The following is a 42,117-nucleotide window of genomic DNA, read 5'->3' as shown; positions in this document are numbered from 1 at the left end:
TAATTTTCCGGATTGGTATTAGACAATACAGTCTACAGTCTCATTTGTTAGCAGATATTAAAAAGCCTGCTCATATGAGCAGGCTTTTGCGATTCTTGCTTTTGACTGGAAAGCTTTGTTAGTTGAAAGCTAGCGAAGGCTTTCGAAGAATTCATCACTGGCTTCAAAATCACCATTGATCGTCACTAAGGTGCCCGTTGCATCAAAGTTAACAACAAGATTTTTTTGAATCGAGTCTTCATGGCCTTTTGTGTGGTGGTAAATGTAGTACCACGTATCTGGGTAGCCATTTTCGATAAGCATAGGTGAGCCCATAACGTAACGAACTTGTGTTTTTGTCATGCCAAACTTGAGCTGATCGACAGCTTCCTGTTCAACATAGTTACCCTGATTGATGTCAATTCGATAAACCAACTTCTCTAATAGAGAGCAACCGGTCAACATTGTTAGTGCAAGTGGAACTGCAACTAACCACTTTTTAATTCGCATAGTTTGAGATCTTTCTTCGCTAAAATACTGCCTGATAATAAACAAGCTCCAGCAAGAAGTAAAAAGCTCCTTGCGCTTTGAGCTTGTTATGACTGGCAATTTTGAATTAAGTTGCAAAATTGCCAAGAATTTTCGGTAAATTATCAGAAAGTTGCTGAATATGTAACCTATGCTGCGATTAATAACTCTTTTGCATTGGCAAGCGTCGATTCGGTAATCTGGCTGCCACCAAGCAGTCGAGCAAGCTCTGAAACGCGTTGTTGCTCATCAAGCGTGTGCATTTGAGTCTCGGTTTTACCTGATTTCGTGTTCTTCGCTACAAAAAGTTGTTGGTGACCGCAACCGGCAACTTGAGGTAAGTGAGTCACGCACATAACTTGTGTCGATTCGCCCAGCTTACGTAGCATTTTTCCGACAACCGCAGCGGTTGGTCCACTGATACCCACATCGACTTCATCGAAAATCAGGCTTGGTGTATCCACTTTTTGCGCTGTGATCACCTGAATCGCTAATGAGATTCGTGATAACTCACCACCAGAGGCCACTTTCGCAATCGGCTGCATCGGTTGGCCTGGGTTGGTCGAAACAATGAAGGTCACGTTATCCATACCCAATGGAGAAGGGTGTGTGTTGGTGTTGTTCACTTCAATGGCAAACTGCGCTTTTTCCATGCTCAGTTCGTGCATGCTTTGCGTGATCAGCTTGTTGAGCTCTTTTGCGTAACGAGTTCGAGATTTATGAAGCTTCTCTGATTTAGCAACGAACGATTGGTATTGGTTTTCCACCTCGTTTGCCAGTTCTTCTAATTTTTCATCAGAGCAATCAAGCGCTTCAACTTGTTGTAGTAAGTCTTGATGGTGCTTATACAGCTCTTCAGGTAACACGTGGTGTTTACGAGACATCGACATCACTTTAGAGAAACGCTCCTCAACGTAAGCCATACGACCGGGATCAACATCAATGCTGTCTAGGTATGTTCTTAACTCGTTGTTGGTTTCTTCAATCTGAATAATGGCTTCGGAAAGCAAGTTTGGTAACTCGGCTAATCTTTCATCTAGCTCAGCTAACTGAATTAAGGAGTTATTGGCCGATTGCAGAATACCAAGCGCATTAACTTCTTCGCCTTCATAAATAAGCTCGATAGCTTGCTGACAGGTTGTGGCCAGTTCTCCGCTATTGGAGAGGCGCTTATGCTCTTGTTCGAGGTCTTCATATTCTTCCTCCCCAATAGACAGCTCATTTAACTCTTTGATTTGGTATTCAAGAAGTTGTTTTTGAGCTTGGTTTTGCTGGCTATTCTCACGTAACTCTTTTAAGTGGTTATCCGCTTGTCGCCATGCTTGGTAAGCATTACGTGTCGATTTCAATAGGTTCAAGTGGCCTGCGTATTGATCAAGCATGGCCATTTGATAATCGCTTTTCATCAACTGGTGATGCGCGTGTTGACCATGGATGTTGATCAACAGTTGTCCAAGTGATTTCAATTGCGAAAGAGGGACAGGGCTACCGTTGATGAATGCACGAGAACGACCTTCTTTTGAGATGGTTCTGCGCAGGATGCACTCACTGCCATCAAGTAGTTCGTTGTCTTCTAACCAGCGGGTTGCATGCAGATTGTTCTCAAGTAAAAAAGCGGCACTGACTTCGGTTTTTTCTTCACCTTGTCGAACCATTCCTGCATCGGATCTTCCCCCAAGACATAAGCCTAAAGCATCGATAGCGATAGATTTACCCGCACCAGTTTCCCCGGTGATTGTTGTCATGCCTTTAGATAGTTCTAGCTGTAAAGACTTAACAATAGCGAAATTATTAACACTTAAATGAGCCAGCATTTTTATTTACCTGTATAACTGAACAATACTGTATATAAGCTCAGTATATACTGTTTCTTTATACAGTAAAGTCGACAGGTGAAAATTTTTTGCGACCGTTATCAGAATTGAGGTTGTTCGTAGATCACTGAAACCGCTATAGATTCCCAACTCAGTCGTTCCTCCCTCTTGGGAGTGGAGGTATAAGGAACTGCAGAGAAGCTAGAGCCGACGGGCTTTTACTGGCAATAAAAAGGCTGACGAATGTCGTCAGCCTTTCAAATTTTCGGTTACCACTGGAGCGTTTATTCTTTTAGAACAGCTTACTCGACCAACCTAGTTTGTTACGTAGAACATGGTAGTAGTTGTAGTCTTTAGGATGGATCAACTTAAGTACATTCGGGCTTTGGTAAATGTGGATCTCATCACCAGGAGAAACAGGCAGTGAGATTTGACCATCGCAGCTCACCTCCTGAGTTCCACGGTTATCAGGCGATACGATAAGCTTAATACGACGCTTGCCATCCACCACTAATGGGCGGCTTGAAAGGGTATGCGGGAACATTGGCACGAGTGAGATAGCATTTAGGCTTGATGACAGGATAGGGCCGCCGCCGGAAAGCGAGTAGGCGGTAGAACCTGTCGGTGTTGAGACGATTAAGCCATCAGAGCGCTGTGAGAAGGCGAAGCTATCATCGATATACACTTCGAACTCGATCATGTGCGCCACTTGTCCGGGGTGCAGTACTGCCTCATTAAGTGCCGCATTGTGGCTTTTTATCTGGCCGTGACGATGAATTTCCGTTTCAAGTAAGAAGCGCTCTTCTTCCATGAACTCGCCTTTGAGAACATCAGTCAACGCGCTCTGGAAGTTTTCAGGGTTGAGATCGGTTAGGAAACCAAGATTACCTCGGTTAACACCAATCACTGAAATGTCGAAACGTGACAAGATTCTAGCGGCACCGAGCATATTTCCGTCACCACCGACCACAATAGCGAGATCGGCGCGTTTACCTAATTCAATCAGGCTAGAAAAATGTTCTTTTGGGATGTCGTCCAAAATAGTGGCGAGTCTGTCATCAACAAACACTTGATAACCCTCAGCACTTAACCACTGATAGAGCTCTCTATGAGTCTGAATTGCTTGCTGATCTCGAGGTTTACCGATAATGGCGATGACTTCAAATGGCTTTTTCATAACGTTTCCAAACGAATTAGGCTTGAATCAAAATTCTTCATCCCCATAATAAAGGCAAGTTGAACGTCTATGCGAGTGTTTTATATCAATTTGGGGCGCAAACACGCCTGTCACTTGCATTGAAAACGAATTCTGGAGATATCATGAGCAACGAAGAAAACAAAGTAACCGAAGCAGAGCTAGATCAGATCATCGCTGAAGCTGAGAAAGTTGAAGAAGCTGAACTGAATGAAGACGCTGCTGATGAGCAGGAAGCAAAAATCGCTCAACTGGAAGCTGCACTGCTTTCTAGTGAATCTAAAGTGAAAGAGCAGCAAGATTCTGTTCTTCGCGCGAAAGCTGAAGTTGAAAACATGCGTCGCCGTAGCGAACAAGAAATTGATAAAGCGCGTAAATTCGCTTTGAACAAGTTTGCTGAAGGTCTGCTTCCTGTAATCGACAACCTAGAGCGTGCAATGCAAGCAGCAGACGCTGAAAACGAAGTGGTTAAGCCACTGTATGAAGGTGTTGAACTAACGCACAAAACGTTCGTAGACACAGTTGCTAAGTTTGGTCTTAAAGAGATCAACCCTGAAGGTGAAGCGTTCAACCCTGAATTCCACCAAGCAATGTCTATTCAAGAAAGCCCAGATCACGAATCAAACACAGTTATGTTTGTGATGCAAAAAGGCTACGAACTAAACGGTCGTGTGGTTCGCCCAGCGATGGTTATGGTTGCTAAGTAATGACGAATTACGTTGCCAAGTGATTGACTGGCGTATTGACTGAGTCAGTCGCAGCGACAAAATAAATCACTGGTTTGCGTAAAATAAAAAGAGAGGCATAGGCCTCTCTTTTTTTGTGCCTATAACTTGAGAGTCCACGTAAATAAGCATCAAAACCGCATTAAGAATGTCGTTCTTTTTATTTCATTCAGATCAGCGATTTAGAGTTTTGTGTTATGAAACTTGTTGTGATTGAGTAAATGTTTTGATGTCACATTTGTGGTGTTTTTGTAAATAAATACTTTTAATTGTTATCTTTGTATGTAAAATCCACTGCCATATAGCGATTTTGGTCGCATATATAACTATAAAAGCACAAATTTCAAACACAACAAACTGGAGAAGAACGATGGATAAATCGCTCTCAAGTAAAATTTTTGTAGGCTTGTTCGCCGGTCTACTTATTGGTACTGCTATTCAGTACCTATTCAGCGGTATTGCTATTTTTGATACGTATCTACTTGGCGCTGCCGAAGGTGCTGGTGGTATGTTCGTATCACTTATCAAATTGCTTGTAGTTCCTCTTGTATACGTATCTATTGTTTGCGGTATTGTTGAGCTAAAAGATATTCGTTCATTTGGTCGTCTTGGTGGTAAAACCTTTGGTCTTTACATTATTAACACCATCATCGCGATTTCAGCAGCGCTAACGATTGGTCTTATTTTCCAACCAGGTGCAGGTGCGAATCTGGCGGGTACGGTTTCTGAGACAATTGCGCTTACAACAACTGAAACACCAGACATCTTCTCTCTTGTTGTTAACATCGTTCCTAGCAACCCTGTAGAAGCGTTCGCAAGCGGCGACATGCTACAAATCATCTTCATGGCAATTTTGACAGGCCTTGCTATTCAAGCGCTTGATTCTCGTGGTGGCCCAGCTATCAAGACATTCAAGATGGCTAACGAAATCATGATGAAGCTTATCGGCCTAGTAATGAGCTTGGCGCCATACGGTGTATTTGCTCTGATGATTCAACTAGGCGCAACACTGGATGCAGACACGCTAATGTCAGTTGCTGGCTATGTGGCGCTTGTGGTTGCAATGCTTGTGTTCTGGATTTTCTTCTTCTACCCAATGATGGTTGGTTCATTCACTGGTATTTCTCCAAAGCAGTTCCTACGTGCAACGCGTGAGCAAGTTCTATTCTCACTATCTACAGCAAGTTCGAATGCAACAATCCCAGTAACAATGCGTACTCTAACTGACAAACTAAACGTATCTAAGTCAGTAGCGGGTTTCGGTGTACCACTAGGTGCAACAATGAACATGTCTGGTGTATCTATCTACATCGCACTAGCGACTATGTTCGTAGCAAACGCATTTGGTCAGCCAATCAACACTGCTGATATCTTCACTCTAGGTCTAACTATCCTGCTACTGTCTATCGGTGCTGGTGGTGTTCCTGGTGGCGGTGTTGTGATGGTAGGTGTTCTATTGCACCAACTAGGTTTACCACCAGAAGGTCTAGCGATTGTTGCTGCTGTTGACCGTATCTGTGACATGTTCTGTACCTCTTCAAATGTAGTCGGTGATACAGCGGTGAACACTATCGTTGCTAAATCTGAAAACGAAATTGGCGTTGAAGCTAACGAAGAAGCTGAGCTAAAGAAAGCAGAAGCTTAATTCTTAATTAAGATTCGATAATTAGAAGCCCCGCTCAATGAGAGCGGGGCTTTTTTGTTTCTGATGATAAGTGCTTTGGGCTATCTGATAACTTGGCTAAAAAGATCTCTGATTGGTGTTAAGTCTCATTTTTTCTTTTTACTCGTGCCGAATTGGCCATCAGTTTTCAATCTTTAATATAGATCACATATAATAATACAATATTATTTTATTGTTCTGACAACCTACATTATGACGACATAAAGGAAACCCAATAATGAAGCTGTCTTACCTTAGCCTACTGACTGCCAGCCTTTTAGCCGCTCCCGCTCTTGCTTCTAATCACGATATTGGTCAACAGTTCAATCTTGACCCTGCAAAAGCACCAGCACAAAACTTCGATTTATCTAAATGGAAAATTAACTTACCGGAGCTGACGACTGAAGGGTCTAGAAAAGGTAAAACGCTGGAGATTGGTAAAAAGGAACTGTCGAATGTAGACACGCCTTACGTTCACCCTAAATGGTTCTACACGGATGCCGAGTCTGGTGCGATGGTGTTTGTGGCTCCGAATACAGCTCCAACGACGCCAAACAGTAAAAACACGCGTAGTGAGCTAAGAGCGATGCTAGCGGATAGCTACTCTGCGCCGAGCAACAATTTCGCGATTTCAAGCCATAAGAACGCGGAAGAGTTTGGCTCTATCGGTGGCCAGATGACGGCGACGCTTTCTGTCGATCAGGTGAGTACCAGTGGTAACTACAATAAAACAGGCGCATTTTCAGTCGTCATCGGGCAAATTCACGGCTCGGACAATGAGCCACTGAAAATTGTTTACCGCAAGTTGCCAGAACATGAGCATGGTTCGTTAACGTGGAACTATGAGTTAAACCCGCCGACAGAGATGAAAAACGCGAAGGATGAAAACGGAAAGAAACTTCGTAAAGACATTCGCCATGATGTATTTGGTCAATACAATCTGAAAAAAGGCAGCTCGGACCCTGCTGATGGCATCAAGCTAGGTGAAGTGTTCTCATACGATGTGAATATCAAAGATAACATCATGCACTTAACCTTTACTAAGAATCCAAACTCAGCCGATCCTATTGTGAAGACGTATGATGTTGATTTGGCTAAGGGTAAGTATCAGGGGCATGATATCGACCTTGGTTATGGACAGGACTGGATGTACTTCAAGGCGGGCGCATACAATCAATGCAACACTAAGAAGTCGAGCTCAGCCTGTGAATGGCGTGGTATGGAAGCGGGTGATTACACTCAAGCGAGCTTCTACCAGTTAGTGCTCAACCAATAATATGGCTGAATCAGTCACCATTTGAACAATATTTAACTGATTAATATCTATTTGAAAAAGACCTTCCACATGAAGGTCTTTTTTTATGGCATCTGGAATAGGGTTGAGGTTTCAATGTGGCGACAAATGCGAGAGTTTCTCAACATTGGAGCCTTAATTGGCAAGGGATCGGTCACTTTTTACCTTTATGTAAAAAGATACGGGAAAAAATAGATTTTTTTTACTTATTCCCTTGAAAACCAGTTTGCAGCCCTTATCTATGGTGCATACGAAAGCAAATTACATTTGCACTTAAATTTTGTGTATTAGGGTTGAATCCCTGATTACCGCCCCCCACATATGTGGGTATAGCAAAAAACTAATATAGATTATATTTCGGAGATAGCCTGATGGGTCGAATCATTGGTATTGATTTAGGTACTACTAACTCTTGTGTTGCTGTTTTAGACGGCGACAAACCACGCGTACTAGAAAATGCTGAAGGCGAACGCACAACAGCATCGGTAATCGCATACACTGACGGCGAGACGCTAGTTGGTCAACCTGCGAAACGTCAAGCAGTTACTAACCCTCAAAACACGCTATACGCAATTAAGCGTCTAATCGGTCGTCGTTTTGAAGATGAAGAAGTTCAACGCGATATCGAAATCATGCCTTTCAACATTGTTAAGGCTGACAACGGTGATGCATGGGTTGAAGCGCAAGGCCAAAAAATGGCTGCTCCTCAAGTATCTGCTGAAGTTCTTAAGAAAATGAAGAAAACAGCTGAAGACTTCCTAGGCGAAGAAGTAACTGGCGCAGTAGTAACTGTTCCTGCTTACTTCAACGATGCTCAACGTCAAGCAACGAAAGATGCTGGCCGTATCGCTGGTCTAGATGTTAAACGTATCATCAACGAACCAACTGCTGCTGCTCTAGCTTACGGCCTAGACAAGCAAGGTGGTGATCGCACTATCGCTGTATACGACCTTGGTGGTGGTACATTCGATATCTCTATCATCGAAATCGATGAAGTAGAAGGCGAGAAGACTTTCGAAGTTCTTTCAACTAACGGTGACACTCACCTTGGTGGTGAAGATTTCGATAACCGCATGATCAACTACCTAGTAGATGAGTTCAAGAAAGAGCAAGGTATCGACCTTAAAGCTGATCCACTAGCAATGCAGCGTGTTAAAGAAGCAGCAGAAAAAGCGAAAATCGAGCTTTCTTCTACTACTCAAACTGACGTAAACCTACCTTACGTTACTGCTGATGCGACTGGTCCTAAGCACATGAACATCAAAGTGACTCGTGCGAAGCTTGAGTCTCTAGTTGAAGACCTAGTTCAACGTTCTCTTGAGCCACTAAAAGTTGCTCTAGCGGATGCTGACCTATCTGTAGGCGAAATCACTGACGTTATCCTAGTTGGTGGTCAAACTCGTATGCCTATGGTTCAAGCTAAAGTAACTGAATTCTTCGGTAAAGAGCCACGTAAAGACGTGAACCCTGACGAAGCTGTTGCAATGGGTGCTGCTGTTCAAGGTGGTGTACTAGCGGGTGACGTTAAAGACGTTCTACTACTAGACGTTACTCCTCTATCTTTCGGTATCGAAACGATGGGCGGCGTGATGACTAAGCTTATCGAGAAAAACACAACTATCCCTACTAAAGCGGATCAAGTGTTCTCTACAGCTGAAGACAACCAAAACGCAGTAACTATCCACGTTCTTCAAGGTGAGCGTAAGCAAGCGACTTACAACAAGTCTCTTGGTCAGTTTAACCTAGAAGGTATCCAACCAGCACCACGTGGCATGCCACAAATCGAAGTAACATTCGACCTAGATGCTGATGGTATCCTGAACGTATCTGCTAAAGATAAAGCAACAGGTAAAGAGCAGAAGATCACTATCCAAGCATCAGGCGGCCTGTCTGAGGAAGAGATCGAAGCAATGGTACAAGAAGCAGAAGCTAACAAAGAAGCGGACAAAAAGTTCGAAGAGCTAGTAACTGCACGTAACCAAGCTGACCAAATGATTCACGGCACTAAGAAGCAAGTAGAAGAAGCTGGTGAAGCTTTACCTGCAGACGAGAAAGCTAAAATCGAAGCGGCTATCACTGCACTAGAAGAAGTTAAGTCTGGTAACGATAAAGAAGCTATCGACGCTAAAGTTCAAGAACTTATGCAAGCAGCTCAAAAGCTAATGGAAATTGCTCAACAGAAAGCTCAAGCTGAACAAGCTGGTGCTGACGCTGGTGAACAACCTAAGCAAGACGACGATGTTGTAGACGCTGAGTTTGAAGAAGTTAAAGAAGACAAAAAATAATTTCGTCGCAGAGTAGCCTGATTTCGTTATCGGAAGTGTCCACCTACTAACGTAGGCTCCGCGCTTCCACTTAGGACTCAAGCTATCTGCTTAGAAATTTGTCTCAAAGACTTATTATTGCGGGCGTCAGAGGTAACTCTCACGCCCGTAAATTTGTATTTAGACTTGTCGATCTAGATAATAGCTTTATTCGGCATTTCAGCCGGCAGAACTTTTATCTAGATTGATACACAGACTACTGAAGTGATCATTCGGTAGTAGCAATTATTTTGGTGACCTAGAACATGTCAAAACGTGATTTTTACGAAGTATTAGGCGTAAGCCGCGATGCATCAGAGCGCGATATTAAAAAAGCGTACAAACGCTTAGCGATGAAATTCCACCCGGACCGTAACCAGGGTGATGAGACCGCAGCAGATAAGTTTAAAGAAGTAAAAGTAGCGTACGAGATCCTAACCGATTCTCAAAAGAAAGCAGCTTACGACCAATACGGTCATGCAGCCTTTGAACAAGGTGGCATGGGCGGCGGCGGTGGTTTCGGCGGCGGTGGCCAAGGTGACTTCGGCGATATCTTCGGTGACGTATTTGGCGACATCTTCGGCGGCGGTCGTCGTGGTGGCGGTCAACAGCGTGCACAACGTGGTTCAGATCTACGTTACAACATGGAACTTTCTCTAGAAGAAGCGGTTCGTGGTGTTTCTAAAGAAATCGAAGTACCAACACTTGTAGAGTGTGATACTTGTGACGGCAGCGGCGCGAAAGCGGGTTCTTCTGCACAAACGTGTGGCACTTGTCATGGCCACGGCCAAGTACAAATGCGCCAAGGTTTCTTTGCGGTTCAACAGACTTGTCCTACTTGTAACGGTAAAGGCAAGATCATCAAAGACCCATGTAACTCATGTCATGGTCAAGGTCGCAAACAGAAGACGAAAACACTTAACGTTAAGATCCCTGCTGGTGTTGATACTGGCGATCGTATTCGTCTATCAGGCGAAGGCGAAGCGGGAGAGCAAGGCGCTCCAGCTGGCGATCTGTACGTACAAGTACACGTAAAAGAGCACAACATCTTCGAACGTGACGGCAATAACCTTTACTGCGAAGTACCAGTAAGCTTCTCTATGGCTGCTCTAGGCGGTGAAGTTGAAGTTCCAACACTGGATGGTCGTGTAAACCTTAAGGTACCAGAAGAGACACAAACGGGCCGTATGTTCCGTATGCGTGGCAAGGGCGTGAAAGGCGTTCGTGGTGGCGGTGTGGGTGATCTAATCGTTAAGCTAGTGGTTGAGACTCCAGTTAAGCTAAGCGCTCGCCAGAAAGAATTACTGCGTGAATTCGAAGAAACCTGTGGTGGTGAAGCGGCAAGCAAGCATAAGCCAAAGTCTGAAGGTTTCTTCAGCGGTGTTAAAAACTTCTTCGATGACCTAACTAAGTAATTGATAGTGATTTGAAAATTTTAAAGCCTGCCAGTGTGCAGGCTTTTTTGATCATCTCGTTTAGTTAAAAAATGCAGCCATGTATATGCCTAGTCATTCTTTAATCAAACCAAGGGCATTAATTTCTACTAGTTCCAGCAATCTGCAGGGGATTCTTCACCTGAAGATTTTAGCGTCATTGTTTTGGGAGTGCCTAAGCAAGAGTCACCACTTTGCCCCTTAGTTGACTGTGCCGTGGCAGTTATTATATATGCCATGCTGCTTGAACTTGCGACAGAAAATACATAGCGATCACTTGGTGATTCACACATAGTACAAGCCCCTCCTGAAACAATACTTCCCCAGCTATATACACCATTGTAAGACTGCTCAAGCGTGAGTTGGATTTTTGCCATATCAGCTAATGCTGCTGTTCTATGGGATTTTATTACATGCTCGGTATAGCTTGGGTAGGCAATAGCGGTTAGTACTCCAATAAGAGCCACTGCGATCAATAGTTCGATCAATGTCATCCCTTTGTTACTTAAGTTGTTGTTGTTACATTTATTTTTTCGAATCATCACGAGTAGTTCCTTCTCTATATTCAGCCTATTTTTCTTCGGTGGTAGCATCCTTGCAAGATTAAATACGGTTACGTATCGGTTTACATAGGAATTTGGGAAATGTCTCGCGGGTTTACCTTCTTAGAGCTACTCATAACCATATCAGTGCTCTCTATATTATTGGCAGTTGCCGCTCCAAGTTTTAGTTCGGTCTCGGAAACAGTGAAAATGCAACGGCTAGCTACCGAGCTGAATGGTTTTATGATGCAGGCAAAATCTGAGGCAGTTATGAGAAATACTGATCTTTGGGCTCATTTCTTAATGAATGGTAATTCAAATGACACCGGTGATTGGAAAATTGAATTGACCGAATTCGATATTCCGAATACTGGTACGGCAATTCTTACACTGGAAGGTGCTTCATTTCGAAACGTAGATTTCACCGTTAACTACAGTTCTGAACAAATTAAATTTAGTGGAGTAAACGGTAAAGCTAAAGATGGGCATCTCTTATTTGATATGAACTCTAAGCCTTTAAAGCTTATAACATATAGTACTTCTGGAAGAATGAGAATCTGTGGTGTGGGAGGAGACTTTTATGGTTATCAGACCTGCACTTAAGAGGCAGCAATTCGGTGCAACATTAGTCGAATTAATGATCTCTTCTATTTTGGGAATTGTAGTTATTGGAAGTGTGGGGTCGGTATTTATATCGGGACAAAACATCGCATCCGAGAGAAGTAAAGAATTACTATTATTACAACAAGTTTCAGGCACTCTTCAATACTTTAAAGAGGATATCCAGCGAGCAGGCTACGATGGAGGGACAGGTATGTCTCTAAAATTATCAGGAGCCACAAATACCTTATATATCTCGCCAGACTCCAAAGTTGTCGCCTTTGCATACGCTCATCAATCAGAGATTCGAAATGTTGCTTTTGTATTTGATTCCGGCTTAGTCAAAGTTTGTGATAGTCCCTCCAGTATCGTAAAAACGGTATCAGCGGCTACTAGTGGATGTTCTTCAATTTTTGAGCCGAATCAAATACGAGTGATTGATTTCAATGTCAATCAATCAAGTGTTGAAGCTCAAGGTGTTAGTTCAGGCATGGCAACCATTACTATTTCTGCTGAATTAGTAGGAGATACGTCCGTTAATTATTCATCAAGTGTGATTGTAAAAAATAGGAATTGGCGATGAATAAAAATCAACAAGGTGCGGTTGTTTTACTTACAACAAGTGTATTACTAGTTACGGCGTTAATGTTGACTTTTGGTAGTTATCGTTCAGTTTTTTATCAAATAAAAAGATCTCAAAATGAGGTCGAAGCGCGCAAGCAGCAATGGGAGGCTGAAGGTGGTCTAGAGTGTGGTTTCACTCAGTTTAAAAATGAAGGGAATCTTCCTCCTACAATTACAGTGTGCTCAATGAAGAATCAAGTCACCCCTGTTTTCAATGCAATTCTAACAGGTTATCAAATATCGTCTGCGAGTGGGCATTCTCATTTGAAGAAAAATATCGTATTTGGAGGTTCACTTAGTTCTGGTGCTATACAGTCGAGTGCCGATGTTTATTTTCATTCAAGTACCACATTTTCAACACCAGATCCTGGTGTTTTAAGTAGTGATGGTTGGGAGTGTGTTGCGCTTCGATATCGTAGCCGCTATCACTATTCATCTATGGATAATAAAGGGGTGGTACATGGTGTACCTCCATATGCCGGTTTTCAAAATCCATCAGGGGCTGATTGCTCTAATGTTACAGGTAATGATCATTTGTCCAATGGAGATGGCAATGATTTTGTCTTAGATTCAAGCGTACAACCTTTTGAGTCTTTTTTCGGTGTTCCAGTTGAAAAGCATAACGATATAAGAGATGAAGGGACATTTTCGGTGATTAATGGGAGTGGGACACCCAAAATACTAGCTAATTGTGGGCAAGTTCTGGCAACACTGATTAATGCAGGCAATCATCATTTATGGGTTGAAGGAGGCTGTGAAATCACTAAAGCGCAATACAATGATTTAGTTGATGCTACAGCCTCAACTAATGGAGTTACAATTTTAATTCATGATGGGCTGATGTCTGTTATGGGAAAACCTTCTACAGGGGCGACTTCAAATCATCTTAAAGGTGTACTATTTCACCTTAATGTTGATTATTCACCTACCCCTGCCGATTGGGTGTCTTATGATGCCAATATTCATCTGAATCATGTCCCGAGTGTTATTGAAGAAAGCTACCGAACTATCACCTCTTACTATCAACACGGTGCATTTACGGTATCTGGCGGACAGTACTTTGATGCACCGAACCAAGCCGCTGTGTTCTTTGATTCACTGGATTTTAGATTTAATAAAGATGTGGTCGATAATTCAAGAAAAGAATTTACGCAAATTCAATGGCAAAAAGGTTCATGGAATGATTTGTAAACAGAAAGGTTTTAGCCTAATCGAAGTGCTTATTTCGTTTTTGTTGATCGGTGTTGGTTCTCTAGGGCTAATTAAATTACAAACGTATGTTGAGCAAAAATCTGACTTTGCTATTCATAGTGTAGAAGCTCTGCATTTGGCTGAAAATAAGCTGGAATGGTTTAGAACTCGTGGTGCATCTGCCGCTTTATCGAGTATAACGCCTGCGGATTTTGCTACGGATATTGTTGATGGTATGGATCATTCGCATGTTAAATATCAACTTAATTGGACAGTGACGAACAGTTTATCTGGAGCGCTGAAGACCGTTCAGATAACAAGCTCATGGGAAGACCGGTTTGGTAGTAATCGAGTTATCGAATTACATACTATGATTTCCAAATACAGTGAGTTTGATTGACCCTCAAGCAAACGTTTACTGCATGCCAAGGCTCATGCTACCCCTTTTACTGATAATTTTCACTCCTCGGACATTGTTTACGTGCTAGTTAAAACTCTGTATATGGAATGGTGTTTTTTATGTTTTTATATTGTTGTGGTTGTATGGTATTTTTGCAAAATATGTCTCCATTTATGGAAAATTAGGTGGAATCTTGTGCTTTTTAACAACGACTTTAATAGAATATGTGCTGTACCAATAGGCCGTGGTCAAAACTTATATTAGGCCTAAACAAAACAACATCACATATGGAGTTACCATGAGTAACCAAGCCGTAAAAAAAGCACCATCGACTGAGAAGATCAGTGGAATGGACCGCTTTCTAAACTTCATTGAACGCGCCGGCAACAAAATTCCAGATCCAGCAATCCTGTTCTTCTGGGCTCTAGTTATTGTATGGGTAGCATCTGCACTTTTATCGAATCTTTCATTCGACTTAATCAACCCTCAAACGGGTGCTGCTCTTGAAGTAAACAACCTACTAACTGGTGAAGCGCTTGCTAGCTTCCTAGCGAATATGGTTACCACGTTCACAGGCTTCGCACCTCTAGGCATCGTACTTGTTGCTATGCTAGGTGTTGGCGTTGCAGACTCTTCAGGCTTCATTACGACTGGCCTTAAGAAGATGCTTAACTTCACGCCAGCTAAGCTACTAACGCCGATGCTAATCTTGGTTGCTATCGTGTCTCACACAGCAGCTGATGCAGGTTACGTTCTAGTAATCCCTCTTGGCGGTATCATCTTCCACGCTGCGGGTCGTCACCCTCTAGCGGGTATTGCAGCAGCGTTTGCTGGTGTATCAGGTGGTTTCTCAGCGAACTTTATCCCTTCAGGTATTGATCCGCTACTAGCTGGTTTCACTCAAACAGCGGCAAACGTTCTTGACCCTGCATATGTGATCAACCCTCTAGCGAACATCTTCTTTACTGGTTTGTCTTCAATTCTAATTGTGGCAATTGGTTGGTACGTTACAGAGAAAATTATCGAGCCTCGTCTTGCTAATACGCCTGTAGATGAAGATGCAGAACAAGCACCTGATCTAGGTACGTTCACAGCCATTGAATCTAAAGCATTCAAATTCGCTGGTTGGGCAATGGTTGCCGGTATTGGTCTGCTTATCGCGGCTCTAATGCCTGAAAACTCAGCACTTCGTTCACCTGAAGGCGAATTAACGGCGTTCTCAGCACCAGTAATGAAGTCTATCGTTCCTCTGATCTTCATCCTGTTTATTATTCCGGGTATCGTCTACGGCCGTGTAGCGGGTACATTCAAGAATAGTAATGATGTTATCAAAGCAATGTCTGAGACGATGGCAACGATGGGCGCATACATTGTAATGTCGTTCTTCTGTGCTCAGTTCCTATCTGCATTCGCTCAATCAAACATCGGTACTATGCTGGCACTTTACGGTGCTGAAGGCTTGAAAGCGATGGACCTTCCAGGTGAAGCAACGGTTGTTGGTATGATTCTACTAACGGCTGCAGTTAACCTTCTTGTTGGTTCTGCTTCAGCTAAGTGGGCACTGATTGGTCCTATCCTAGTTCCAATGCTAATGGTTGTGGGTATCTCTCCTGAGCTATCTCAAGCGGCTTACCGTGTAGGTGACTCAGTGTCTAACATCATCTCTCCACTAATGGTGTTCTTCCCACTGGTTGTTGTTTACTGTCAGCGCTACGTTAAGTCGACAGGTATCGGTACTCTAGCTTCTCTAATGATGCCATTCTCGATTGCGATGTTAATCGGTTGGTCTATCTTCTTGCTAGCTTACTGGGCTCTTGGTATCCCACTAGGTATCCAAGCACCTTACACTTACACAATGTAAGATTGAACTAAGCAAAACTAAGCTTTATTCATTGCTAAGCCCGCACCGAAATGTGCGGGCTTTTTTTCGCTATTTTTTCCGTTTTTTATATCCAAGGTTTTTATATCCAAAACTTTCTATATCCAAAACTTTTTATATTCAAAATAAAGGCACTCAGCTTATACTCCGGATTACGGCTAATTGTTGGCCGGTAAATTTAGGAAATCCAAGCCACATGAAAATTCTGCTTTTAGTAGGGTTAATTGTTTTAAATGGTCTGTTTGCCATGTCTGAGATTGCATTGGTAGCAGCAAAAAATAGTCGGCTGAAACGCTTGGCCGAAAAACACCGCTCCGCTCAGGTTGCTCTTGATCTCAAAGAAAACCCAACCCGCTTCCTCTCTACAATCCAAATCGGTATCACGGTAATCGGCCTACTCAGCGGTATTGTGGGTGAGGCGACGCTATCGGCTCCACTGGCCGTTCAACTTGAACTGTGGGGATTAGACCCAACACAAGCAAATATCTTGTCTACTGCGGTTGTGGTGGTGGGTATTACTTATTTCGCCATCGTTGTCGGTGAGTTGGTACCAAAGCGTTTTGCTCAGTCTCAAGCTGAAAACATTGCTGTGTTAGTCGCGCTGCCAATCTTCTGGTTATCTAAAATCGCGACGCCGTTTGTGTTTGCGTTGTCGGCTTCAACGGAAGGTATTCTTAAGTTGATGGGCCGAGGCGGTGAAGAAGATAGCGTTACCGAAGATGATATCCATGCACTTGTGAAAGAGGGCTCAGAATCGGGTGTGATTGAACGCGGCGAACAAGAGATGATTCGTAATATCTTGCAGCTTGATGATCGTCTTGTGAGCTCATTGATGACTCCGCGTCGAGACATCGACTTTCTGGATGTCGACCAACCCGTTGAGCAGATATTAAAGAAACTGCGTTCATCAAAACACAGTGTGTTTCCATTGTGCCAAGATCACCTCAATAAAGTGGTGGGTACAGTGTCAGCCAAAGCCTTGCTGAATCAGGCGGGCAATCTAAGCATTCAAGTGATCATGGGGCTGTCTCGCTCGCCGATCTATGTTCCAGAATCGATGAAAGCTCTGCGTCTACTTGGCTACTTTAAAGAGTCGGGCACCGAGATGGCATTCATTGTCGACGAGTATGGCGATGTTCAAGGTCTTGTGACTCATTACGATATTCTTGAGGCGATTGCTGGCGAGCTATCGAATAATCCGAACGATCTTTGGACCGAGCAAGTGGAAGACGGTTTGTTGGTGGATGGATTGATTCCTATCAGTGAACTGAAGAACCGTTTAGAGCTATCGGATTTTGAGGGCGAAAGCGAGAGCTTCCAAACGTTGAATGGCCTTGTGACTTGGTTAATAGGGCGCTTACCGGATGCAGGCGAAGTTGTTCAATACCAGCAGTGGCAGTTTGAAATTATCTCTGTTGAGAATAACCGTATTGTGAGTATCAAAGCGACGCCAATAGCCGGTGACACAGAAGACGCTAATAGCTAACAGTTCGACCAACCAGCAAGCTGCAATGGTTCATTGTCTCTTGTTGTCTTAACCTCTTTATTGTTCATTATCACGAAGATTAGGTATGCTTCACCGCATACCTATTTTCGTTTTTATCCTTTGTTTTCTGGAGTTCCCTTTGTCAGACCATCAATTCACCCCTCAAGATGAAATCTTCATGCGACGCGCCATTGAGGTAGCTAAGCAAGCAGAGAGCGAGGGAGAGGTTCCAGTGGGTGCGGTATTAGTGAAAGATGGGCAGATTATCTCTGAAGGATGGAACCGTTCGATTGGCAGCCACGATGCAACGGCACACGCAGAAATTGAAACCTTGCGTAAAGCCGGTCAAACCTTAGAAAACTATCGGCTACTCGATACCACTTTATATGTCACGCTAGAGCCTTGCCCAATGTGCGCAGGTGCCTTGCTACACAGCCGAGTAAAGCGCATTGTGTTTGGTGCTCCAGACTTAAAAGCGGGCGCTGCAGGTACAGTATTGAACTTGTTTGAAAGCCAAGCCTCATACCACTATGCCGACGTTGAACATGGTTTGTTAGAGGAAGAGTGCCGTGAGCAATTACAAGCGTTTTTCAAGCGTCGTAGAAAAGAGATAAAAGAGAAGCGAAAGCAAGAACGTCTGTTGGAAGAGCAGCGTTTAGAAGCAGAGATGAAGGCTGGCAATAAGAAATAGCAGCGTACTTTCGGCACTCTCTATCGCAAGAGTGCCAAGCAAACTGACTGAGTAACTACATTTACTCAGCAATCATCTGCATGAAAGCGCGATTGCGCCAAATGATCTTCTTCTTATTATTTGAAAGCATACGCTTACGACGGTTTGCAGCAACGGTCTTATCAAGGCGTTTCGATTTCAGTTTCTTCATCATTTCAATGATTTCCTATTTGTCGTCTGACTTTTTAGTTTGGACTAACGATTTAATTATAGTGTTATTCGTTTGTTTGGCCTGTCGCACGCTTGGCTTAAATAGAAGAGCAGTTCTAGTCTAAAGCCAGCATTGCAGTGCAACAGAGCATAATCTTGATTGTGGTGTGCCGTTATAAGGTTCGATTGTTACTGCAATATGACACTCTAGATCTCATCATCATTTTCTTGCCTGCTTCCCTTATCCCTTAGTGACGAAAGAAGAGTCGAAAGAAGAGTCGAAAAAAGACAATAAAAAAGAGCAATGCTAGATGGCATTGCTCTTTTGGGTTTTACTGTGAAGGCTCAGAACTGCTTACTGTCGACTGAGCTGCGCTGATACTCGATTCAGCACCTGAGGTTTCTAAAGGTGGGATCACCACCAAACCTTCAAGGGTCGCTTCTTGTTCTTTATTGCGCTTATTTACATGGCCAATAATGCTTTGGTAATAACGGCGAATGTTTTCAACGTAGTTTCTCGCTTCATCACCACGCGCATACCCATATCGAGTTTGGCTGTAGTACTTCTTCTGTCTTAACAGAGGCAGTCTGTCTTTCACATCGCCCCAAGCATCGGGATCGCCACCTTGTGCCTTCGTGAGGCGACGCGCGTCCATCATGTGCCCGTAACCGACATTGTATGAAGCAAGTGCAAACCAGATCTTTTCGTGTTGAGTGATTGAATCTGGTACTCGGTTCACGATACGACGCAGGTACTCAACACCGCCTTGTACCGACTGGTTCGGGTCGAGACGGTTGGTTACCCCAACACTCTTCGCGGTGGGCAGTGTCAACATCATCATGCCACGAACACCCGTTGGTGAGCGCGCAACAGGGTTCCAGTGTGATTCTTGGTAGGCCAAAGCGGCAATCAAGCGCCAATCAAATTCTTGAGAGTACCTTTGAAATAGCGGCGACCATTTTGGCAACTTGCTGTCCAGTGCGCGGATAAAGGCACGAGTATCAACGTAGTCAAAAGTGCCGATGTGGCCGATGTATTTCTCTTCTAGTGAAGCCAGTTCACCAGACTGTTTTAGGTTACCGAAGAACTCAATCAACAGAGCATAAAGGCTTTCATCTTCAGACTTCTGCAAATACCAAGAGATAGGTTGGTCTTCTGTCAGTTCAAAAGCCAAAGCTACGTCTGGGTATAAACGTTGTGCCAGTGACAGCTCAATTGAGTCCGCAACCGTAAATAAGCGCTCGCCAGTCGATACTTCTTTGAGCAGGTCGTTGATATCAGCATTGCCAACCGCGTCATAGATGAAGTCATCGTGCGTTTTCTGCAGCAGTTTGAGTGTTGGTTCAAAGTGTGAGTCTTTCACCACAACCAAAGATGGCGTTAATGTGTCAGTAGACGCCGCCTCTTCTGATTCAGTTTGTGCTTTAACAAAGTCAACCTGACGCTCATTCTCGAAATTGATCAGTTGTTCAAGGTTTCTCGGTCGCCACTGGCCTTTTTTGTATACGACCTGTTGGCTTACGTAGTAATAAGCAGGTGCGGCGCGATAAGCTCGTGTCAGTTTGTTGTTTTGCGTTAAGCCGGTCGCGATAAGATCGATTTCGCCTTTCTGCAGTGCAGGGAACAAGCCAGACAAACGGTAAGCGGGTTTAACCTCAAGCTTTACACCAAGCTCCTGCGCAAATTCACGAGCTAATTCGTAATCCAAGCCAGCAGGACCATCAGGACCGATGTAATAAGAGAGTTGGTTATTTAGGGTGCCGACACGAAGAACGCCACGATCTCGTATCTGCTCAAGGACACTTTTAGGTTCAGATTCAATCTGGCATCCAGCCAACCCAAATAGGGCGATGGCGAGCAGAAGGAACTTAGACGAAAAGATGAGCGTAAATTTAGGCATCAAAATGAAATCTCGAAAAGTGGAAGCTCCTTTATACCAAACCCCGCAAGGCTGGCAAAGCAGGTTTAATTAAACAGTTGTAAAAGTGGTGATAAATGCAGCAAAAGTACCATTTACGCAGAAAGATAAAAAAAATCACGCAAACGGTTGCTTTTGGTGTTACGTCACAAAAAGAAATGCTTTATAATGCGCTCGCATTGAAGAGGTGGGATCGGCATAGGTTTTTAAACCTTCGGGAATAGCTTCGAAGAAAACAGTTAGGTTTTTCCTTTAACCCACTGAATTTATTCCAATACTACCTTAATCAACTGCATAAGAGACGTAAGCACATGAGAATTTTGCGTGGCTCCCCAGCTCTATCTGAGTTTCGTGTTAACAAGCTTTTAGAGCTTTGTCGTGAATTAAGCTTACCTGTAACAGGTATTTACGCTGAGTTTGCCCACTTTGCTGATCTAACGGCAGACCTAGATGAGTCTGAAGTTGAGAAGCTAGAAAAGCTACTGACTTACGGTCCAACGATTGAAGAGCATGAACCTGAAGGTTTACTGCTGCTTGCAACGCCACGCCCAGGCACTATCTCGCCTTGGTCTTCAAAATCAACAGATATCGCACACAACTGCGGACTGGCTAAAGTGTCACGTCTAGAGCGCGGTACTGCTTTCTACATTGAAACCTCTTCTGAACTTTCTGAACTTCAACTTGTTGAGCTGAAAGCAATCCTGCACGACCGTATGATGGAAGTGGTTTTCACTGACTTCGAATCAGCGGCGGCACTATTTACCGTTGCTGAGCCTGCTCCTTATGCGGAAGTTGACCTACTAACTGGTGGACGTAAAGCGCTTGAAAAAGCAAACGTTACCCTAGGTCTTGCACTTGCAGAAGATGAGATTGATTACCTTCTTGAAAGCTTCACTGAGAAGCTAGGTCGTAACCCGACGGACATCGAGCTAATGATGTTTGCACAAGCGAACTCAGAGCACTGTCGTCATAAGATTTTTAACGCTGATTGGACTATCGATGGCGTTAAGCAAGAAAAATCATTGTTCAAGATGATTAAGAACACCTTTGAAACGACACCAGAACATGTTCTGTCTGCTTATAAAGATAACGCAGCGGTAATGACAGGTTCTGAAGTTGGTCGTTTCTTCCCAGATCCAGAAACTCGCCAGTACAGCTACCACCAAGAAAAAACACACATCTTGATGAAAGTTGAAACGCACAACCACCCAACGGCAATCTCACCGTGGCCAGGCGCATCGACAGGTTCAGGCGGTGAAATCCGTGATGAAGGCGCAACCGGTATTGGTGGTAAGCCAAAAGCGGGTCTTGTTGCTTTCTCTGTATCTAACCTTAAGATCCCGAACTTCGTTCAACCTTGGGAAACTGACTTTGGTAAGCCAAGCCGTATCGTTACTGCTCTGGATATCATGCTTGAAGGTCCTCTTGGTGGCGCGGCATTCAACAACGAATTTGGTCGTCCAAACCTACTTGGCTACTTCCGTACTTACGAAGAGAAAGTAAACTCTCACGCAGGTGAAGAAGTGCGTGGTTACCACAAACCAATCATGCTAGCTGGTGGTCTTGGCAACATCCGTGATGAGCACGTTCAGAAGAAAGAGATCCCGGTAGGTGCAAGCCTAATCGTTCTAGGTGGTCCTGCGATGAACATCGGCCTTGGCGGCGGTGCGGCATCTTCAATGGATTCTGGTTCTTCTTCTGAAGATCTTGATTTCGCTTCTGTACAACGTGAAAACCCAGAGATGGAGCGTCGTTGTCAGGAAGTTATCGACCGTTGTTGGCAGCTTGGTGATGCGAACCCAATCGCATTTATCCACGATGTGGGCGCGGGCGGTATCTCGAATGCTCTTCCTGAGCTAGTCGACGATGGCGAGCGTGGCGGTATCTTTAATCTACGTGACGTGCCAAACGATGAGCCGGGCATGAGCCCACTTGAGATCTGGTGTAACGAATCTCAAGAGCGTTATGTAATGGCGGTTGCTGATAAAGACATGGCAACGTTCGACGCGATTTGTAAGCGTGAACGTGCACCGTACGCAGTGGTTGGTAAAGCAACTGAAGAACGTGATCTGAAATTAGAAGATTCACACTTCGACAACACGCCAATCGACATGCCAATGGACATCCTATTAGGTAAAACACCTAAGATGCACCGTGACGCGAAAACGCTAAAAGCTAACAACCCTGCGATTGACCGTTCTGGCATCGAGATGAACGAAGCGGTTGACCGTGTTCTTCGCTTGCCAACAGTCGCTGAGAAAACATTCCTTATCACCATCGGTGACCGCTCGGTAACAGGCCTTGTAGCTCGTGACCAAATGGTTGGTCCATGGCAGGTTCCTGTTGCTAACTGCGCAGTAACAGCGGCAAGCTACGACTCTTACCACGGTGAGGCTATGTCTCTTGGTGAGCGTACGCCAGTGGCACTTCTAGACTTCGGCGCATCGGCTCGTCTAGCGGTTGGTGAAGCAATTACTAACATCGCAGCGACCAACATCGGCGATATCAAACACATTAAACTGTCGGCTAACTGGATGTCTCCAGCAGGTCACCCAGGTGAAGATGCAGGTCTTTACGAAGCGGTTAAAGCGGTTGGTGAAGAACTATGTCCAGCTCTGGGTCTAACTATCCCAGTGGGTAAAGACTCAATGTCGATGAAGACTAAGTGGGAAGAGAATGGCGAGCAGAAAGAAGTAACGTCTCCGCTATCTCTTGTTATCACTGCGTTTGCACGTGTTGAAGATGTTCGTAAGACGATTACTCCTCAGCTTCGCACCCCTGATAACCTTGAAGGACTAGGTAATACAAGCCTAGTTCTTATCGACCTAGGTAACGGCAAAAACCGTATGGGTGCAACAGCACTTGCACAGGTTTACAAGCAGCTTGGTGACAAGCCAGCAGACGTAGACAACGCAGCGCAACTAAAAGGTTTCTACGAAGGCGTTCAAGCACTTGTAGCGAACGACCAAGTTGTCGCTTACCACGATAAAGGCGATGGTGGTCTATTCGTAACGCTAGCAGAAATGGCATTCGCAGGTCACTGTGGTGTTAATGCAAACATTGAAGCGTTAGGTGAAGACACGCTAGCAGCACTGTTCAACGAAGAGCTAGGTGCAGTAATCCAAGTCCGTAACGACGACCTAGACGCAGTACTTTCTACTCTTGCAGCTAACGGTCTAGAAGCATGTTCTCATGTGATTGGCAGCGTTGTTGGTGAAGGGGAAGCATCAGATGAACTAGTGATTAAGTCTGGCGAGTCTGTAGTGATTGAACGTAACCGTACTGAACTACGTACTATCTGGGCTGAGACAACGCACAAGATGCAAGGTCTGCGTGATAACCCAGTATGTGCTGACCAAGAACATGAAGCGAAGAAAGACAACTCGGACCCAGGTCTGAACGTGAAACTGAGCTTTGACGTAAACGAAGACATCGCAGCACCGTTCATCAACACAGGTGCTAAGCCTAAGATGGCGATTCTACGTGAGCAGGGTGTTAACTCTCACGTTGAAATGGCAGCAGCATTCGACCGTGCAGGCTTCGAAGCAACTGATATTCACATGAGCGACATCCTAACAGGTCAAGCGGTACTAGAAGAATACAACGGCCTTGTGGCATGTGGTGGCTTCTCTTACGGTGATGTACTAGGTGCTGGTGAAGGTTGGGCGAAGTCGGTTTTGTTTAATGACTCTACTCGTGACCAGTTTGAAAACTTCTTCAAGCGTGAAGATACCTTCTCTCTAGGTGTGTGTAACGGTTGTCAGATGCTGTCGAATCTACGTGAACTTATCCCAGGTGCGGAGTACTGGCCACGTTTCGTTCGCAACGAATCTGAGCGCTTTGAAGCACGTTTCAGCCTAGTAGAAGTTCAGAAGTCAGATTCTGTATTCTTCAACGGCATGGAAGGTTCTCGTATGCCAATCGCTGTTTCTCACGGTGAAGGCCGCGTAGAAGTACGTGATAACGACCACCTAAACGCGATTGAAAACTCAGGTACGGTTGCTCTACGTTACGTTGATAACAACGGTAACCAAACGCAGCAATACCCGAATAACCCGAATGGTTCGCCAAACGCTATCACAGGTTTAACAACGACTGACGGCCGCGTGACAATTATGATGCCTCACCCAGAGCGTGTATTCCGTACGGTTGCAAACTCTTGGTCTCCGGAAGGTTGGGGCGAGAATGGCGCTTGGATGCGTATGTTCCAAAACGCACGTAAAAACGTGGGTTAATTGAAAACGATTTAAACAGTGTTATCGGGACAATAACCACAAGCGCAGATCGAAAGGTCTGCGCTTTTTTTGGTGGTGAGTGTGGTGTAGGGATCACCGTATAGTGGATGTGTATAACAAACTTTTGGACAGAAATGAGTTTTGGAAAATCAAACATTAGCAAATGACTAATAACTTCAGGTATGACAAATAACTAAACCTGATAGAAAAACTGCCACCAAAGAGCAAAAGACAAGACCTGACCCTATTGTTTTTTGTACGCAAAAAAACAGCAGTCAGTGATAGGGTTTAATCGCCAAATAAATTCTACGCAAACTACCATTTTCATGCCGGGCTAAATGACATGGTTCAGCATGCACTCCCAAGGGCCTCAAAGGGAAGATTGAGCACCTTCTGCCCATTTGGTCAGCTTTAAATCGTCCAAAATAAGCAGCACGCAAGGCACAACAATTGACGCTAGTAACGTAGCCGAGACTAAGCCAAACGCAATACTGGCAATTAACGGGATCAGAAATTGCGCTTGCGTACTGGTTTCGGTTAACAGTGGAAGCAATCCTGCAAATGTGGTTAACGAGGTGATAAATATCGCTCTAAATCGGTCACGTACCGCCTCTCGACAAGCGTCTATCAAGCGCTCGCCTTGGGCGATATTCTTCTTAATAAAATTGACCAACAGAATGTTATCGTTAACGACGATACCCGCTAAGGTAGCAAAGCCAACCAAGCTTGGAATAGTCAAATCGAACCCCATGCCCAAGTGCCCCCATACCACACCAATCCAGCCCATAGGGATTGCCAGCAGCACAGCAATCGGTTGAGTGTAGCTTTGTAACAGGAACACTAAAATAAGATAAATCCCCACCACGCCAAGAGCAAAGAAGGTCGCCAGCGAGGAGCCCGTATCTGAGCTTTCTTTATCCTGACCTTGCGAGGTGAAGGTGATGTCTGGGAATTTGTGTTGAGTTTGCGAGACAAATTCGCTATTGAACTGCAGCATGATTTCACGCGCATTGGCAACCCGCGTATCGATATTGCCTTGCACAACCACAGTGTTCATCCCATTAATGCGGTGAATTCGCGAGAAGGCTTGTTTTCTGTCAAACGTCGCAACACTTGATAATGGAACTAGGGTTCCATTGCCTGCCGTCACCATCAAGTTATTCAACTCATACAGGCTAGCTTGGTGCGTAAACTCATCCAGTCTCACACTAATATCCACCAGCTCGCCTTGTTGGAAAACCGTCAGATCAGTACTGCCTTTTACCGCGCTGCGCAGCGTTTGAGCAATGTTGGAAGCATTAACTCCCATCACGCCAGCTTCATCTTTAAGGTTAACGTGAAATTCGGTTCTGCCCTCACGCAGATCGGTGGAGAGGTTATAGACACCGTCAAATCCCTTCAACCATTTCACCAGCGAGCGGCTGACTTGATTGAGCTCTTGTAACGACTCACCCTGAACCCGAATATCAATGCCATTGCCAGCAATGCCCCGTTCTTTATCGGTAAACTTGAGTGAAACCACATCCGCCGTAGGGCCTACTTTTTGTTTCCAATCTTGGATTAGATCTTTAATGCTCTGCTGCCTAAATTGCGCTGGCAATAGATCGGCACTGACGGTTGCCATATGCGGCCCCGACTCATTAGCATCAGCATTTGAGTTGAACATGATCGTGGTGCTCGCGACCAAAGGTTTTGAGCTTGGGTATTTCTCTGCGTATTCTTGGTTGAGTTCATCAAGCGCGTTTGAAACCTTCTCCACCACCGCCTCTGTCTGGCTCAGTAAACTGCCTTGAGGGAGCAAGATACGCGCCTGCAGCACATCACTTTCCAAGGCAGGCATGGCTTTGAATTTCAGCCAACCTGACGAAATTGAAGCGGTTGAAATCATCACCACCATCACCAATATCCCTACTGAAAGATAAGGTGCATTCATCGCCTTGACACTCACTGGCACAAAGAATCTGTCTCTGATGTTTTCAAAACCGGCAATGAACTTGTCCCGTATAGGATTAGAGCGAGATTCAGTATGGCTATGTGCCAAATGAGACGGCAAGATCAAGAAAGCTTCTATCAGACTAACAAGCAAGGTAATCAATAACACGATGGGAATATAGCGTAGTACTTCGCCCATCTTGCCTGTGAGAAACATCAGCGGCCCTATCACCATGATGGTGGTAGCAAACGATGCAATCACACCTGGGAAGACTTGTTTGGTACCTTCAACTGCAGCGTCAAACGCGGGTAGCCCTTGTTGCCTCTTGGCAGCGATGTTTTCTGCAATGATCAACGAGTCGTCCATTAGCAGACCAATCGCGACAATCAGCCCGACCAGCGTCATCATATTCAGGGTATAACCGAGAAGTTGTATCGCAAAAATGGCGCCAAGGAATGAAACCGGCAGCCCCATGGTGACCCAAAAGCTAAAGCGAATATTAAAAAACGCCCACAACATCAAAAATGCCAGTGCTAATCCCTGTGCGCCATTGCTGGTGAGGATTCTCAGACGCTCAATAATATTGGTGCTGGAATCTTGGGTGATGGTTAAAGCGACGCCTTCAGGGGCTCTCGCCTGTTCTTTTTCAACGATGCTGACGATCGCATCTTTGACCGTTAAGGTATCTTGAAATTGCGTTTTGGACACCTGAAGCAAAGCGGCACGCTGACCATTGAACAGGATTTGATTTTCATCGCTAGTGAACTTCTGCTGAATAACGGCAACATCACCGAGGCGAACCTGAGTCCCCGTCTCACTGGATTTAATCACGATATTTTCGAAGTCTCTGACGTTGCTGCCTAAGTGGTCGAAGCGGACGCTGATCTCTTCCAAGTCATTACTAAATACGCCAGCAGGAGTGCTGATACTTTGCTGTTGTACTAGATTGGACAAGTCGGACACACTCAGGCCGTACTGCTGCAACTTCCACTGCGATACGCGAATTTCTATTTCTTGATCCGCAAAACCGCTCACGGTCACCTGAGCGATCAATGGGCTCTCTTTTAACTTGTGCTTAATTTGTTGGGCATAGAGATATAAGTCCCTATCTGACATATTGCCGGTAATCGCGACACTGGCCACCGTTGCCACTCGGTCCAGTTTCGACACCGTGATCTGCTCAACTCGATCCGGAAAATCACTGATGGCGTTAACCTGCTGTTGAATATCGCTGGTTAAAGTGTCAATGTCTTCATCATCGCCGATTTCCACATTGGCGATGACCAAACTCTCTCGGGCATCACAGCTTAACTCTTTAATTCCACTCAGCTTATCGAGAGAATCCTCCAACGGGTAACACACTTCTTCCATCATCTCAAAAGGTGACGCGCCCGGATAAACGATCCGAACCTCAATATTTTTGGTCGGCGTCAACGGAAAAGTGTCTTTCTGCAGTTTGGGCAAGGCAAAAGCCCCTAACAGCAGTACCGCCATCATCAGGACATTGGCGCCAGTGGTGTGCCGAGCAAAAAAAGCGATCATAATTTGCCCTCTTTCTGAATCGCGTTTAGGGCTTTAAATCCGCTCTGCGTATCCAACCAAAGGCCGATTTTCTCATCCGGTTGCGGTTGTAAAGCCATCCCCTCAACGGCGGGTGAAAGTTTACTTAGCACAACCACATCACCGAATTCCACGCCAGATTTGATCACCGCAACCTGCCCTTGGACGAAATCTATCCTGACAGGTTTGCTTTTCAGTTTACCTTCAGAGACAGTGTAAACTTTACCATCATGGATGGCGTTTATCGGTAGCAAGACTTGTTGCTCCATCATTGGTGCTTTAATCGTGACTTTAACGAAAGTCCCACGAATAAGTGGTGGCTTCTCCCCGGGAATGGCTTGCTGATAGGGCTGATTTACTTGTGCAACCAGGCTTTGGCTTTGAGTCTGAGCATCGATTTCACCGCCGGAGCGGCTGATCTCGGCAGGCCAAGTAATTACTTTATCGCCTGCTTGGAGCTCGACTGTCGCGCTCAAGTTGCTATGAACATCTTCGTCAAGCGAGTCAAAGCGATTGGAATTTCTTAGCGGACGCATTTTACCAAGCGGAAACTGCGCGCGAACCTCAACGGCATCGATGTCATCCGCTTTGAGCAGCAATTCCCCCTTGTTGACATACTCGGCGAGTCCAACCAAGGTTTCGACAATGCGAATATCAAATGGGGCTTTAATTACGGTTTGTTCGAGATCTCGGTTTGCAAGTGCTAGTTCCGTTTGCAAAACCTTTTGCTGCGCTTGATTAATTGCCAGTTGGTTTTTCTGTGTCTGGAGCTGTTGCTGGCTGCTGAGCAAGTCTTTGGTCGCGCGGTCTTTCTCTGTTTTGGAGATATGCCCGGTTTCACTCAATTTGATTGAGCGGGCATATTCTGACTGTTGTACCTCAAACTCTTTCTCTGCAATCTTGAGCGAATCGATAATGGTCTGATTCGTTAGCATTAGCACTTCAAGCTCAGCTTGCAAACGGGCAATAGTAAGTTGATAAGCGGTGGGGTCAATTCTAAGGAGTTCGCTGTCTTTGCGGATAATAGCGCCCGTTTTGTATTGCTCAGAAACCCACACAACCGCGCCGTCAAGTTCAGACTGTGCCTGCCAGTCTTGAACAGACTCGGTATGTCCATATCCGATGGCAGAAGGTTGGATATTTCGCGGCTCGACTTTCAACACCCGAACCACCTTTTTAGCAGCCGTATTACTCGCATTAGGCGGTTCAGCCTTCATCCCTGGTGCGATCACCAATAACGCGATGCCCAACAAAACAGGAGGAACAAACAGAGCCCTTTGTAACCAGCTATACCTAGTCATAGCGATTCCCTTACTATATTAGCTTTTCCTTAAGCAAAAGGTAGCACACCAACATAAGCGGATTTGCTTCCTTGATCTCAAAATAAGTCAGGCCTCACAAATGGAGGCCTGATTGAATTGAGCTACTGATTGTTTTTGCCTTTGCCCATGGTATTTTTGGGGTTCACCATGCCTTGATGAGCATTAAACTCTTGTTGAGAGATAGCGCGATCCGCGTTGCTATCTAACGAAGCAAAACTGTGGCTTTGATTGATATTTTTCAACGTACGTCCCTCTTCTGCTCGCTGGGCAATACGTTCTGAGCGTGCTTGATTGAACTCGGCTTCGGTTATCTTGCCATCACCATCGAGATCAAACTGTGAAAATACTGGGCGTGACATATTGTTATTCATGCCTTTATTCATTCCACCAGCCATTGCTCCGAAGGCAATAACGATACCGAGTAACGCGATTATCGTGCTTTTGATTTTCATGACGTTTTCCTTCTCTTTGTTTCACTACTTAAGAATATACTAATGTAAGTAAGATAACGTCATGTGATGTAAAGGTATGTAAAGATGGCTAAGTAGATATCGATTTATGTTCTTATCGGTTTGTAAGCGCAGCGCAACAGAAATTATGAAACTTCTGCCGCTAGTACTCTGGTAAGAGTACAGGCATAGCTATGTCCAAATGGTTTTCAAATTATCCCAAACTTTCAGCCACCGAAACCGAAACCGAAAAGCCAATGATATAAAATCCCTAGTTTCGAAAAATATGGCGATTTTTAGACATTCAGAGTGTTTTCGAACTTTTGCCCAGCAGTTTGCCTTGCAAATATCCAACAGACAAGGGATTACTTTTAGTAGGGCAAATACATGTTAACATTCTGTTAACTCTGACTGGTAATGGGGCAATAATGATTCCCAGAACATACAAAAAAGCCGCTGGATTGAACCCCAGCGGCTTATTATTTTCTAGCATCTAGCATCTAGCATCTAGCGCTTAGATTAGTTGTTGCTGTGTAGTTCGCTGTTTAGCTCAACAGCAGACTTGTTCGCAAGACATTCAATTTGGCCAGTGATTGAGTTACGACGGAACAGAAGATCAGAAACGCCAGCTAGATCGCGAGCTTTAATGATCTCTACTTCGTTGCCTTCTTTATCTAACATGCGAACCTTAGTACCCGCAGTCACGTAAAGACCAGACTCAACCGTACAACGGTCGCCCATAGGGAAGCCAAGACCAGCGTTTGCGCCTAGTAGGCAGTTTTCGCCGATAGAGATAACCATCGTACCGCCACCAGACAGAGTACCCATGATAGAAGCGCCGCCGCCGATGTCTGAACCGTTACCTACAACAACACCCGCAGAGATACGACCTTCAACCATGCTCACGCCAGTTGTACCAGCATTGAAGTTGATGAAACCTTCGTGCATTACTGTTGTGCCTTCGCCTACGTGTGCGCCAAGACGAACACGAGAAGTGTCAGCAATACGAATACCTGTTGGTACTACGTAGTCCACCATTTTAGGGAACTTGTCTACGCAATCTACAGACAGAGCACGACCTGCAAGGCGAGCTTCGATTTGACGCTCAGCCAGCTCAGGTAGGTCGATAGGGCCTTCGTTTGTCCATGCGATGTTGTGCAGTAGACCGAAGATGCCGTCCAGTACCGTACCGTGTGGTTGTACTAGGCGGTTAGAGATAAGTTGTAGCTTTAGGAAGCCTTCAGCAACTGATGCTGGCTTCTCGTCAGTAGCAAGAACAACAAGAACAAGTGGCTGTTCAGACGCTGCCGCTTTTTCTGCTAAAGATGCGTTAGCTGCATCATCGTTTGCTGCGAATGCCTTCGCCAGTTCTGCGCTTTGTGCAGCAGAGATTTCGATAGCTTGGTTGCCTTCAGAGTAACCTGATACTTCTGCCACAGCCGCTACAAGAGCGTCGCTTGGGTTTAGAAGTGGGTTAGGGAAGAACGCTTCAATGATTTTATTGTCGCGGTTTTTGGTTGCCGTACCGAAGGCTAGTGAAAAGTAAGCCATGTTGAATCTCCATGTGTTGAGTCTTGATTTTGCTATTCCAAAACAACGGCTCGAATAACAAGCGCTGCCGTTAGCAAAGTTAATTTAATTGCGTTCATCATAAAGAGAGCGCCCTCGTTATGAAAGGGCGTATCGGGATAAAGTCTGTAAAATGATATTGCTTGTCTTTTGAGAGATAGTTTTCTGCAATGAGAAAACACTGCAGATCAACACAAATTGATTGGTGCGTTAATCAACATTCTCCTGTGAATCCCCTCTTTAGATAAACAGTGCCTTATAAGCTTGCTCAATCCCTTCAATCAACATCTGCATACCGATTACCGCGAGTATCAACCCCATCATTCGAGTAATCACGTTCAGTGCGCTTGGTCCAACGGCTTTAACGAAGCGCTCGCCAAATACAAACAATACGTAGGTTAAGGCGCATAGTAGGCCAAAGGCGACGATGGTTTCGTAGATGCCTTCGGTGCTGGCAAAGTTCATCGCGGTGGCAATGGTGCCCGGTCCGGCTAATATTGGCATTGCCAGTGGCGAGACGGCGATACTGAGCGCCGCATCTTGTTGAGCGTCTGAGTTGACCTTCTCTTTTGCTTTAGAGTGTGTTGAGTCACCTTGCAGCATATGAAAGCCAATCAAGAACACGAGGATCCCGCCGGTGATACGAAGCGCGTAAAGCGTGATACCAAAGAGGCCGAAGATGAGTTTACCCGAGACAGCAAAGGTGCTGACGATGATGAAGGCGATGAACACTGAGCGGAAAGCGATAGACTTGACCGTTTCCCTATCATTATCACCTGTTAATCAAAGAAAGATCGGTGTGTTGGCGATAGGGTTCATGATGGCAAAAAAGCCCATGAACACGGTAATGGTATGAATGATGAGCTCTTTCATATTATTCCTTTGAAAATATGTAGTTAAATACGACAGCAGAATGTATTTAATCTTAGATACAAATAATTATTAGAAATAGATAGTAGAGCAAGTGTGAATAAAAAACAGCCAGCATAAGGCTGGCTGTTTGGTTTTAGTGATAGGTGTAGAGTTTTAGTCGTCCGTTATTGCTTGATTCTCAACTAACAGACTCTACATAACAGGCAGATTGTGGGACTCACTTTGTCGTTATGCGTGTTGAGATTCACTCACTGCCACAGCCAATGCAACCGTCGCTCCGACCATTGGGTTGTTGCCCATGCCGATGAAGCCCATCATCGCCACGTGAGCAGGAACTGAAGAGCTACCTGCGAACTGAGCATCAGCGTGCATTCTGCCCATGGTATCGGTCATGCCGTAAGACGCTGGGCCTGCTGCTACGTTATCTGGGTGCAATGTTCGACCTGTACCGCCACCTGAAGCAACTGAGAAGTATGGCAAACCTTGGCGAGTGCGTTCTGCTTTGTAGATACCCGCTACTGGGTGTTGGAAGCGTGTTGGGTTGGTTGAGTTACCCGTGATACTCACATCCACTTCTTCTCTGTGCATGATCGTTACACCTTCACGTACATCATCAGCGCCGTAACACAAGATCTCGCCACGAGGGCCTTGTGAGAATCGGCGACGTTCTGTTTCAACTAGCTCACCCGTTTGGTAATCAAATTGAGTGCGAACATAAGTAAAGCCATTGATGCGAGAGATTAGGTAAGCGGCATCTTTACCTAGACCGTTCAAGATAACTTTCAATGGTGTTTTGCGTGATTTGTTCACGTTCAGTGCAATCTTGATCGCACCTTCTGCAGCAGCAAAAGACTCATGGCCTGCAAGGAAAGCAAAGCAGTGGCTCTCTTCATTGAGAAGGCGAGCAGCCAGTGCGCCATGGCCGATACCGACTTGGCGTTGCTCCGCAACACTGCCGGGTTTTGTGAATGCTTGAAGGCCTTCACCAATGATATTCGCTGCTTGTTCTGCGTTGTTCGCTTTACGGAACAGAGCCAATGCTGCACCAAGAGTGTAAGCGTCAGCTGCGCTTTCAAATGCGATAGGTTGAGTGTCCATCACTAATGCTTTTGGATCGACATTGTGTGATAAACAGTATTGGTTTGCTTGCTCTAAAGAGTCGAAGTTCATTTCTGCCAATACGCGAGTTACTGATTCATTAAATTGAGTGTTCATCATATCTTTCCTCTTTTATTGGCAAAAATTATTGTTGGCGTGGGTTAATGGTGGTCACGGCTTCGTCGAAGCGACCATAAGTCCCTGTCGCAAGGTCGGCCGCTTCATTCGCTGGCACGCCTTGGTTAATCGCCTTCATCATTTTGCCGAGGTTGAGATATTCGTAGCCAATCACTTCGCTGTGATCATCAAGTGCAAGCTTGGTTACGTAACCTTCTGCAAGCTCTAGGTAACGAACGCCTTTTGCTGCGGTTGAGTAGCTGGTGCCAACTTGGCTGCGCTGTGTTTGACCTAAGTCTTCTAGTGCTGCGCCGATCTCTAGGCCACCTTCAGAGAAAGCCGACTGAGTTCGACCGTAAACAAACTGCAGGAAGATTTCGCGCATCGCGACGTTAATCGCGTCACATACCAAGTCAGTATTCAGCGCTTCTAGAATGGTTTTTCCGGTGAGGATTTCCGCAGCCATCGCGGCAGATTGAGTCATACCTGAACAACCAATCGTTTCGATTAATGCTTCTTCGATGATGCCGTTTTTTACGTTAAGAGTCAGTTTTGCAGCACCTTGTTGTGGTGCACAAGTGCCAACACCGTGGCTTAAGCCAGAAATAGCGATGACATCTTTTGGGCTAACCATTGCGCCTTCAACTGGAATTGGAGCTGAATTGTGAAGATCACCCCTTTGAATAGGGCACATTGATTGAATTTCTGAAGAGTAGTGCATAATGTTTTCTCACTTATAGAGCCATTTAAGGCCTAGGGCGTTGAGAAAACAGGACGTGTTGGAAGAGGTGCGGCTAATTCACTACAGATCTTGAGTATCGATAATCCAAAGGTGTCATGGAACTTGGTCTTAATAGACTAAGTCCATTTCAAAATGGAGGAATAGCGATACGTCCAACAGTATTACCTGTTTTCGATTCTGTAGGAGTCATTAGCACTGTTCGGAAAGAACGGGCGGTTGAAGCAAAAGCTTAGGTGGAACCCCATCACCTGATGGCTATAGATTAGATCTTCCTCACACTTTCATGCAAGCGAATGTTTAGAGCGATTTCGACTATAAACAAGCTTCATTATATTTCGATAAGTATAAAAAAACGCCAATAACGAACTCTGATTAGAGGCGTCATTGACGTTTTTTAGAAAGGTATCAGCTAGTTAAGCTGCATCTTCTTCTGCGTCTTCAACAGCTTCAAGCTTCTTAGCTTTTTTCGGAGCTGGCTTACGCTTAGCACCTAATGCGTAAAGAACTTCTTCTTTGTTCTTCGCTAGGTACATTGCAAGTTCTTCTTGCTTGCCTTCATCTTCAACTAAATCGCTTTTGCCTAACAGTTCAAAAAGCTCATCAGCCATATCCAGCATTTTGTCGTATGCGTCAGCTTCGGCTTTAGAGGTAAAAGTCATTTTCTCTTCTCCGTTGCGTTCCACCACGTACTTGACGATAACAGCCATGGTTAATCCTCTAAGTTTGATAAATTTTACTGGCTTTTTATACAGTTTCTGATGTTAAAAGTCCAGTTGGAGCCCGTACTATGCGGCCTCAATCTTGATGTGCCGCCCAGTCTTCACAATAACTCATGAAAGATTTCAGCAGTGGGCTTTGATATTTGTCTTTATGGACCAGCATCCAGAATCGGCGTTTCATATCAAGTGGCACATTAAGCGCTTTTACTCGGCCTGAATCGATCGCTCGCTGAGCAGCTAAACGAGACAAACAGGCAAAGCCAAGACCGGCAGAAACAGAGTTGATGATTGCTTCTGTGGTGTTGAGTTCAAAAGATTCATACCAATGTTCGATGCGCGGTGCGACGGCACGAAGGAAAAACTCGCGAGTCCCTGAGCCTGATTCACGTAAAATCCAATGGCTGTCTTCTAAATCGCTTAAAATCACTTTTTCTTTGGCAACGAGAGGATGTTGATTACTAACAATAATGCACATTTCATCGCTGCTAAACTGACTCGAAATGAGTTCAGGGTGTAATGTTTTTCCTTCAATTAGCGCGATATCCAGTTCATAATCCACCAACTTTTGGCAGATCAGTGCACTGTTTGAAATGAACAAGCTTTGATCCTGATGTTGAGTTCGTTCGCGAAAGCCTGACAAAATAAACGGTGCGACCTGATTACCAATCGTGTCACTCGCGCCGACCTTTAGATTGCCACTTAAAGGCTGATCATCACGGAACAAAACATCAATACCAGCAGCACGATGTAATATTTCATCCGCCAATGGAAGTAACTTATGTCCCTCTTGGTTGAGAATTAATCGGTTGTTGACCCGGTCAAATAGAGAGTGGCCGAGTTGTTTCTCCATTTCGCCTAGTGCCATGCTGACCGCAGCTTTAGACAGAAACAGAGCCTCAGAGGCAGCAGTCAATGTCGAGTGCTGAGTAATAGTGACGAACACTTTGAGCTGTTTTATTGAAATATTAGCCATCAGATTCCTAGTTTTACTCTGCTGGTGAAAATGGATTCTGTTCAGTATTGATGAACACTTGTTATATATAATTGGATATTGTTTAACGAAGCGCAAGCGTATTATGGCTTCAACAAGCTGATGAGTTCACAAGTTTAGTGAATTAGGTTTAAGAGAGGCTGACATGATTCAACGTATTAAATATAGATTAACAGGAGCTCCAACACCCATGGCAGGGTTAGCACTCGCAATTGCAAGCTTAGGCTGGTGTTGGGATGGTGTTCTAGTCGCACAAGGTATCTTACATACACCGGGTTTGGTGCAGTGGATCAGTGCTGGCATTGCGGCGGTATTACTTCTTGTTTTAGCTGTGAAATTTTTGATTCATGGTCACCTATTGCGTGAAGATCTTGCTCACCCTGTTGTCGGCAGTGTGGTACCAACATTTGCAATGGGGTGCATGGTGGTGTCAGCGTCTTTGGCGCCAATCTCTCAATTCTTACAAGAAGCTATGTGGTTGGCTTCTGTGGCTTTGCATGTTGTGTTTCTAACGAGCTTTTTGTACCACAGAGCTAAAAACTTTGAGATTCACCACATGGTGCCAAGCTGGTTTGTGCCACCGATCGGTATTATCGTCGCTGACGTCTCTTTCTCAGGTAATCCAGTTTTAGAGCCAGTAGCTAACGCGACTTTGGTATTCGGCTTATTGGTTTACGCAGTAATGCTACCAATCATGGTTTACCGTTTGATCTTCTCTCACGAAGTGCCAGATGCTGCAAAACCAACGATTGCGATTATGGCAGCACCGGCAAGCCTATCTTTGGCGGGTTACTTAACCGTTACTGCTAACCCTTCACCTGTGATCATTGGTTTACTATTTGGTATTGCAGTGTTGATGACGTTCATTATCTATATGGCGTTTTTCAAACTACTTCGTCTTCCATTTAGCCCTGGTTATGCAGCGTTTACCTTCCCAATCGTGATTGGTGCAACAGCCTTGTTCAAACTGGCTGCGTGGATGCAAGCACAAGGTATTGAAGCGCATTACATCAATCAAGTGTTTGGCCTAGCGTATCTAGAATTGATTGTGGCAACGTTTGTAGTGGGTTATGTGGCGGTTCGTTATTACATGAATTACAAACCTCACCGTGTTCTAAGCGCGGTAGGCAGTAGATTGTAAGAAGCAATAGTTCAAAAGATAAACGGAGCTTAAGTTTTCAGTATTTCATAAGCTTATATTCCTAATCCAAACTCGGCACTTATGCTAATCTGGCTTTATATTGTGGCAAGATTAGCGTGAGTGCACTTTGTTTACTGTTTACCATTCCAATAAAGTCGATACTTTAAAAATCCTTCTCGTTCATTTAATCAAAAGTGATCCTTTAGCCAACCCTTTCGAAAAAGAGCAGATCTTGGTTCAGAGCCCAGGTATGTCTCAATGGCTTAAGATGGAACTCGCCAAAGAGTTTGGTGTAGCAGCAAATATAGACTTTCCTCTTCCAGCAACCTTCATTTGGGATATGTTTACCCAAGTGCTTCCTGATGTACCTAAACGCAGTGCTTTTAACAAGGAAGCGATGACATGGAAGCTGATGAGTTTGTTACCCGCTAAGCTTGAACACCCTGATTTCTTACCCCTACAGCGCTATCTTGAAAACGATGAAGATGATTCGAAGTTGTACCAATTGGCAGAGAAAATTGCCGACATCTTCGATGGTTACTTGGTGTATCGACCGGAGTGGATGGCGATGTGGGAAGCGGGAGAGCCCGTTGCTGAATTGGTCGATGATGAAGGGCAGCAAGAGCACCCTTGGCAACCGATTTTGTGGCAAGCACTCTATGAGCAAACCCTGTCTCAAGGCCAATCAAAATACCACCGTGGCAATTTGTACCACGACTTTATTGAAGCGCTAGCCAATCAACAAGGTCAATTGCAGCATCTGCCGAAACGCTTATTTGTGTTTGGTATTTCTTCGTTGCCTCCTCGTTACATGGATGCGTTGAAAGCTCTGGGTGAGCAGATTGATGTGCATCTGATGTTTACTAACCCAAGTAAGCCTTATTGGGGAGACATCAAAAGCCTCAAAGATTTAGCAAGATTTGAGGCTAAGCAACGTAAAAAGCTCGCTTTGTCTAATAATATGCTCTCATCAGCTGGCTCGTCTTCCTTAATGGAAGGTGGGAAATATGAAGTGCATGATGAACTGCATATTGATAATGCCATTGGAAATAATTTATTAGCTTCGATGGGAAAATTAGGACGAGATAACTTACTTTTGCTCTCTGAGGGAGATACTGAGGAGTATCAATTTTTTATTGATGTAGATCGAGATGGCTTATTGCATCAAATTCAAAGAGATATCCTTGAATTGGAAGAGCATCGCAATGATGAGATTTTGGATTCTAGCAACCATAAACAGGTGGTTGAGCTTGGCGATCGCTCTCTGACCGTACATGCGTGTCACAGCCCAATGCGTGAGGTGGAAGTTCTTCATGACCAGCTATTGGCGATGTTTGATGCCGACCCGACCCTGAAACCACGCGATATCATCGTGATGGTGTCTGACATTAATGCTTATAGTCCAGCGATTCAGGCGGTATTTGGTAATGCTCCGGGTGAGCGTTATATCCCTTACTCGATCTCTGATAGAACTGCAGACCAAGAAAGCCCAATTCTGACCGCTTTCATGCAATTGGTCGCGCTACCGAACACGCGCTGTTTAGCCTCTGAGTTGCTAGAGCTGTTAGAAATTCCTGCGATGATGGCACGCTTTGGTATTGACGAGTTTCAATTCGAGCAAGCCAAGCAATGGGTTGAAGAGGCGGGCATTCGTTGGGGGGTTGATGCTTCAACTGCAACAGAATTTGATCTGCCTGCGACTGAGCAAAATACCTGGCTATTTGGTATTCAGCGTATGTTACTGGGCTATGCGATGTCAGACTCTGCGGGCTTGTTTGAAACTGAACATTCTCCGATTGCGGCTTATAACGAAGTTCAGGGTATTAACGCCGAACTTGCGGGTAAGTTAGCGCACTTTATTGACCGTATCGCTCATTACCGCCAACGACTAACTGAAACCCAATCAATCGATATGTGGCGTGAAACCTTGCTGCAAATGATTGATGATTTTTTTGCGGTTGAGCTGGAAGGTGAGGTGGTGCTTAAGTCGATTCGTGATGCACTTTCACAACTGAATGAACAGCTTGATGATGCCTTGTATGAGCAAGAGTTGTCGCCGAGTATCATCTATCAGTACTTAAATAATAAACTGTCGGGCGCCCGTATCAGTCAGCGTTTCTTAGCGGGACAAGTTAACTTTTGTACCTTGATGCCGATGCGTTCTATTCCGTTCAAAACCGTCTGTTTGTTAGGCATGAATGATGGGGTTTACCCTCGCTCAATGCCGCCAGAAGGTTTTGACCTGATGAACGGGCGCACTCGACCTGGAGACCGTTCTCGTCGTGATGATGACCGCTACCTATTCTTAGAGGCGATGTTGTCAGCGCAAGAATGTTTGTACATAAGCTATGTCGGCCGTTCGATTCAAGATAATACTGAGCGAGTGCCGTCGGTATTGGTTTCAGAGTTGATTGAGTACTGCCAGCAGAACTACTGCCTAAGTGCAGATCAAGCGCTACCAAGTGATGATTCTGGTATCAAGCTGACTCAAGCGATCAGTTTTGAACACACCATGACGCCATTTAGCTCGGCTGCCTTTACTCAAGGTGATTCAAGCCATGTGCTGAGTTACGCCAAAGAATGGCTTCCTGCGGCTAACCGTTCCGGTGAACGCAGTGGTGAATTCAATCGTGCCTTGGATGACTATTTGCTTGGTGCGGCCTATCCATTGGAATTGGATTTGGTTGAGCTACAGCGTTTCTGGCGCTTGCCAGTGCAGTACTTCTTTAATCGCCGTCTCAAAGTGGTGTTTGAACCGCCACTTCCTGTAATGGAAGACGATGAGCCATTCGTACTCAATGGCCTAGAGAGCTTCCAGCTTAAAGATGCGCTGCTGCAAGTGTTGCTGGACCACCCAGAAGGTGCAGACGAAGCGGTGCGACTGTTTGTCTCTGAGCAAAAAGCCCAAGGTCGATTACCGGTTGGCGCCTTTGGTGACATCGAATTTGAAACCAATCGTGTTCAAGCGGAAGACTTAGCCAAAGAGATTAGATTTGTGAGCGGATCACCGCAGCAAGATCTCGAAGTGAATATCGAGTTTGACGTGTTAGGCGAAGGTAAGCCTGTTCGCTTGATGGGGTGGTTAACTCAAAACTATCAATCAGGTCTAGTGCGTTTCCGTAGCGGCAAAATACGCTCTCAAGATTACTTGGCTGCGTGGATTGATCATCTATCCTGCGCTGTTATGGGACACGGAAAAACGACCCATATTATTGGCTATGACAGAAAAGAGGGCGTGGTTCACCAAACGCTACAACCTATCGGCGATGCGCAGCAAGCGAAGAGTATATTAGCTGAGTTAGTACGACTGTTTTATCAAGGTATGACTGCACCATTGCCATACTTCCCGAAAACGGCATTAGCTGGTGTTGAAGCGGGCTTTAGCCGTGGTAAGTGGGTCGATGATGAAGAAAAGTCACTCAAGAAAATGGCCGATACCTTTAATGACAGCTTCGCCTTCACGGGCGAGGGTAGAGATACCTACATCTCACGAATCTGGTCTAAATGGGACGATGAATTGGCTACTGAGTCGCGTATGTATTCAACGCTTGTGCTACAGGCGGCAAGACTCGCCGCTGCCGATCTTGAAGATCAGGAATAATCGGCAGTGATCAGCAAGATCGCCAACAATATGCTTATCAAAGAGATGCGTTTGAATAAAAGCATGGGAAATAAAGAGTTAGATGTAAACTTGGTGTGCAGGGCTTATAAAATGACGAGAGGAAGTCGTTTATGAGGAATCAAGGTACAGGAAATAAAGTGGCCGCCAGTAAATCATTATTAGTGTAGGGCGTTCGCTGTACGGCCACAGGTCAGAGGGACCATTATTCTGTGGTTCAAAGTAACGCCGTAAAGTACAAAACTCGTACGCGCTCCTGAACTCGTGGGCGCATAGTAGCGAGGCGATCCGAATTGATCCGTGAGAGAGATCGCACTAACTATTAACAAATCAGCGTAGGACGTAAATTGAATGACGTTTTCCACGCTAGGTCACATTTGTAACAACATATTTATCAGAAGGCAGTAAGGCATGACGACCACAAGCAGTGTTCAGGTAATTGCTCCACAGACACTCGATACCATGACGTTTCCACTTCATGGCGCGCGTTTAATTGAAGCATCAGCGGGTACAGGTAAAACATTTACCATCGCTGGCTTGTACTTACGCCTACTGCTCGGGCATGGCACGGCCGCTCCACAAGGTGATCTGACTGAAGCCACTCGACACCATGAGCCGCTAACCGTAGACCAAATTCTGGTGGTGACCTTTACTGAAGCAGCTACGGCTGAGCTGCGAGATCGTATTCGTGCTCGTATTCATGATGCACGCATTGCGTTTGCACGTGGGCAAAGTGACGACCCAGTGATTGCGCCTTTGTTACAAGCCATCGATGATCATGCTGGCGCGGCTAAAACTCTGCTTAACGCTGAAAGACAAATGGATGAGGCTGCGGTATACACCATTCACGGTTTCTGTCAGCGAATGTTGACTCAAAATGCTTTTGAGTCTGGAAGCCGCTTTGATAACGAATTTGTGACCGATGAAAGCCACCTAAAAGCACAAGTAGTTGCTGACTATTGGCGTAAACAGTTTTACCCGCTGCCCATTCAACTGGCTGGTGAGGTTCGTAATATCTGGGGTTCACCTGCTGCGTTATTAGCAGACGTAAATCGTTATCTGACAGGATCTCCGCTGAAATTGACGGTAGATGCGATGTCGGGCGACTTGCAAACTCTGCACAACCAAAACCTAGATAAAGTGAAGCAACTTAAAGCGCTGTGGTGTGAATCCGAAGCGGACTTTTTGGCTTTGATCTCTGCTTCGGATGTGAACAAGCGTAGCTACACTAAGAAATCTCTGCCGACATGGTTAGAAGCTGTGACAGCATGGGCGCAGAGCGACACTCATGATT

Annotated in this window: 30 protein-coding genes, 1 pseudogene and 1 riboswitch (1 of these 32 running past the window's edge); of the genes and pseudogenes, 16 read left to right on the top strand and 15 right to left on the bottom strand. The window is 45.0% G+C overall.

Annotated elements, in window-relative coordinates; all coding sequences use genetic code 11:
• Window positions 1-129: 129 nt before the first annotated feature.
• The 3 genes from bamE to nadK form a co-directional block, all read right to left on the bottom strand.
• A complete protein-coding gene (gene bamE, locus AB4329_RS18265) occupies window positions 130-489 on the bottom strand; it encodes an outer membrane protein assembly factor BamE (protein ID WP_010438918.1) in 360 nt (119 codons plus the stop codon).
• Between the two features lie 167 nt (window positions 490-656).
• A complete protein-coding gene (recN, locus tag AB4329_RS18260; protein WP_017059862.1) occupies window positions 657-2,321 on the bottom strand; it encodes a DNA repair protein RecN in 1,665 nt (554 codons plus the stop codon).
• A gap of 292 nt (window positions 2,322-2,613) precedes the next feature.
• Complete coding sequence (gene nadK / locus AB4329_RS18255) at window positions 2,614-3,498, bottom strand: NAD(+) kinase (RefSeq protein ID WP_017066747.1); 885 nt, start codon at window positions 3,496-3,498, stop codon at window positions 2,614-2,616.
• A 143-nt stretch (window positions 3,499-3,641) separates the two neighbouring features.
• Here nadK and grpE point away from each other — a divergent pair, with 143 nt between their 5' ends.
• From grpE to dnaJ, 5 genes are all read left to right on the top strand, one after another.
• Window positions 3,642-4,223 carry a nucleotide exchange factor GrpE gene (gene grpE, locus AB4329_RS18250; protein WP_017069543.1) on the top strand — a complete coding sequence of 194 codons (582 nt, stop codon included), beginning with the start codon at window positions 3,642-3,644 and terminating at the stop codon, window positions 4,221-4,223.
• 388 nt (window positions 4,224-4,611) lie between these two features.
• Entirely contained in the window at window positions 4,612-5,886 is a 1,275-nt protein-coding gene (locus AB4329_RS18245; protein ID WP_017072011.1) for a dicarboxylate/amino acid:cation symporter, read from the top strand.
• Window positions 5,887-6,142: 256 nt separating this feature from the next.
• Complete coding sequence (locus tag AB4329_RS18240; protein ID WP_017072010.1) at window positions 6,143-7,180, top strand: polysaccharide lyase family 7 protein; 1,038 nt, start codon at window positions 6,143-6,145, stop codon at window positions 7,178-7,180.
• 389 nt (window positions 7,181-7,569) lie between these two features.
• Window positions 7,570-9,483, top strand: coding sequence for a molecular chaperone DnaK (gene dnaK / locus AB4329_RS18235; protein ID WP_017059868.1), 1,914 nt, complete (start codon window positions 7,570-7,572; stop codon window positions 9,481-9,483).
• A 284-nt stretch (window positions 9,484-9,767) separates the two neighbouring features.
• Window positions 9,768-10,916: a molecular chaperone DnaJ gene (dnaJ, locus tag AB4329_RS18230; RefSeq protein ID WP_017059869.1), complete on the top strand. Its 1,149-nt coding sequence runs from the start codon at window positions 9,768-9,770 to the stop codon at window positions 10,914-10,916.
• Between the two features lie 128 nt (window positions 10,917-11,044).
• On the opposite strand, the gene AB4329_RS18225 is transcribed toward dnaJ, so the two are convergent.
• Window positions 11,045-11,476: a type IV pilin protein gene (locus AB4329_RS18225; RefSeq protein ID WP_102497419.1), complete on the bottom strand. Its 432-nt coding sequence runs from the start codon at window positions 11,474-11,476 to the stop codon at window positions 11,045-11,047.
• A 102-nt stretch (window positions 11,477-11,578) separates the two neighbouring features.
• Here AB4329_RS18225 and AB4329_RS18220 point away from each other — a divergent pair, with 102 nt between their 5' ends.
• The 7 genes from AB4329_RS18220 (at window position 11,579) to tadA (ending at window position 18,347) form a co-directional block, all read left to right on the top strand.
• Window positions 11,579-12,079 carry a GspH/FimT family pseudopilin gene (locus AB4329_RS18220; protein WP_136982760.1) on the top strand — a complete coding sequence of 167 codons (501 nt, stop codon included), beginning with the start codon at window positions 11,579-11,581 and terminating at the stop codon, window positions 12,077-12,079.
• Window positions 12,057-12,659 (top strand): PilW family protein, encoded by a 603-nt coding sequence (locus AB4329_RS18215; RefSeq protein WP_136982761.1) that lies wholly within the window; start codon window positions 12,057-12,059, stop codon window positions 12,657-12,659. The genes AB4329_RS18220 and AB4329_RS18215 overlap by 23 nt, the downstream gene beginning before the upstream one ends.
• The gene (locus tag AB4329_RS18210; RefSeq protein ID WP_136982762.1) at window positions 12,656-13,891 is read left to right on the top strand and encodes a hypothetical protein; all 1,236 of its coding nucleotides are present in this window, start codon (window positions 12,656-12,658) and stop codon (window positions 13,889-13,891) included. The genes AB4329_RS18215 and AB4329_RS18210 overlap by 4 nt, the downstream gene beginning before the upstream one ends.
• Window positions 13,881-14,291, top strand: a complete 411-nt coding sequence (locus tag AB4329_RS18205; RefSeq protein WP_017087723.1) for a prepilin-type N-terminal cleavage/methylation domain-containing protein — start codon at window positions 13,881-13,883, stop codon at window positions 14,289-14,291. Before AB4329_RS18210 ends, AB4329_RS18205 begins: the two co-directional genes overlap by 11 nt.
• 298 nt (window positions 14,292-14,589) lie before the next feature.
• Window positions 14,590-16,152: an AbgT family transporter gene (locus AB4329_RS18200; protein WP_017059875.1), complete on the top strand. Its 1,563-nt coding sequence runs from the start codon at window positions 14,590-14,592 to the stop codon at window positions 16,150-16,152.
• Window positions 16,153-16,366: 214 nt separating this feature from the next.
• On the top strand, window positions 16,367-17,656 hold the full coding sequence (locus tag AB4329_RS18195; protein WP_017059876.1) for a hemolysin family protein: 1,290 nt from the start codon (window positions 16,367-16,369) through the stop codon (window positions 17,654-17,656).
• Window positions 17,657-17,741: 85 nt separating this feature from the next.
• Window positions 17,742-18,347 carry a tRNA adenosine(34) deaminase TadA gene (tadA, locus tag AB4329_RS18190; RefSeq protein ID WP_032545688.1) on the top strand — a complete coding sequence of 202 codons (606 nt, stop codon included), beginning with the start codon at window positions 17,742-17,744 and terminating at the stop codon, window positions 18,345-18,347.
• 61 nt (window positions 18,348-18,408) lie between these two features.
• Here the strand turns inward: tadA and AB4329_RS18185 are convergent, their stop codons facing one another.
• A complete protein-coding gene (locus tag AB4329_RS18185) occupies window positions 18,409-18,540 on the bottom strand; it encodes a hypothetical protein (RefSeq protein ID WP_017059878.1) in 132 nt (43 codons plus the stop codon).
• A gap of 328 nt (window positions 18,541-18,868) precedes the next feature.
• A complete protein-coding gene (gene mltF, locus AB4329_RS18180) occupies window positions 18,869-20,437 on the bottom strand; it encodes a membrane-bound lytic murein transglycosylase MltF (protein ID WP_372138971.1) in 1,569 nt (522 codons plus the stop codon).
• Window positions 20,438-20,766: 329 nt separating this feature from the next.
• Here mltF and purL point away from each other — a divergent pair, with 329 nt between their 5' ends.
• Window positions 20,767-24,690 (top strand): phosphoribosylformylglycinamidine synthase, encoded by a 3,924-nt coding sequence (gene purL / locus AB4329_RS18175; protein WP_372138969.1) that lies wholly within the window; start codon window positions 20,767-20,769, stop codon window positions 24,688-24,690.
• Between the two features lie 370 nt (window positions 24,691-25,060).
• On the opposite strand, the gene AB4329_RS18170 is transcribed toward purL, so the two are convergent.
• From AB4329_RS18170 to AB4329_RS18130, 9 genes and pseudogenes are all read right to left on the bottom strand, one after another.
• The gene (locus AB4329_RS18170; RefSeq protein WP_017063782.1) at window positions 25,061-28,165 is read right to left on the bottom strand and encodes an efflux RND transporter permease subunit; all 3,105 of its coding nucleotides are present in this window, start codon (window positions 28,163-28,165) and stop codon (window positions 25,061-25,063) included.
• Complete coding sequence (locus tag AB4329_RS18165) at window positions 28,162-29,484, bottom strand: efflux RND transporter periplasmic adaptor subunit (protein ID WP_032545691.1); 1,323 nt, start codon at window positions 29,482-29,484, stop codon at window positions 28,162-28,164. The genes AB4329_RS18170 and AB4329_RS18165 overlap by 4 nt, the downstream gene beginning before the upstream one ends.
• A 122-nt stretch (window positions 29,485-29,606) precedes the next feature.
• Window positions 29,607-29,957: an EF-hand domain-containing protein gene (locus tag AB4329_RS18160; protein ID WP_017059884.1), complete on the bottom strand. Its 351-nt coding sequence runs from the start codon at window positions 29,955-29,957 to the stop codon at window positions 29,607-29,609.
• A 516-nt stretch (window positions 29,958-30,473) separates the two neighbouring features.
• The gene (gene dapD / locus AB4329_RS18155; RefSeq protein ID WP_371725094.1) at window positions 30,474-31,505 is read right to left on the bottom strand and encodes a 2,3,4,5-tetrahydropyridine-2,6-dicarboxylate N-succinyltransferase; all 1,032 of its coding nucleotides are present in this window, start codon (window positions 31,503-31,505) and stop codon (window positions 30,474-30,476) included.
• A gap of 258 nt (window positions 31,506-31,763) precedes the next feature.
• Window positions 31,764-32,396 (bottom strand): annotated as a pseudogene (locus AB4329_RS18150) (MarC family protein).
• Between the two features lie 228 nt (window positions 32,397-32,624).
• Window positions 32,625-33,614, bottom strand: coding sequence for a GGGtGRT protein (locus AB4329_RS18145; protein ID WP_372138968.1), 990 nt, complete (start codon window positions 33,612-33,614; stop codon window positions 32,625-32,627).
• A gap of 25 nt (window positions 33,615-33,639) precedes the next feature.
• Window positions 33,640-34,332, bottom strand: a complete 693-nt coding sequence (locus AB4329_RS18140; protein ID WP_017071044.1) for an iron-sulfur cluster assembly scaffold protein — start codon at window positions 34,330-34,332, stop codon at window positions 33,640-33,642.
• 194 nt (window positions 34,333-34,526) lie between these two features.
• A riboswitch (Fluoride riboswitch) is annotated at window positions 34,527-34,611 on the bottom strand.
• A 155-nt stretch (window positions 34,612-34,766) separates the two neighbouring features.
• Window positions 34,767-35,060 carry a YebG family protein gene (locus AB4329_RS18135; protein WP_008223840.1) on the bottom strand — a complete coding sequence of 98 codons (294 nt, stop codon included), beginning with the start codon at window positions 35,058-35,060 and terminating at the stop codon, window positions 34,767-34,769.
• A gap of 88 nt (window positions 35,061-35,148) precedes the next feature.
• Window positions 35,149-36,045: a LysR family transcriptional regulator gene (locus AB4329_RS18130; protein WP_017059889.1), complete on the bottom strand. Its 897-nt coding sequence runs from the start codon at window positions 36,043-36,045 to the stop codon at window positions 35,149-35,151.
• Between the two features lie 208 nt (window positions 36,046-36,253).
• Between AB4329_RS18130 and AB4329_RS18125 the strand changes: the two genes are divergently transcribed.
• The 3 genes from AB4329_RS18125 to recB form a co-directional block, all read left to right on the top strand.
• Window positions 36,254-37,204 (top strand): TDT family transporter, encoded by a 951-nt coding sequence (locus tag AB4329_RS18125; RefSeq protein WP_017071043.1) that lies wholly within the window; start codon window positions 36,254-36,256, stop codon window positions 37,202-37,204.
• Window positions 37,205-37,331: 127 nt separating this feature from the next.
• Window positions 37,332-40,805: an exodeoxyribonuclease V subunit gamma gene (gene recC / locus AB4329_RS18120; RefSeq protein ID WP_372138967.1), complete on the top strand. Its 3,474-nt coding sequence runs from the start codon at window positions 37,332-37,334 to the stop codon at window positions 40,803-40,805.
• Between the two features lie 429 nt (window positions 40,806-41,234).
• Window positions 41,235-42,117, top strand: the 5' end (the start) of a protein-coding gene (gene recB / locus AB4329_RS18115; RefSeq protein ID WP_372138966.1) for an exodeoxyribonuclease V subunit beta. The gene runs 2,792 nt beyond the window's last position; 883 of the gene's 3,675 nt are visible here — the first part of the coding sequence; its start codon is at window positions 41,235-41,237; its stop codon lies beyond the right edge, outside the window.

The sequence above is a fragment of the Vibrio sp. 10N.261.54.A5 genome, from assembly GCF_041471145.1.
Lineage (GTDB): Bacteria > Pseudomonadota > Gammaproteobacteria > Enterobacterales > Vibrionaceae > Vibrio > Vibrio crassostreae_C.
This window is presented reverse-complemented; position numbering and strand designations above follow the sequence as displayed.

Bases quoted from the DNA above. Each gene is read 5' to 3' on its own strand.
- bamE (WP_010438918.1), bottom strand. From the start codon at position 489: ATGCGAATTAAAAAGTGGTTAGTTGCAGTTCCACTTGCACTAACAATG.
- recN (WP_017059862.1), bottom strand. From the start codon at position 2,321: ATGCTGGCTCATTTAAGTGTTAATAATTTCGCTATTGTTAAGTCTTTA.
- nadK (WP_017066747.1), bottom strand. From the start codon at position 3,498: ATGAAAAAGCCATTTGAAGTCATCGCCATTATCGGTAAACCTCGAGAT.
- grpE (WP_017069543.1), top strand. From the start codon at position 3,642: ATGAGCAACGAAGAAAACAAAGTAACCGAAGCAGAGCTAGATCAGATC.
- AB4329_RS18245 (WP_017072011.1), top strand. From the start codon at position 4,612: ATGGATAAATCGCTCTCAAGTAAAATTTTTGTAGGCTTGTTCGCCGGT.
- AB4329_RS18240 (WP_017072010.1), top strand. From the start codon at position 6,143: ATGAAGCTGTCTTACCTTAGCCTACTGACTGCCAGCCTTTTAGCCGCT.
- dnaK (WP_017059868.1), top strand. From the start codon at position 7,570: ATGGGTCGAATCATTGGTATTGATTTAGGTACTACTAACTCTTGTGTT.
- dnaJ (WP_017059869.1), top strand. From the start codon at position 9,768: ATGTCAAAACGTGATTTTTACGAAGTATTAGGCGTAAGCCGCGATGCA.
- AB4329_RS18225 (WP_102497419.1), bottom strand. From the start codon at position 11,476: ATGATTCGAAAAAATAAATGTAACAACAACAACTTAAGTAACAAAGGG.
- AB4329_RS18220 (WP_136982760.1), top strand. From the start codon at position 11,579: ATGTCTCGCGGGTTTACCTTCTTAGAGCTACTCATAACCATATCAGTG.
- AB4329_RS18215 (WP_136982761.1), top strand. From the start codon at position 12,057: ATGGTTATCAGACCTGCACTTAAGAGGCAGCAATTCGGTGCAACATTA.
- AB4329_RS18210 (WP_136982762.1), top strand. From the start codon at position 12,656: ATGAATAAAAATCAACAAGGTGCGGTTGTTTTACTTACAACAAGTGTA.
- AB4329_RS18205 (WP_017087723.1), top strand. From the start codon at position 13,881: ATGATTTGTAAACAGAAAGGTTTTAGCCTAATCGAAGTGCTTATTTCG.
- AB4329_RS18200 (WP_017059875.1), top strand. From the start codon at position 14,590: ATGAGTAACCAAGCCGTAAAAAAAGCACCATCGACTGAGAAGATCAGT.
- AB4329_RS18195 (WP_017059876.1), top strand. From the start codon at position 16,367: ATGAAAATTCTGCTTTTAGTAGGGTTAATTGTTTTAAATGGTCTGTTT.
- tadA (WP_032545688.1), top strand. From the start codon at position 17,742: ATGCTTCACCGCATACCTATTTTCGTTTTTATCCTTTGTTTTCTGGAG.
- AB4329_RS18185 (WP_017059878.1), bottom strand. From the start codon at position 18,540: ATGATGAAGAAACTGAAATCGAAACGCCTTGATAAGACCGTTGCTGCA.
- mltF (WP_372138971.1), bottom strand. From the start codon at position 20,437: ATGCCTAAATTTACGCTCATCTTTTCGTCTAAGTTCCTTCTGCTCGCC.
- purL (WP_372138969.1), top strand. From the start codon at position 20,767: ATGAGAATTTTGCGTGGCTCCCCAGCTCTATCTGAGTTTCGTGTTAAC.
- AB4329_RS18170 (WP_017063782.1), bottom strand. From the start codon at position 28,165: ATGATCGCTTTTTTTGCTCGGCACACCACTGGCGCCAATGTCCTGATG.
- AB4329_RS18165 (WP_032545691.1), bottom strand. From the start codon at position 29,484: ATGACTAGGTATAGCTGGTTACAAAGGGCTCTGTTTGTTCCTCCTGTT.
- AB4329_RS18160 (WP_017059884.1), bottom strand. From the start codon at position 29,957: ATGAAAATCAAAAGCACGATAATCGCGTTACTCGGTATCGTTATTGCC.
- dapD (WP_371725094.1), bottom strand. From the start codon at position 31,505: ATGGCTTACTTTTCACTAGCCTTCGGTACGGCAACCAAAAACCGCGAC.
- AB4329_RS18145 (WP_372138968.1), bottom strand. From the start codon at position 33,614: ATGATGAACACTCAATTTAATGAATCAGTAACTCGCGTATTGGCAGAA.
- AB4329_RS18140 (WP_017071044.1), bottom strand. From the start codon at position 34,332: ATGCACTACTCTTCAGAAATTCAATCAATGTGCCCTATTCAAAGGGGT.
- AB4329_RS18135 (WP_008223840.1), bottom strand. From the start codon at position 35,060: ATGGCTGTTATCGTCAAGTACGTGGTGGAACGCAACGGAGAAGAGAAA.
- AB4329_RS18130 (WP_017059889.1), bottom strand. From the start codon at position 36,045: ATGGCTAATATTTCAATAAAACAGCTCAAAGTGTTCGTCACTATTACT.
- AB4329_RS18125 (WP_017071043.1), top strand. From the start codon at position 36,254: ATGGCAGGGTTAGCACTCGCAATTGCAAGCTTAGGCTGGTGTTGGGAT.